Raw genomic sequence first — 56,223 nt, 5'->3', positions numbered from 1 at the left:
AAGAACGCAACCGGCAAATGGGATGTAACCAACCTCGGTGCGATTCTCTTCGCGAAGCGCCTCGATGACTTTCCTCACCTGCGCCGTAAAGCTGTGCGGGTCATCGCCTACGACGGTAACAGCCGGATCACAACGCTGCGCGAGCAGGTCGGTGGCAAGGGCTACGCCGCCGGATTCGAAGGGCTCATCGGGTTTGTGAACAACCTGCTGCCCTCGAACGAGGTCATCGGGAAGGCGCTTCGTCGAACCGTCCCGATGTATCCTGAATTGGCCGTTCGCGAGCTAGTCGCCAATGCACTGATCCATCAGGATTTCACCGTTGGCGGCGCCGGTCCGATGATCGAGATCTTTGCAGACCGTATGGAGATCTCAAATCCTGGCGTCCCGCTCGTCGATGTTGACCGCTTCCTTGACACGCCACCGCGCTCACGCAACGAGGCCTTGGCATCGCTGATGCGCCGCTTCGGCATTTGCGAAGAGCGGGGAAGTGGTGTGGACAAGGTTGTCTTTGAGACGGAGTTCTATCAATTGCCCGCTCCTGAGTTTGCCATTACGCTCGACAGCACGCGTGCCTCACTGTTCGCCCATCGACCTCTCGCGCAGATGGACAAAGCCGACCGGATTCGCGCCTGTTACCTGCATGCATGTCTTCGGTATGTTTCGAGGGACTACATGACGAACACGTCGCTGCGGGAGCGGTTCGGCATTGAGCCGCAAAACAGCGCAACGGCCTCCCGATACATCAAGGAAGCTGTTGAACAGGGCGTCATCCGGCCCTATGACGAACTCGCAGGCCGCAAATTTATGAAATATGTCCCCCATTGGGCATAAAGCGTCCACGAGCTGGCTTATTTGACGCGATATCGCAACAAGCGGCCGCCGCCGGCGGTTTAATCAAAATTTTCCACATAAAAACAACGACTTAGTCGTCCAAGCTTTATTTGATGGTCATTTGATAGCAGGACTTTCAGCCGATGCTCTTTGTGCCGGTTACGCAGTCAAAAGAGCCCGACCTGCCTGGTATCCCGCACAGGTGGCAGCGAAGCCCTCGCGCGCCGGGCGCCGCGGCAGCGTGCCAGACACCTCACGTGAGCGACGAGTTCGGCCTTCACCTCCCCGATCATCAGAACCAGCGTATACAGTCGCACGCCGTCGGGGCCGGGCTCCGGACGGGCGCGCAGCGACGCGCGCAGAGCCAGGCGCCGCGCCCGGTCCAGCAGCTGGGCGCGACTCATGCCGGGCCAACACGCGGCAACAAACGCCGCCACGGACGGCGGCAGGGATTCCGGCGCGCAGCCGGCGGGCAGCGCGAGAGCGACGAGTTCAAGGCGATCAGCCATGCGGGGCAACGTTATTGTGGTGCAGCTCGCGCCGGTCGGGCGCGCGGCGCATCCATCCTGGCGGAAACCGGGCCGCGCCGCAACGTGAGCGACCTTTTCCCGATTCTCTCCGCGCTGCGGAGAGAATCCCGCCGCGATGGCGCGCCCCCTTCCCTGCTCGTCTCCCGATCTCATCGACGACCGAAACAAGACGTTAGCGAACCTCATCAAGTCAGTCTGACACGTCGACTCTCAGACGTGCCGAATAAAGCTCGTCGAAGCTCGGTGCAAACCGGTTCTGTGCCTCGATTGGTCGCTACCTGGCTACGTACCAAAGTATCTACGTAGAAACAGCTCCGGGCATATACGAAGGGACTCGGCTCGCTTTCAATGCCCCAAAAGTTGACCCATTGATTTAAATAGGGCCACAATAGATATTGTGGCGCCGGACCGATTGGCATAGTGGACTGGACGCGACCAGAGGCGGTGATACAACTATTGCGGGCTACGGCAAACCTAGCGCTCATCGCATGTCGGCGTAGACCCGTTCAAACGACTCCATTCCTGTGGCTTCCCTGCGCCTTCGAGCGTCCTCACTTCGACTACGCGGATACGCTCTTCTTGACTATCGGCTACACACCACCGCTAACCGGTTTCTTCGCCTGGGCCAGCTGTCGAGGACATCGCTCTTCCCGAATCGACGGACATACTGGCCCATTCTTGCATCTCTGGGAAGATTTCCGCCCAGCTGTTTGTCAGCAACGGATCATGCGATCTCGCCTCGGTCGGGAATTCTGTAGTTGCAAGCGCGCTAAGCTGGAAATGCCTGTACTCTTTCGCGATCCCAGAGGCGCAAAACCTCCGGATCCCCAGATAGGCAATGTCTTGTGCTGCCATCTCGAACTCGTTAATCGACGTGACGAAGTACGGCATCGTCTCCACCAGCGTCTTCGGAAGACACTCTTTTTCCAGGCCGACCCGGACGTTTTCGTTGAGCTTATCGACGACCTGAGGGGTCAACAGATACCAGTCTTCGTATGTCACGACCATTGGATAGACCGCCAGTCCATTGGGAGTCCACTTCGAGAGGCCTTTCACAGCGTCGTCGATGTTCGCGTACAGCTGAACGACCGCCTCGGCCAATTCATCGAGCGATTTGTCCAATGACTCGCCAGCGGGAGTCTCCTTGGCGTCCTGCTTCATCCGGCGTGTCTTGCATTCGAGAAACAGATTACCGGTGCTATCGCTCACGATCCAATCGACTCCGTGCTTTTCTCCGTGCTTGCCCTTGTAAGGCTGCTCGCCGCTGATGGAAAACACGGCTACGTCAAAAACCTCCGCAATCACCCTCCCGACATACCGTTCGAACGCGCGGCCGTACTCATTGCCGTACTTGATCCTGTGCGTCGTAGCACCGTGCGCCAGATCGTAGAAGAGTCCTTCCGTAACTCGCCGGAGCAGAAGCTGGGGCAAAGGACACCAAAAACCAGGGCTCCTGTTGTCATCCAGATTGATGAACGGCGTGGCTTCCAGAGCGTTCCAGGTGAATTCCCACCCTTCGTCATCGCGTTGCAAGTTCTCAAGTCGATGGCGTATGGTCGTCAGCGTCGTGCCGGTCATGCGAAAAAATCGGTCGCGGGCCTCGTTCGAGACACCGAATGCCGTGTAATCCTGCGACGCATTGGTGCCGGCCCGCCGGGCGCCCGCCTCGGTCATCGCGATCGCCAGCAAGAACATGTCGCGGACCGAAATGCCCGTCGCCTGTCTGAAGACCGGTGCCAGCTCATGATCGCTGTAGATATGGTAGGCACGGAAAAGACGCGCCTCGTCGCGTGAATACTGCCAGCGCGCCTGCTGATGGGCCAAAGCATGCAAGGCATTGAGAGCGTCGTCGCCAGAGTTCACGGTGCGCTCCGAGATGCCCTCACTGATGCGCCGGATATGGTTAATCATCCTGATCATGCCGTTCGGCGTCGAAAGGGTGTTTTCGCTCCCGCATGCGTTAAGCAACACCTCGCGGCATAGCGTGTGAAGTTCCCATGTATAGAACTCAAGTACTGAGCCATTGATGCCGATTGGAAGGCTGATCTGCGCCGAGGGAGCAGCGAGCCGTTGATACCACCAGATGTTTGCCAATGCAGGCTGCAGAGCCATCCTTCGGAGTTCATTTCTAAACGGCTTGTAGAGGTCGTATATTTTCATCGTTGGACACCACCGGCACCACGATTGAATTAAGCATCGGAGTTCTGGTCGAGTTCTTCGCCGTATTGCAGGCGGCGGTGCGCAAGGTTGGCCTCGGCGATCCGCGTCTCGGCTGCGATCCGTTGCTCCAGGCGATGAATCTGGTCGGCGGCAAATTGCTGGACCAATGCGTGCGGGTCAGCCAGCCACGTCTGGAGCAACGTCCTGCGCGTCTCATAGACGTCAACGAAACCGAACGCGCCGCGCACGACACCGGTGTTCTCCAGGACTGCCCGAGCCCGCAGCAACAGCGTATCGCCTGGCACCAGTACGGCGACGATCTTGCGGACGATATCGTAGATGCCCGGCGCCTCCGGATACGCCAGCAGCACCGCGAGCACAAACGCGAGATCGTCCTCATCCCCTGATTCGACCAGCTTCGTTAGCTGCTCCGCGAGTCCACCGGCGAGATCCGGAAACACAGCGGCAAGCAGTCTCCCACCGTCGTACGGGAAAAGTTCGGGCACCGCATCGAACCATGTGCGTACGCTGTCCAGCACGATTGCGGGATGCGCGGCGAGCGGCAACCTGAGCGCGTGTGCCGCAAACGGAATAGCATCGTAGTCGGGTGGTGACACGTCTGACCGGGCGTATTCCTGACGCGCACCAAGGAACGCCATCACGCGTTCGGGCCACCTTTCCGCAAGGGTGGCCACGAGGTTCTCAGCCGCCGAGTCGAGCCTTGGATGACCGACTAGCGAGGCCAGGACCGTGCCGGCCTGGCCGTCGTCAAGCGCGCGAACGATCGGCCTCTCGAACCACGTCACCCAGGGCTGGTGCAACCAGCTGAAGTCGCTACATGCTTCCAGATAACGCAGTGCCGGAAGGAAGACGTCCTCGACAAGCGTTTCGGGGTGGGCCTTGTACTGCATGTCGGCCGCAAGCAGCGCGTTGCGTACCGAGACGAGGTCCTCATGCTGGATTGCACTCGCCAGCGCTCGCCGGAGCAGGTCTGCATCAAACGGGGCTGCGAGCCGCAGGTACCATGTGATCTGCTTCAACTTCCTGCCAGCGCAGAGCCAGGCATCGATCCGGGCCACGGCCTCCGTCCGCTCGGCGCTCTGCATGAGTCCGGCAAGCATGCTCGGCAGGAACCTCTCGAGCAGCCCCTCAACCCGGTTAGCGTAGCCGAGGATGATTGACGGCTTGTCTCTCGCCAGTTGTTCGAGGAACCGGCAAAACTCGATAAAAGTCGCGGCATCATTGGACTCGGTCTGCGCGTACCGGTTGATCCTCTCGAACCAGATCTCGGCGGTCTGATCGTCGATGGACGCAATAAAACCGTCGATCTGCTGTTCACGGAACGCAGACGCCCCCTCATCCCGGAAGGCTTCGCCCTGCCAGGCACAGGCGAGGACCGAATCGTACCCGACCAGCGTTTTGTAGAACACGAAGTCTTCGCTCCTGTTGACGACATCGCGGAATGCAAGCGTGGCGTCGACGACGCGCGCACGCACAGCCGCAAGCGCGGCGTCATCGCGCATCCCATCGGGGAGGTGCGAATAGGTGCGGTAGCAGTGATGAACCCACACCTCGCTAACCCTGGTCAGTTCGAGCCCCAGCGTGGCGGCTAGCCCGGCAAGAAACGACACCACCGCACGAATGTCGTCCATTACCATGCACTGCAGCTCGTTGCTGTACATGCCACGCCACGGCAGCTGTGTGCCCGCCTGCATGGCGTGCAGGACGGCGCCGCGTTCCGCATCCGTTCGCGCCAGCTCGAACTGGCGCTTCAGCTGGTCCAGCGCCTTCGTCCGCACCGTACGTAGAAGCTCGGACGCGACCACCGCTCCATGCTGGAGCGTCACGGTGGACGAACTCGCTATGGTCCCCTCGACCTGCGTGCCGAGGATCTCCTGGAGCATCGTTATGAGCAGGGGCGCCAGGGTAACCTGCTGCTCCTCGCCCAGCATCACCATGCGCTCAAGCAGCATGGTCTGAACAACGGGGCCGTGTTGACGCCAGACCGCGAGGTCATGCCCGGCGAGTTTCTTGCCAAGCGCGATCAACCGCTTTTCCTCGTCACTGGATGCTGCCTGGCCGTAGAGTCGACACAACGCGTCGAACGTCGCGTCCACGGCAAGATAACGATGGCGCGCCAGAATCTCCACGACTGCCCGGAGGATATCGCCCGAGGTCTTGCCCTCCAGGATTCCGAAGGGTGTCTCGATCGACACGGGTCCGGTCTCGCGCGCACGATCCACCGCCACGAGCAGGCGTGCGACAACTTCCGGGTAGTAGCTCTCCGGATCGTCATAAAGTGGTAAGACGCGCTCAGCGAAAGTTTCGATCGCGTCGGCCCGCGCATTGTTGTCGGCCGCCTCGACAATTGCCTCGAGCGCATTTCCGTCGAACAATGCCTTGCCTTCGACCAGACGCTGGAAATCGCTGGCGATCTTCTGGAACTCGTAGCCGGCCGGAACAAGATACCGTCTGGCCACTTTCCGTAGCCGCGACCTGATATCGTCAAATGCCCTGCCTCCGAAACTGGCGAGTTCGGGCGCCTTGTAGATCGTATCGTGGGCCATCTCCGCCCACGCATGGTGAAGAATCGTCTGGATCTGGATTTCGCAGCGCATCCCGGCGAAGCCTGCATACTCCGGCAGGGTCAGACGTTCCCGTTTGAGCGCGACCACGTAGTGATTCGATGTATAGAGCTCTGCCGCGTCGTCGGCATCCCGCCGGGGGTGGTGGACCTTGACTTCAAGGATCTCAAAGTTCTCACCAACGAGGCCGGAGTGGATGAAGCGATTGACATCACTGTCCATGTAAAAGATGACACGGCAGCCTGCAAGATCCTTGATTTGCCCTTCGAGCGCCTCCGTCCCCGCAAGCCCCCTCTTTTCCAGCTTTACACGCAGGGAAGCCGGCTCCTTTGCGCGCGACTTCACCTGCTGCAGTCGAAACGAGTTACCTTCGGCGTTGATGGCGGCCGTGAGTATTGCGGCGACGGTTGACGCGAACGCAGCGTAAGCGCCCCGACCATGCCGTTCATAGTCCTCGAGATTCATACACCTGCTCCGCACGTGGCACTGGACCCGGCCCCCCAGGTTGTCCTGCATGATACTTCGCCCCACCAGCAGGCATGCGACGGCGCCGAGCGATCATGAAGACGCAGATCGGCGGCTGCGACGCGCGGTCACCCACGCCGAGTTCACATCAAGTGGCCTTTGCGGCGACCGGGGGCCGAAGCCGTAGAACGCATCAAGAATGTCACCGTTACGACAGTAAATACATCACCACGCGCCGGGCGCCCGACCCGGTGCCGACCGGGTGGCGCTGAGACGCGGACGGGGCCAGCACGTCTGCCGATGCCCGCGAACTACTGGTGTCGACCCCACTCCAGCCGCTCACGAGAGACGGAAGCGGACAGTCTTTCGCCCGGGCGCTTGACCAGCTGGTCGATACGCTCACGGCTGATCTCTGCCAGAGTCCCTCGTGGCTGTCCACGTACCACTGCGAAACGAGTTCCTACGCGCATTCGAGGGCGTCCGAAAACTCGTCCCAGAAGTCGATCGTCGCGCGTCCATAGATTCGGAGATCGGCCATTGTGAGATACAAGTCCTCTCCGGACATCGGCCGATAAACGCTCGGCGTGTAGCGAAAAGGTATCGCCACGATTTCGGCCTTCGCATGATGCGGCTCGAATAACTCGGGTCGCCTCGCCTTGAGCTGATCGCCAGATCCGCCATCGGCATGCTTCACGGTGTTCGCCAATATCCGCAACTCGTCGATCGTCGTCCACGTTGGTAGGTGGCTGATGTCGAATCCGCTGTCCATCAGGCGCGTCTGCAAAACGTCCACCCGCAAGAACTTGTTTTTGCGTTCTTCTTTCGGATGCAAAACTTCCTTGCGATGGAAGGCCAGCAGCTGTTGCTCCCATGCGTGATACAGCATAGGTGCAAACGAATTGATGAGCGCCTGTCTGACGGAATCCATTCCGGAGTAATGCCCGTAGCCCGCCTCGAACGCGGCGTTGACCAAGTCATATCCGTCTATCCTGTCGGGATCGAATGGCATGGAAATCAGATCGTTGTACGTGTTCTCCTGGAGCGCCGTGGCTTCAGCTTCGATCCCGTCGAAGGTGGGCAGAAGGCGATGCTCGAGCACCTCCAGCATGCGTTCGAGATGCGGCTTGAACATTCTCTGGAAATAGCCACGCCAGAACGTTGCGTTGTGCAGCATATGGTCTCCCAAGACCTTTAATGATTGACATGGGGCGGTTCGATGCCGACCGATCCAGGGGATACTCGACCCTGAAGCGACCTTCCATTCACCAAGAGGCGGGAAATCAAGGCGCGGGTTCTTCAGGTGCGCCGGTTGTCGGGGTAGTGCACGCCATGGACCCACGGCTCCGCGATGTCCTCTGCTAGGTGAAACGTTGTCGCGACTGTTGTCGTGCTCACGCGTCCTCTAGTCGCTTGAACAACTCTTGATGCTCAGCGTAGATGCCGATCATTCGTGACCGATTGTCATCTCGCGTATATCGCTTTGTTCCGACGGCAGACCTACGAGTCGAACACCACGGCGCCTGTCGCCTCTGAACGAGCTTTATGCGGACGCGTTGTTTCATGGCGCGGATAAGGCGATAGCGGAAGCGCCCGCCTCGGCCACTGGCGCGGCGACCGACGGTCTTTGGGGGAGCGTCTGGGTCAGGAGGTCCAGTAGGTGTCGACGAGCCTTCGCCGCTTCAGCCGCCGCCTTCCCCCTCCAGTTTGCCGGGTGTTGAATCCGGTAGCACAGAAACTTTCCGTACAGCTCGAACTCCCAGAGCTGCATGTTGGAAATCCCGACGTCCTCCCAATCTTGGCGCCCAACGCAAACACTTCCGGCTCCCTTGGTCGGGAAGAATTCACGCCTGGTGGCCGCGGAAGCTGACCCGTGAGCGAAGATAACGACGTCTGGCTGGAAGTGATCGAACTGTACATCCAGCAGCTGCTTGGAAAGGCGCTTGATCTCGAGAAAGTGTTCCGAGCCGCTGGGGTCACCCCCACCAGCATCGATGCAAAACAGGTTGGAATAGATAAGTCCGCCCGGACCAAACCTATCTGCTAGAGCGCGCATGAAGTTGAAGAAGGTGGTGCCCCCGTCCCCATCTTTCTCAAGCCATTTGTCGAAGGATGCGCGATGCTTGGCGAGTGCCTTCGCCACGTACGCGTTGACCCCACCACCCTCGGGATCTACGTGCCAATGCTTTCCGCCGAACTCCCTGCCAATCACCATGATGCGCCGCGCGCCCGGATCTTTGGGACCGTTCACGAGAAACGGCGTAGAAAGCCCTCGCGTCTTCGCTACAGCGGGATCCAGGAAGGATGGGCGTGTCGTCGCCAGAATTTCGGCGTAGCGCGCCTCAAGTGTTTTGTCCATAGCGTCGTCCAGTATCAGGGACTAGCTGATGTGCGCGTTCCCTTTGTTCTTGTGGTGACACCGCTGCGTAAGCACGCGCGGCATTTCCCCGTCTAACTCAAGCATCGCAAAGTTCGGCAAGCGCTGTCGCGATGCGAAGTGTCAAGCTTAATGCGGACCGAGGTGTAGTGACGCTTTTATTTCGCTCGCACCGGAAGGAAAAGTGTCACTGCGACGGCACTTTCCATACTACCGAGCCATCGACGGTGACACTCTCATTGCGCTCTACGTTTCTAGCGCCGGCGCCAGGCGCGAAAAAGCGTCCGCCGCCACCACTCTGCCCGGCCGTGCGAGGCTTCCCACACCCACCTGCCACGCCCGCACGCGCAATGCACGGCATGCAGAACAGCGCGCCGCCGTTGCGCAGCCTCGCGTGCTTCCCGTTCGATCTGCTCCGCGACCGCGCGCGCGGGCTTGCGCATCTTGCGACGCATCCACTTGTGGTTACGTCGGACCGGTTGCGGCGCAACCCGCCTCTTCGCCTCCCTGACCGGGACGAAGCAGAAAATCATCAGGCCGATCAGCAGCAGCAGGACGGCAGTGAGCACATTCGCGAGTACATTCAGCGGGCCGGGAGTGAGCCAGGCGTAATAGCTCCCGACAGCGACAATCGCCAGCGCGACTGCGGAGGCGCTAAGGAAGGCCTTGGAAATGAACAGCGCAACACATTTGCCCGTGGACACCACGTGGCGCGAGCGTCGCGCCGCACCGACGCCGCCACTCAGCATGTATGCCCCCCACTGCGGCACGACGACGATTGCCAGGATCCCGAGGAATACCGCGCAATCCTCCGGTACGGCAAGAAAATACTCAACACCCCAGACAATGGCGCGCGCGATCGCGTTTCGCGGGACGCCGTCGAATCCGAACATCCCCAGGTATGCTGCCGCGCCGAGCACGATGAGGCTCGCCGTTAGTACGAGGCAGTACAGATACCACATCGTGTAGATATTCTCCGGCTCGCTCTTAGCCTTCTCGTTGAGCGTATAAGCCATAAAGCTCACGAGGCTGACCGTGAGCAGGAACATCGCCAGATAGGGATGCGCGCGACCGAAGCGGCTGCCCGGCGTGCTTTTGGTCAGCGTGACCGAACGGCACCCACTGACCAGCTCGTACTGCCCGGGGCCATTTCTGAAAGGATGGAACACCAGCACCTGGCGGTTCATGGCGTCGGGCCCAAACGTGACGGTCGTGAAACCCCGGTCGGCATTCATGCGCCCCTGCTGCCCGGGTGGCACTGCATCGCCCGACATCGTCACGTGCGCGGCCGCCCCATCGAACACCACATCGACCGTGAGGCTGCCGGCGTCACCGGTGTAATGGCCGTCGAGTTGCGGCCAGAACATCAACCACACGACCAGCGCGACGAAGCCGATCAGGAGCGCCGCGCCGCCCGTGACCCTCGCGCGGTGCAACCACCTGGAACTGCCTGCCGGCACATCGGCTGGCGTCTTGTCGTTTGCGATGCTCATTGCGCCACCTCCATTGCTCGGGCACGGCCCGACTGAAAGGCTGAAAAGCCCGGCGCTGGGCAGATGCGGTGCGCGGCGGCGCGTTCAACGCGCAAGCCGGTGAGCCGATGAACGGGGCGGACCCGGGCGAAGCGGTCTACAGCTGACGGCATGATGTGGCTCCTTTTGTCAGAATTTTCTTTTATCGGCAAAAGTCGCGCTATTCGAAGAGCAATTCGAAAATAAAGTTGGTCCGCGCGTTCGAACACCCGGGCGGGCGGCGGCCCCGACGCGCATCCGACGCACAGACGCGGCAACGTGCATCGCGATGCGGTGCGCCGCGCCCTGCCTGATCCCGACACGCTCGAAAGACAAAAACCATGTTTGCGAACCTCATCAAGTCTGATAATTCTTATCGTCAGACCTGCCTTTGATACGCTAAAACCGGGATCGCTCCTGTTATGCGTAGTCATTACGCGCTTCTCGGCGCAAACATGGGGCTGGTTGCGTGGTTTCGTTGGCGCGGAGTGTTAGTTGCAAAATTGACCAATGCGTTTGGATGACCTGGAAACTCGATCTTCAGCGCCAACACACCTGCGAAGACCGTAGCGCCTCGCCCATCGCCTGTCATGGCGTCAGCCGGTCGCCACGGGCAATCCAATAAGACCAGAGCGCAATTTTTACAGTTTGCGAGCGTGGTCAAGTCTGATAACCCGGATCAGCCTCCGGTTCCATAGCCGAGAAGCTCCGCACCCATCACCTCGCACTGTCGTGGGTGCATGCCCCCGAAGAAAGGCGTCAACTGCTTCGCATAACTACATTGCTTTGGCGGACACGAGCGCCCGAATTCCGTGGCGCAACTGCATGCAACTGCTTCGGTGCAAAACTCCTGGTGCGCCTAGGAGCACGCGCCACCGGCCTGCAACGCGACGCCGAGCACGCTCGGTGGCGGTCGCGGCCGGGTTCTCCAAGGGGTATCCCCTTGGAGCACGGTATATGTAGACGGAAATGCGTCAGCATTTCCGTCTACATATACGTCGTGCCTCGATCTGCCGCCGAGCGCCGATCGATAGATCACTTATGGATCACGATGAATCGAATCTCAAGCATTTCTCGATAGCCTGCGGATCAGAAAAGATCGCAGCCCTAACAGATAGGATGCAGCTTTCGATCATTCGCGCCATACTGTGCCCGTTCCCCCTGACGTGAGCGCTCAAAATGGACGCCCTGATTGCCGTACAACGCGCGCAACGCCTCGACGCCCTCGCGGCTTCGTCCGATGGCCGGTCCAAGACCGCCCAGCTTCGCGACGTGTTCGAGAGCGTCGAACGTGCCATTCGCTCGGGCGTCCGGTACGCCGCGATCATCCAGGAACTCGCCGCAACCGGACTCGTCTTCACCTATCAGACCTTCGCTCTGACACTCAAAAGAATCCGGCGCGAACGGGGCATCGTGTCCCGCCTCGCGCGCGCGTCACAGGCGGAAACCGGCCCGGCAGTCAGCCGTGCTCCCGCAGATGTGCCAGGGCAGGCGGCTAACCCGGTAGCACCCGAACGCGGTTTGCCCGACAGTGACACTGGCGCGGCCCCGGCTGTGGCGGCTGCGCGCCCCGCCGTGCGTGAGCGTCGCCCGATTGCGCCTGTCGGTGAAAGGCTGCCCGACGACTGGCTCACCGCAGAACTGACGCGCGAGCAGAAACACCTGTTGACGCACGAACAGCGCGTAGCGCGTGCAGACGCCAAGGTCAAACAATACTGGCCCAACCCGTTCGACCCAGTGCCCCCCGAAAAAGACAAGCCGGCATAAGCGCCGGTAATTTGACCCTGCATTCGCGCGTGCAATGAAAAGCCGCCCGGACTTCCATCCGGACGGCTTCGTGTGGACTACTTGAATGCGCGCGACGCGCGCTCAGTACGGCTCGACTTCCTCCTCCCCAGGCGAGGCCTGCGCTTCGGAAACTTGGTCCGCTTCGGCGGCGGCGTCGCCGTTTTCGTCATCTCCCCCCTCGTCGTCCTCGTGGTAGCCGTACGTGACGCGCTCCGGAACCTCCCGGTTACGCAGCACTTCCGGCAGCCAGCCCGAGTCCGTCATGCGAAGCTCTGCCGCCTCCGCTGCGGCGTCTTTCTTCATGCCGCGCACTTCGCTTGCCGCCTGGGGCGATACGCTTTCGCCCAAAACGGCAGCAATCCGGTCTTTCGCCACGTGTTCGAAATACCCGGAGCGCGTCGGCTTCCAGTAGCGCGAAAGATCCACCGCAAGCGTGTTCGAGATCTCGTTCACCGCGTGCGGGCGGTCTGCGCTACTGATACCGTCCACCGTCGCCGCCACGCAGAACGCGAAGAGATTCGACAGCACGTCCTCGCCCTGTTCCAGCAGCCAGGGCAGCAGGTCTGCCGCGCGCCTGGGCAGCATGCGCGACCACTTCTCGCGCTCGCCTTCCAGTGCCTTCCAGGCCACGCTCTCGCCCATGTCGTCGGCATTCGATACCAGCGCCTCGCGCGTCGTGTGCACGTCGATCCTGACCGCGTAGTCCAAATACGCGCGCCCGTACACGTCATCGAAAACGACCGGAATCATGCGCTGCATCAGCACAGCAAGGGCTACGGTCGGTTGCTGCGCAAGCTCGATCTGGACGGCGGCGGTACGGTGCGCGGTCAATCGTTTGCACAGCTTCTCTCCGTGCAACGGGCGCTCCTTCGGTGCGCTCGCCGCACCTGCGCTCACCGCGTGCGTTGCGCCTGCCTGCGCAGTCGCTGCCGCCTCGCGTCGCACCAGTCCCCGCTCGATACAGACCCGGCCATCGTCATCGAGATAGACATATGCGCCTGCCTGCTTCATCTCTTCCGGGTCGAACGCCTCGAAGCGCTCCGCGTACTGGTCCACGGCAAACGTCGCCGCCGTGGCCTCAGCCTCCAGACGCTCGCCCCGTTCCTCGTCCGGCTCACCGTCCTCGTCGTAGTACGCGTTAAGCGCGGCCTGAGCGGCGTCGTTCGTTGCGGTGAGCGCGGCCAGTTCGGCTTTCTCGTCCTTCGTCGGCTTGCGGGTGGTCGAGCCAATCCGGCCACAACGCAGGATCTCCATCGCCGGGTATTGCGTCCGTGCCTCGATCCATTGCCAGCCTTCGCTTCCGACCGCCTGGGATAGCTCGATCAGCCGTTCCGTTGCGAGCCGGTGCAACAGTTCGGCATCTTCCAGGTATCCGGCGTTTGCGTCGTCGCTGAACAGGTCGCGCCTCACCCGTCCGCCTGCCGCCTCGTAGGCGTCCAGGCCAACAAACCGCGCAAGGGCGCTTTCGCGTGCATCGACTTCCGCGAGCGTGATGGCCTTACGCAACTCGTCCGGTCGACGCTGCCACTTATTGACGGCTTCGCCCCATACGCGTTCCTGCGTCGCGTGGTCATCAGCCAGGGCCAGCACCTTCGCCTGTTCGTAGTCGAGCCTGTCGTCACGCAGCAGGTCGAGCAGTGACGGCGAAAGGTTCGCGATTTTCAGCGCGCGGCGTACGGCGACATCGGGCACCGCGAACAGGGCCGCGATATGCGCCACGCTCCTGCCTTCCTCCGTCAGCAGCCGGAACGCCACGCACTCATCCGCCAGATGCATCGCCTCACGTTCGCGGTTTTCGATTAGCGACGCGGCGACGGCTTCGCCCTCGCTGACGATCAGGACAGGTACTTCGTAGTCTTTAGTAATCTGCCCCTTCTCAACCAGAAGGTCGAGCGCAGCCAGGCGACGCTGGCCCGCGCATACGCCAAGTTTCGGCAACTTCGCGCGGCCCTTCATTTCATGCACGACGAGGTTCTGCATCAAGCCTTTTTCGCGAATGGTTTCGGCCAGGGCTTCGATGCCGGTCGGCGCTTTCTTGCGCGCGTTCAACTGCGAGAGCGTGAGCCGCGAAAGGGCGACGTATTCGATCCGCTGCGCGGCGTTTTCGGTTGCTTCAATCTTTCCCATGAAAGATTCTCCGGGTTTCGGCCTCGGCGGGATGCCTGGCCATCCATCAATAATAGGACATAACAGCCGTAATAGCGATGAGATTAAATGAAAAATAGAAATTATTCATATTGAATTAAATTCGTGTATTTCTTGATATAAAGGACAAAACCGCCTATTATAGAAACGTGGCCAGGCATCCTGCTGAGGCCGAAAACGGAGGCAAACCGTGAGTACTACTGATTGCAAGATCACCTCATCTGTCATCCCCGATGAACTGAAACTGAATGTCCTGCCGCGCTATCTGGGCCGCCATTACATCGCTGGCGAATCACTTGTCTATGACTGGGCAGCACGCCTGTGCAGCAGCTACGACCACGGCGAGTGGCATTACTTCACGCTGTCAAATGGTGGTTTCTACATGGCTCCGGCCAACATGGGCCGCGTGCATGTGCGCTGGCATATGAACGGCTACAGCGACATGATGGGAGCGGATGCCTTCGGCATTACCGTCACCCTCTTCGCCCTCTGTCACCTCGCGGAAATGACCCTTGATGACACGATCATCGAGCGTTACCACCAGTTGCGTGAGTTCGCCACGCAGCACGTGGAAGCGGCCAACATCCTGCGCGCCATCGACTAACTGACCGACCCCCGGCCCCGGGCCGGGTTAGCTCCTTCATTGGGGAATCAAATGAACAAGCTTGCAACCCGTTTTAGCGGAAATGCCATCGCACTGCGTTCGCAGCATCCTTTGACAAATGACCAGATTGCAGAAGTCGCGCCTTCCATTCTTGCCCACACCGCGCACGAAAGCCGCTCGGCGCGCTACAGCTACATTCCGACAGTCGATGTACTCGACGCCCTGCGCAAGGAGGGGTTTCAGCCTTTCATGGTCTGCCAGACCCGTGTGCGCAATGAGGACATGCGCGATTTCACCAAGCACATGATCCGCCTGCGCCACGCCGACCAGATCGGCGGTCGCGAAGCCAACGAGGTTATCCTGGTCAACTCGCACAATGGCGCATCGAGCTACCAGATGATCGCCGGAATGATTCGCTGGGCCTGCCAGAACGGCATCGTATGCGGCAACGTGACGAACGATATCCGCATCCCGCACAAGGGTGATGTGATTGGCGAGGTCATCGAAGGCGCATTCAAGGTGGTGAAAAGCTTTGATGAGACGGCAGAGCAACGCGAAGGGATGGCGGCAACGGTGCTCGATGAGGGCGAACAGGTCGCCTTCGCCCGCGCAGCGCTCGCGTTGCGCTACGACGAGGGCGCGCCTGTGCCGGTGACGGAACGGCAGATTCTCGCGCCGCGTCGTGTCGAGGACCAGGGCTCCGATATCTGGACCACCTTCAACCGTGTGCAGGAAAACATGATTCGCGGTGGGCTGCACGGTCGGAACGCGAAGGGCAAGGCGACCACGACCCGAGCCGTCGCGGGCATCGATCAAAACATCCGTCTGAATCGTGCCTTGTGGGTGCTGGCTGACGAACTGCGCCGCCTGCGCGGCTAACCGGACCGCCCCGGCCTCCCGGTCGGGGCGCACCCATAAAGGGGAATTCACATGGATCCGCTCAATACCCGTCCTACGTGGCTGTCCGCCCTGCTGCCGCTCCTGGCTGTCTGGCAGTACGGAGACCGTGGCATCGTTCGCGGCGAACTGTATCGCATGGCCCTGTCGGCTGACGCGGCGGCACAATCCGCCGATGCGCTCCGGCGCATTGCCAGCATGCTCGATCACGACGGCAATCCGGTAGAGATACATCGCGAGGAGTTGCGCGCCATCGCCCGCGTCGCCCTGGCTGGTTTCGAGCGCGTGCCGCCCTGTGCACCTGTTGCCATGCTCATGGAGCACAACGGGAATCTGCATTAAACTTCGGCATCCTTATTAATATTCAACGCCCACGTAGAAATCGCGCGGGCCCGTGAGGCAACCATGACTGCCGTCTTGACCATTGCTGAAATCGAGCAGGCAATCAACTACTGGTGCGCGCAGGAATCGCGTGGCCAGGGCGGGGGGCTGTGTGCGAAAGCGCGCCCCCTGGCTGACGTGTACGGCCTGATGATCTACGAGCGCGCCACGTCTGTAGCGGTGTCGCGGCTAACGCCCGAACAGGTCGACGCCGTCCGCTCGGCGCTTGGAAACCAGCAACCGCCACCGCGTTAGCCTAGCGATCTGTCGCGACGCTAACCGGACGGCCGCGCGCTGGCGCCCCTCCCCTTGCATGCCAGGAGGTTGGATAATCACGGGAGTGTCGCGCGCGCCGCGCGCCCGGATCGAGGCGCACGGGGCCCCCCATGTCCGCATCGTCGGACATGGGGAGAGCGCCGGCGCGCCGCGGCAGCGGCGGGACGATCCGGGTCAGCCCAGGCCGACCACCAGCGGGGTCGTCAAGCGCCCACAGGGCGCGTGTATCCCCCGCGGCGTAAGCCGTGGGGGCTGGATAATTACGGGAGTGTCGCGCGCGCCGCGCGCCCGGATCGAGGCGCACGGGGTCCCCATGGCCGCATCGTCGGACATGGGGAGAGCGCCGGCGCGCCGCGTCAGCGGCGGGACGATCCGGCATAGCCCAGGCAGACCACGGGCCGGGGCCGTCAAGCGACCGAAGGGAGCGTGTATCCCCCGCGGCGAAGCCGTGGGGGCTGATTCCATGGACCACAAATGACTACCAAAAATACTTACCTCACCATCCGCCGCGAATGCCTGCAACCCGGCATTTACTGGGCGAAGCCAACAGGTGCAGAAATTCAGGAGATTCTGCGGCAGTCTGGAATGACGGACCGTTCCGCGGCTGCATATCTTGGATTAAAGGACAAAACCGGGCGTCATATCCGACGCTGGACAAGCGCCGAGAATGACATTCCTTATTCTGCCTGGGCACTATTGTGTTACGCCGCTGGATACGGGCTCATCTGGGAAATCGATCCTTCGAAGATGCGGACGACGCACGGATCAAACGACATGGAAGACAGCGGCACACCGTCGGACTGAATGGTCTGCGACGACGCTCAAAAAGAGGACCACCTGTATTTCGTGGGCCATTTCGACCAGTAACGCGCGTACTCTCCGGTTACCCTGCCTGCTAATGCCCCTGATCGGTATGGCTCTGGCCGCTGTCATAGAGCTGCGGCAGCAACCCTACGCAGGCGCCCACCTGACGACGGTTGCAGCTCGAGCGCGAGGCGCGACGCGCCTACGTCGCCTATCCCCTTCAGGCGCGCAAGGGCATTGCTTCGCTGGCGCGCGAGAGCCGGCACGTTCGCCCGGCGTGTCTTCTCCAGCGTCGCGAGTTGCTGCTCGGCCAGCGCCAGTCGTTGGCACTCGCGCAGCAGCCGCTCCCGCAACTCGGGCGGGAGCGGCACCGTCGTGGCACCGCACCCATCACGCGCGAGCGGGCCGGCGAACTGTTTGTGATCGACCTCATCCCAGCGGCCGAGCGTGACCAGCAGTTTGCGCATGAGGTCGCGATGCTGCAGCACTTCCTTCTGCAGTTCCCCTCGATCGCACATCAGATGGCGCGACGCCTCGTCCTGCGGCAACGGTACGTGTGACCGTATCAAGCAATTCATCGACGAAATGTATTCCAAGGGCGTCAGGTCCAACCGACGCGTGCTGATCGAACCGGACAAGATCCTGAACATCGCGGTGGTAACGGCAAGCATCGGACGCTACGCCATCCGTCACTACCTGGACGGCCACGAAGTCGTCACAGCGTGGCTCACGAAGGAAGAACGCATGCGTTGGATCGCCCGCATGCGCGCCGAAGGATTCACCGGCCGACGGATGGCGACTTTCCTCGGCGTCTGTGCAGGAACCATCTACAACGATCAGCGGCACCTGCGGGAAGACAAGCCGAACTGGCTGATCAACCTCGCCTCTGTCCAACGCCTTACGTGCTACTCGAGCATTCGGGTTCAGCGTACGCGCTCCGCGGCTCGGCACGCCCACTGACCATCCCGCAAGCTCCCTCCTCCGGGAGGGGGCTTATGCCACGCCTACTTTTTTGGTCTCCGACGACCAGAAGCAGAGTTAACTTTTTACGGGGTTCCCAAACGGCAGAGCTTTGAACCAGTCGATCGGCGCCTGTCACCAAGACGGGACCAACCCAAGCGAAGACCCCGCGGTGCGACTGATCGTCCACCAACTTGGCCATCTCTGCGGAACGTGGGCGATTTTTCACGACCTAGACGTCCACGCAAACCTCATCGCTCGCTGCGAGGAGAGCAGTGCTGCACTGCAAACCCAACGCGCCGCCACCTGAGCGGGCAAGAAATTCCATTTGTCCAGGTGGGATTTCCTGATCCAAATTCGAGGATTTTCCGCCACACCCAGGCCCGGTGCGGCTTTCCCTGGGGTACGACCCAGGAAAGTTAACTTGCAAGGGCGTTGTTAACCCGCTACATTTCGCCTAAACGATTACGTCGCCGGATTTCGAAGAATCTGGCATTTTTCGATGACGGACGTGAAACGAGGTTACAGACATGGCAATTAAAGACCTCTCGCCCCCAAGAATCACGATTGGGGTGAACGAGCTCAACGCGATCGCCGACCGCGCCGAGGGTACGCTCGCTAAGCTCCGCGACGATCTGCTCGAACCGTGGCCGCGCAAGCAAGCGCCCACGGTGACGGGCGCTCGCCTCGCGAAGATCTGCAAGCTCGAGCGGGCACAGATCAATTATCTCTGTACTCGCGGCCACCGCGAAGGCCTTCCTGTTGGGACGATGCGCGGACGCAATCGTGAGTTCACGCTCGCTGAAGCCCAACAGTTCGTGCGACTGGCTGGCCCCTACGATCCGCGCCCCAACGGCGCTAAGGGCATTGTCATCTCTGTCGGGAACTTCAAAGGTGGCGTCGGAAAGACGACGAACGCCGTGGCGCTTGCCCAAGGGTTAACCCTGCACGGACATAAGGTGCTGCTGATCGACCTCGATCCGCAAGCATCGTCCACGACGCTCATGGGTTACGTCCCGACGCCGGAAGTCACCGAAGAGATGACGGTGATGCCGGTTGTCTACGGTGAAGCTTCCGATCTTATCGACGTCGCGATCCCGTCATATTGGGACGGTCTGGATATCATCCCGTCGTCGTCGGCGCTCTTCGGTGCTGACTACTATCTGCCGAACAAGCAGGCTTCGGAGCCGGACTACGAGTTCTGGAAGGTCCTCGACAGCGCTATGGACACGATCCGCGAGCGTTACGACGTGGTGGTGATTGACACGCCGCCGACGCTCTCGTATCTCGCGATCGGTTGTTTCATGGCGACCGACGGGATGGTGATCCCCCTGCCCCCGGAAACCCTCGACTACGCCTCGAGCACTCAGTTCTTCCGGCAGTTCGCTGAACTCTTCCGATCGCTCTCCGATGGGCGGTCGGTGGAGAAGACCTTCGCGTTCATCAAGGTCGTGCTCTCGAAAGTGAAGCCGGGCGTGTCGACCACCGATGTCGTGAAGTCTTGGATCCAGCAGACCTACGCTGAACTACTCGCACGCTCCGAAGTACTGGAGAGCGATCTGGTCAAGAACGCGACGGCCGAGTTCAAAACGATCTACGACCTCTCGAAGTACGACGGCTCGACCGCAACGTACAACCGGGCGCTCGAGTCGTTCGATGGCGTGATCGATGAGTTGGAGGCTGAACTGCAGCACGCCTGGCGTCTGCAGATTGAGGCTCAAGGTAGAGAGGTGGCAGATGTCGAGCAAACTTAAAGACCGGTTGATGGCACGGACTGCGAATCTCGCCGACAAGGTTGCAGAGGGCGCAACAGAACGCACGCCAATCGCTGAGCAGCGTCCGATGACGATGCCTGGTCAGCTTGGCGCTTTCCGTCTTGAGGCGCAGCGCTACCAAAGGAAGATCGAGGAGCTGACCGCCGAGCTGGAAGCGGCGCGCAATACCGGCGGTGCAGTGGAACTCCCGGTGGACAAGCTCCACGAGGTTCCGGGTCGCCGACGGTTCAAGCCGCGCGAGAAGTACGTCGAGTTGCTTGAGAACGTTCGCCACAATGGACTCATCGAGCCGGTCGTTGTCCTCACGCGCCCCGATGGCGAGTGGGATATCTGGTCAGGCCATCATCGCGTGGACACGCACAGGGACCTCTCCCTACCAACGATTCGCTGCGTGTTGGGCACCGCCAAGGATGAAGTCGAAGCAACCGACGGCGCGTTCTTCGCAAACTTGATGCAGTCGGATCTGACCGACTACGAGAAATTCATCGGTCTCAAGCGCTTCCACGAAGGCCATCCCGAGTTCACGCAATCCGATGTTGCGGAGCGCTCTGGTCTTTCGAAGCAAGCCGTCAGCGATCTTTTCGCGTTCGGCCGTCTCCCTAGTGAGGTCTTGGATATCGTCGACGCCAACAAGACGATCCTCGGCGCCGGAGTTGCAGCTGACTTGGCCAGCCTCGCGGAGGCAGGAAAAGCAGCACGGGTGATTGAGGCAGTTCAGCAACTGGCCGATAAGAAGCTCGATCAGAAGCAGGCCCTGAAGTTCGCACGCACCGTCGAAGCGCCGGCGAAGCCGGCAGCGGCCGCCGAGAAGTTCAAGGTCAAAGCTGGAAAGGCGACTTGGTGCGACGTGCGCCGCGTGGGCAACGTAATGCGGATCGAGTTCAAGTCGGAAGAGCAGGCGAGTGCGGCGCAAGAGGCGATTCGCTTGCATCTGGAGCGGATGGCACAAGAAAGCAGCCACCATCTCGAATGACTAAGTGTTTGATTTTTAAGGAGTCGGTAAAACCGACTAACCTCAGGAGCATTGACGTGAGCTAACCACGGCACAAAAAACAAAAGCCCTCGGCTGGAACCGAAGGCTTTTGACCAGCAGCTTGAGGACTGGGTCCGAAGCTACCTACCCGATATCTGGCGCCAACCAGTCATCGAGTTCTGTACATAACCGGGCAGGCTTTGTACAGCACCGAGTGTAGCCGATCCCCCTGGTCAGTCAAGCGTTTTCGAATCCATTCTTGGAAATGGACTGGCTATGGCTATCGCGCGCGTACTCGGTACCGCTGGCGAGGGACAAACACACCCTTCGCAAACAGATCTCTTCACTGACAACGTCAACCTCCCTTGGGTCATCCTCCGGGCGACGCATCGGGCTGCTCGGCTCGACGGTGTGCCGGCACGCGCACGCGCGGTTCTCGCCGCCCTCGCCCGTACCGTTGACGCCGCTAAACCCTTCGGTGAGATCTTTGCTCGTCGCACGCTATTGACCGAACGCGCGATGCAATCGGAACGCACGTTTTACCGCAGCCTTACGGACCTGGAGACCGCTGGACTGATCGACCGTCGCCCGCAGCGCCGTTACGTCGAAGCGGGTCTGTTCGGTCGTGCGTATCTGCATCTGACGGAGAAAGCTGCGGTGTTGCTCGGGCTTGCGGAAGGCCCTGACGCGGAGACTGACACGCAGCCTAACGAAGCAGCCGCCGAATCCGCCAAAGAATTTACGCAGCCGTATGACTGCGTGGCAGACGGTGCTAATACTAAGGATCTTATCCCTACAGCTTTTCAAAAGAGACAACCGGCGGAGTTTTCCACAAACAAACCCGGACAACCGCCGGAAGACCTGCAGCGTCTGCGGACGCTCGGCTTCACGGACTTCCTGATCTTTAAGCTGATGCGCCAAGCCCGCGAAGCGGGAAAACTGCTCTCCCACGTCGTCGAGCTCTGCTGGGAACCTCTGCGCAAGGCGATATACCCGATCAGCTATCTGCGAGCGCTGCTCACAAGCCCGACGGACTTCAGCCACCAACTGCGTGCTCGTCACGCCGAACAAGCTGCTGCACGCGACGCCGTGCAGGCGAAGCAGCGCGCAGCACGCGATCTCGCACAGCTCGATGGTCAGGCCTTCGAGGATGCTGCCGGCATGCAGCGCTACGTCGTGAGCGAGGGTGGGGCGTGTTTGACGGTCTACCGCTCGGGCGAGGACGTTGCTCGACGCGTCGGCGGCGAATGGGCCGTGGAGTTTGTGAATTTGATTAAACGGGGCCAGATCAATAAAATCAGCGCTGCCGCTCCGGCTCCGCGCGCGGCTGCATCCGCAACAATCGCCCAAGCGCCGCGGCAGCTCACGAGCGACGCGGCGACACATCTCGCCGCTCTCAAAGCGCTCTGTGGCTCCCGCGTGAAACATGCCTGACGATTTTTACGCATCGTTCTAACCCTTGCCAGATAAGCGTTTCAGCGTATTTCATGGCCATTGTTTCACGGGGCACTGTGTCGTTTCGGACGTCACGACCCTACGAGCCCCACGCGGGAATGTGAGGGAGGTAGCGAACAGCTGCCGAAGTACGCTTCTGTAGTACGCATCACGTATTTCGTAATAAACGAGACCAATACATGATCAAAATCGACGAGAGCACGGAGGGTCTGTGGCCAAAGACCGGACTTTGATCCTCGAGGAAGTCCGCATACTGTTCGATCGAGCCTTGCGCAGTGACTATCGAGCCGTGGCCGATTTGGTTTCGTGGGCACCGACTCTCTTACCGACGACCGATTTCAAGCGCGCTACGGATCTAATTGCAGAGGCCTTCGGCACGCGACCAAGCCGAAACAACGTCGTGCGACTCGCAATCAATCAGAGCCCGCGTCGCTGGCACCAACCCACGACCTAACAACCGTGGTTCTCAGCAGAGGACACCACGGCGCGAGAGTGCGAAGTCCCGACAGTGTTGCGCACTTGATAACGCGGTCTATTTCTGAGTTTCGGTGAGTTACTCCGCGCACGCATCAGCGAGCCAGCCAACCTCTCTTCGCAGAGTTGGCCATCGTTTTGCCGACGCGCGAGGACGGCTCAGCTGAGGACGGTCGTAGGTCGCGTCGAGATGACTGTCCGAAGCGATCATGATCAGACTCAGAAAACCCGCATAGAGCGAAAACGCGGGAAGCTTGCCGAGCTGGAGGCCTTCGACCATCTCATAGCTCGGCAACAAACGGGTACTGATGCCCCACGACGACTTGTAGAGCTTGTCCAGCGAGGTCACGAGATAGCGCCCCGCGCCATGACGCGTCGTGTACTGGTCGGCGAGGAACTAGTAGCTGTTTTCGTCGTAGATGTCACTGCCCAGCTCCGAGCGGCTCTCGCGCACAACGTTCGACAAGAGGACGGTTTCGATGACCCGTTTGTCAGTGATGTTCTCCAGCTCCTTCGCATCGAAGTCCTTGAGTTTGAGTGCTTCACGGGCCGCGAGCAGGATCACCGTACGATCCTTCTGTGTGTCAGTGGTGTCCAGTGCCCGCGCAATGCCAGTCAGCACCTGGTTGGTCGCAGCGGTGTGGGAGATGAACTCAAAATAGACAAACACGCGACCGATCTCGCGCAGTGTGACTGGCGCGAGCTCTTCAGCGGAGAATCCGCGGTCCACCAACAGATCGACCGGCATGTAGATCGTCGGTTCGATCTCAGCGAATGCGCCCGACACCATACCTGTCGCGATATTCACGGGACCCGCACCACGGGAGCCGGCGCCCTTGATGATCTTCAGGTCATCCTTCGACATGGTCCACTGGTGCCGCATTGCGTTGAGCATGGGTGGTTGCGATCGACCTTGGGGAAGCTGACCGACGGACCCGCGAAGCTAAGATCAAACGAGATCTTCAGTTTCGTGTGGGTCTCGACGATCTTCGAGAGCATCTGTTGCGGAGACTCTGGATCGGTCCCGTCCGCCGTCTCGATCGTTTTGTACCCCATCTTGTGATGGTCGCGTACGCCCCGGTCAGGGCGTCAAACAAAAACGGTCTTGGAAGTCGATAGATTCCAGGCCGAGAGCGTGGCGTGTCGAGCGCATTTTATTTTTCCTAACCGGGTCCTAAGACGAATAAAAAACCCACGCGTGGGCAATAATTTGAAAGGTCATATGATCGACCAACCCACACACAGGAACCGGCATGCAAAACGAAACGACGACAAAAGAGGTGCGTGGGTTGAGTGAAAATTCGTCGTGTAGCGATGGATGTGGCGACGCGCTTCATATTCTCTTATTCCTTGCTTTCTTGGACAATAAATTAAGGAATACGAAATAAATGCGACTACAACCCTGCGGAAGCTTACTGCGCTTACGGGCGATCGATTCGTTATCTGGTTTGCAAAACTTAAACCGTGCCTCGTTGCAATGGATGCCTGCGCCGCCGCGCACGACTGGGCACGCGAACTCCGCGCTCTCGGACATGACGTGCGCCTGATTCCACCCCAGTTTGTCGCCCCGTACCGCAAGGGCGGCGCTCATGAAAAAACGACGCCCTCGATGCCGAAGCGATCTGCGAAGCCGCAAATAGCCCCTCCATGCGTTTTGTGCCGTTAAGGTCACGCGTGGGCTTTCACATGGGACGAGCTGGCTGCAGTTCCGAAAATCCGGAATTGCTCGCACTCCTAATGGTTGCGCATTGCGATCCCAATTATGCACGCTCGACAAAACGCGTCTATCGGTCGCTTACCATGCGCCGTGCATTGATCCAGTCGATTTACCGCCCGCCACTCCGTACCGGGTCGCAAGGAAACTGACCGACCGCTTTGGTTGACCGGTGGTGCGCTTAGCTTAACTACCAATCGCTTTGCCAGGTGCCGAATTTCTTGCCGACCTAATGTCGCGTTTTGCGACCTGTCAAAGAGCTTCTTACCGACAGACCACCGAACGACTGTCATCAATGTTTCTGAGTGTAACCGAGATGGCATGCTCAGAGGGAGGTGCAGTATTTTCATACGAAATGTTGCGGCCTAACAGGACAAGTCACCGGATCAGGATATTCTGGACATGTCTACAACGATTGAAGATCGCCTTATCGTGCTTCTGAATGAGCAAGCACGGCTTGGGCAAACGGAAGGTGGCCTGCGGCGCGGAGCGCTCCGGCGAGTCGTCGATTCGTTTACCGAATTGATTCAAATTCCGGAGCCAGGGCGAGGCTCTTTTGAGCGTCTGACTGAGTACACTGGAGTTTCCACGCAACGGTGGCGCAAGGTATTTCATCGACGCCAACGACCAACGCCGGATATGATCGAGGCACTGGCGCACCTTTTCCCACATTACGCATTCTGGTTGGCGAGGGGAATTACGGATGCCACTAACGGCCATGTCACGCCGGAGAATGCGCAAACGTTCCCGGAGCGCCTGCATGTCGAGTCAGACGCTGCCAATCAGTACCTCCGTCGCTCGCTTGTCCTGTTTCGTCGCTTGTTTCACGAAGCGGGAGTCGATCTGCAAGACAATCGCTCCCGCATGTATGCGGCAGAACGTACAAGACATGAAAAACCTGCGGCCGACCACTGCAAAAAGAGGGGCGGGCAGACCCGCCGCGCAGCACCCGGGCGCTTAGAAGCCAGGGTAGTGGGGCGTAGCACAAGTTCCCATAAAAAACTAGAGTAATTGGGCATCTTGAAGTTGTCACGGTGTTTCGGCGAAAGTGTCACTGCAGTGCCAGTTGATCGCTATGCCGCCCGAGTGAAGCAGAGGGGCGGATGAGTAGCATTGTTCGCTCGCAGTGCCGACTTCCGCGCGAGCTAAACGACTGGCTGACTGAGCGCGCACGGCATGAGTCGCGTTCCAAAAGCGCGCAATTAATTGTCGAGCGGCGGGAACGGCGCGCAGGGATGACAGAGAGGGGGCCTGTACGCGGTATCGCAGGCGCCTGTGGATGCAGTTGAGCGGGCAGCAGTGTTGAGTCACGCAACCGGTTGAGATGGTCAGGAAATGAGGCTGATTGCCTTTCGCACGATCAGCGGATCTACCTGCCCAGTTTCTGAGGACGCTTGATAGACCAGTGCGAACAGCTTGGCCTTCTTCTCAACATCCACGGGAAGACCTGCGGCAGAGATGCTGGCTTCGATGGTCGCAAACACCTTTTGTAGCAATTGCTCATCCACCGCTCCGTAGCGCGCAGCTCGTTTCCCGGTTAGCAAATAGGCGACATCCACGCCGTGCTCGATTAGCGTCATCAGATAGCCAGCATCCGGATAGCGCTGTTCTTTTTCGTAGGCAGATTGAGTCTTACGGTTGATGCCTGTCCACTCGGCGATGTTTCCCTGAGTAAATCCGAGCCGATCACGCTCTTCGGCTAGGCGCGAACCAAACGAAAATGGCATTTAAATTGGTCTTTTGTGTTGTGTATGGGACAAAAATGTCCCATACTGGAAGAAATTCATCTCATCGGACCAGTATACGGGCCACCCATGGTACTGAAAACAGTGGAAGACGAACAATCTGGCAAGGAATTCCGTGCTTTGCCGCCCAGCTCGAAACGGAAAGACCACACGTAACTCAACGCTGCGGTCTTGCTATGTCTCAAGGACGGGGTTGTGACGTCTAATGGAAATAGCTAACGGGCTGAACGTGCTAACGTTTTTTGTGGGAGGTTTCGCCAAATCAATAAGCATAACTAAGTTATATGCATTGCATTGAAATGGTTTGTCACATCGGTCAGTTTCCGCAGTAGCAATAGCGAAAACGCGCTCATCTGGACCTGTTACATGAAGGCTTTGATCGGAACCACATTATTCAACAATGTATAACGTTAGCATTCCTAATGATTAATGAGAGGGGTGGACGCTGTCGATGCTCAAATCGAGATCCTGCGCGCAGCGAGATACCGTGCGGCAGCTTCGTCCGGGCGCGTGAGGCGGGGTCGGAGGGATAGCGGCATGGGCACGACGGGCTCGCAGCATGCAAGTGAGGTCTTGCCACATTGGAGGGCATCGTAATGGGCACGGTTTTCGGGTGGATTCGAAAGGGTGCGTGCGCACTGCTGTTGTTCGTGGGCGCGACATCGTTACTTGGCGCAGCGTACTGGATGGTGGAGCGTCACTCATCGTTGCGCGAGCTCATGGCGGTGGCCATCGTGGGTCTGGGCTGGACCGCGATCGGCTGCGTGGCGTACAGACGCGGCTGGCCGCTTGACAACCGGGAGTGGTAAACCATGCGCAGCCTCTTTAGACATCCCCTTGCGAAAGCCGTTGGAATGGGCCTGTTGCAGCTGCGAGTGCTCGTCGCGTGCGGCTGCGGTGGCATGTGCTGGTTTCTCGAACACTACGTAGGCTGGGTCGTCCAGCGGATGCATGGGCTGTCGCTATCGGTCATTGTGACGGCCGCTCTCGAGCTGGGCGTGGGCGGTACGGCTGCAATGCGAGTGACGCCCCAGTTGCCTGCGGTCGCGGTTGCCGTCGCCGAAGGCGTCGCGCATCGGCTCAGGCGCGACCGAGACGCCGCATGAAAACCCACCTCGCGTTGGGGCCCGCAACGGAGCGGTCATGATGCCAGTCGACTTCGCGATGCTCGCACAGCAATGCGCCCCGGCCGTCTATCCGACCACCCTGCAGGCGCTCGTCAAGACCGAATCCGGCTTCGATCCCTTCGCCATCGGCGTGGTCGGCGGCCACCTGGTGAGCCAACCGCGCAACCGCGACGAGGCGGTGGCGACCGTGCGTGCGCTTGAGGCGGCTGGCTGGAACTACAGCACGGGCCTGGCCCAGGTCAATCGCGCGAACCTGCGGGTCTATGGCCTTACCCCTGAAACCGCGTTCGATCCGTGCGCGAACCTGCGCGCGGGCGGCGCCATCCTCACCGACTGCTACACCCGCGCGGCCGCCGGCGGACGCGTGCCGCAGGATGCCGTGCGTGCGGCGCTTAGCTGCTACTACAGCGGCAATTTCACGCGCGGCTTCAAACCGGATGTGGGTGGCACGAGTTATGTCCAGCGCGTGGCTGCGAACGTGCCCGATAGCGAAGCCAGCGCTGCGGTCGTGCCGCCGATCGCCGTCGTACCGGAGGGCAAGACACCCGCTGTGCACACGGCATCGCGCGCGGCAGTGCAGCCGGCCCGCGTGCGGCGGGCCGATGATTCAGTGAGCACCGACACCGGGGCCGACCACGCCCAACCGGTCAATCACCATCCAGCCTGGGATGCCCTGGGCGATTTTTGACGGAGCAGGCAGATGAAGAAGATTCTTCTCGAACCCTTGACCGGCCGTGCCGCGGCTTTGGTGCGATTGCGTGGCAGGAATGCCGGGCGCATCGGCGCCGTGGTCATGTCGATGGCCGCCCGCGGAGCCCGGGCGGGCGGTGGCCTCGCCGCGGGCACCTCGGCGGTCAACAGTTTCACGCTCTGGTTCTACGGCATCTGTGGCGTGCTGGCCGGTTCGTATCTGCTGTGGGTTGGGGTTCAGTGCTGGTCCAACAAGGCCGACTGGATCCATGACTTTGGTGGCGGCATCGCGAAGGTGGCCGGCGTGGGGTCGGCACTCGTGCTCGCCGGCTGGGCGTTCGGACTCTTCGCCTGAATCACCATGGAAGACGAACGCACGCTGTACCCCTCGTACGCAGGCCTGAACCGTGCCGCGATGATCGGCGGCGTCCCGATGTTCCCGGCGCTGATCATTGGCTGCACATCGCTGATCACCAGTATGGTCGGTGGCTTCGTGCTCGGTCCCGGCGGTCTGTTGATTGGCTCGTCTGGCGTGCCCATCTTCCTGTTTTTCCGGCATGTCTGCGAGACCGATGACCAGGCACTGCGCCTGACGTGGCTGGAATTTCGCTGCTGGCTGGACCGCCGCCGTGTGTCGGTATTCGGCAGGACATACACGCTCGCACCGATGCGCTATGGCCGTGACCTGGACGTGTACACCCGCTCGTTTTCGCGCGGCCGGGACCTTGAGCGCTTCGAGGCGCTGCGTCAGCGCCTGCTTGCGCACGCAGAGGACGACGAAGATGAATGACCACAATCCTGCGCCGTCGTCAGATGGCGCTGCCAGTGCGTGCCCGCCCATTGTGGGCCACACCATGACGGCTGGTGCTCCCGGTTCGGGCAAGACAATGTATGACGTGTTTCGCCGGCTCGCGGAGGAGCGCCGTCGCATTCGCGGCGCGGACGACGCGCCGGACGCGGGAGGCGAGGCATGCGCGTGAGCAACGAACTGAACCGGCTCGTTGCGTCCGCGGAGGACAAGCTGCCGCGCATCGGCCGTCCGGTGTCGGAAACGGCGACGAGCATCGACAACGGCGGCGGTTTCCTCGTGATGCGCGTGAACGGCGTCCCATTCGAATCGGTGAGCCGTGGCGAGATCGAAGCACGCTACGACAGCTGGAACCGTCAGCTGGCCGCGATGACGCTGGAGAAAGGCAACCGCCTGTCGCTGTGGACCACGTTTCGCCGGCGCAGCGTCTCGTTTGGCGACGAGTATCGTTTCTGCAATCCGTTCATCCAGCAGGCCGTCGACAAATACCTGCAGCGCTTCCGAAGGCACGATCACTTCGAGAACAGCTTCTACATCACCGCGATCCTGCAGGGCGACGACCTGGACGAGACGGTGCGCGAGCTCGAGGAGCTGGGCGAGGGGCTGATGAAGGCTCTCGTTGCCTACGATCCTCAACTGCTCGAAACATACGGGCACAACGGCATCCTGTTCTCGGAGGCGTATCAGTTCATTGGCGAACTCGTGAACGGCGTCGATGAGCGTGTGCCGGTCACGCAGGCAACCGGCCGCGACCTGATCCCGACTTCGCACCTGCACTTCCACTACGACACGGTTGAGATCCGCGCCGATCGCTCAACCCGGTTCGCGGTCTGCTACGACCTGAAGGATTTTCCGAAGGCCGGCTGGGGGCAGACGAATCCGCTGCTGTCGCTGCCCGTCGAATTCACCTTCACGCAGAGCCTGGGCTGTTTGAGCACTGCCGAAGCGATGAAGGCGATCGAAGACCAGATCAATCACCTGCGGTCGGTCGAAGACAAGGCGAAGCACCAGATCAAGGAACTGGAGGATGCGGTGGCGCTGATCGCCGGTCGCGATCTCGCATTCGGCGACTATCACGGTGCACTTGTCGTGTACGGAGACACGCCGGAGAAGGCAATCAGTAACGGCGCATACGTAACAAGTCGTGCGCTGAACGATTGCGGCTTCAAGTTCGTGAAGGCGACGGCATCGGCGCCATTCACGTACATGAGCCAGGTGCCGGGATTCAGAACGAAGCCGCGGCCGATGCCGAAGTCGACCCGCAGTCTCGCGTCGTCGTTCTCGATGCATACCTATTCGGCCGGCAAGGCACGCGGCAATCCGCTCGGCGACGGCACGGCCCTCATGCCGGTGCAGACCGTTGCGAAAAGCCTGTTCAGCCTGAACTGTCACGCTTCGCGCCTGGATGAGGATAGCGTGGGTGAGAAAGTTGCCGGCCACACGCTGATTCTCGGCTCGACTGGCACGGGCAAGACCACCCTCGAGACGATGCTGCTCGCCTTCCTCGAGCGGTTCGACCCGAAGATCTTCGCGCTCGATCTCGATCAAGGTCTGCGGATCTTCCTCGAGGAGATGGGCGCGGTCTACTACACGCTGCGCGAAGGCGAGCCGACAGGTCTTGCGCCGTTTGGCCTGCCCGAGACGAAGCGCAACCTCGCGCACCTTTACGACCTGGTGGGTGCCTGCTGCCGCGACGAGAACGGCAAGCTAAGTGCTGACGACCAGCGCCAGATCAAGCACGCGGTCGACACCGTCATGAAGCTGGAGAACATCGAGCACAGGACTTTCAGCCGCCTACTGGAGTCGATTCCGGATACGGGCGACGAGAGCGGCCTGTGGGTACGTCTGAGCCAGTGGTGTGGTGCAACTAACGGTCGATTCGCATGGGCGCTGGACAACGTACCGGATGCGCTGACGAACATTACCGACGTGCGCCGGATCGGCTTCGATGTCACTGACTTCCTGAAGAAAGACTATGCCGCCACGGAGCCGGTGCTTGCACACCTGCTGTACCTCAAGGACCAGATGCAGAAGAGGGGCGGCCTGCTCGCGACGGTGATTGCCGAATTCTGGCTGCCGGCCAGCTACCCCACCACACAGGAGCTGATCCGCAAGTCGCTCAAGACGGGCCGCAAGGCAGACGAATTCCTGATCCTGGATTCGCAGTCGCCGGAGGACGCCATCCAGTGTCCGGTGTTCGCTGAGATCCGCGACCTGACGGCGACAAAGATCTATCTGCCGAATCCGGACGCGACGCGCGACGGTTACAAGCTCCTGAACCTGACCGACCGCGAATTCGACACGCTCAAGCGGCTGTCGAAGGAGTCGCGCACGTTCCTGATCAAGCAGAGCAACCAGTCGGCGTTTGCAACACTGGACCTGGGCGGTATGAACGACGAGATCGCGGTGCTTTCCAGCAGTCTGGACAACGTTGCGATCTGGGAAGAATGCGCGCGCGACGCACATGGCGACACGGACCTGCGAATGCAGCTGTTCCAGGCACGCCGCAAGGGCAAACGCGATCGTAAGCACGAAGCCGAACTTGTTGAGGAAACCGAATGATGACGACCCTCGATCTTCACCTTTCGTCGGCGATCGAGCCAGCGAAGCGCGAACAGCTCAAGGAGCGGGCGGACGAGCACGACCGGCGCTGGCACCGGAGAGTGGACGCCGAGCGCGTTTTGCTTGTGGCTTGCTCGACTGGCTGCGCGGGACTGGCCGCCGCCGCAATGTATTGCGATGGTTTGCCGACAACTGCAGTCCAGCTTGGGAGCATGACGATGAAGGTCATTCGCGATTTGACGGGCGCCGCATTGATCGCGGCCGCGTTCTCGATGCAGGCAGCGCACGCGCAGGGTGTCCCGGTGATCGACCTGCAGGCGATCGCGCAGGCGATCTCGACCGTCAAGCAGCTGGAGCAGCAATACAGCCTGCTCTCGGACCAGTACCAGTCGACAATCGGCAATCGCGGCCTCGGAAACCTCTTCAATGACCCGTCGCTGCGCAACTACCTGCCGGATCAGTGGCAGTCGGTCTACGACGAAGTGAAGAGCGGGCAGTTGAACGGAATCAGCGGCCTCGCCAGCAGTATCGAGAGCCAGGAGGGGATGACCGCGTACACGCCCGGGCAGCAGCGTCTGAACGATACTCTGGCCGCCAACAAGGCAATGGCGATGCGCTCGTATCAGGCGTCGATCGACCGGCTGACGAACATCCAGCAGCTGATGCAGCAGTCGAACCTCACACAGGATCCGGCGGCGAAGGCCGATTTGCAAAACCGGTGGGCGGCAGAAAACTCGTCGATCAACGCGGAAAAGATGCGCCTCGACCTCGCGGCGCGACTTCAGGATGCGGAGAAGGATTTCGCGCAACAGGCCGCCCATAACGACATGCAGCAACGACTGAACGGCGACGACAACGCCGATCAATAACGCGGAGTGCGATCATGCAACTGCAGATCTTTACCGACATGTTCAACTCGTTCGACCAGAACGTGCTGAACACGATTAATACCGGCTCGGCCCGGATGATCTCACTGATCAGTCCGCTGGTCGCAGCCTGCTTTAGTCTCTACGTCCTGCTCGTACTCGTGTCGTACTGGCGTGGCCACAACGACAGCCCGATATCCGACTTCCTGCTGAAGATGGCCGGGTGGGCGGCTGTGCTCACGCTCGGGATGAATATCAGCTACTACAGCGAATACGTGGTGCCGTTCTTCAATGGCCTCGGGGACGATCTGAGTAGTGCCTTGATGGGTGGCAACAGCCTGAGTAGTGGGCTCGATACGCTGTTGAATCTCTATATCTCCGCAATCAAGACAATGTACGCGGGACTGACGTGGAGCGATGTCGGCCTCTATATCGAAGTTTCAGTACTTGCAATCTGCATCCTGCTGGTCGGCGTTCCGTTTCTCGCGATTGCAGCGGCATACATCATCCTTGCAAAGTTCGCTCTTGGATTGCTGCTCGCGCTCGGGCCGGCCTTCGTTGTTGCGGCACTTTTCCCGGCGACGCGCCAGTTCTTCCAGAACTGGGTCGGACAGTGTCTGAACTATGGCCTGCTCGTCGCACTATTCGGTGCAACAGGCGCGATCGAGGTGAATTTCATGACCTCTGTACTGCCGAAGACATTCGACGTGCATAACGTGATGCTGACCTATGCAATTGAAGGAAAGATTATCGGGGCGGGGCTTGTGTTCATCGTGGTGTCGTTGAGCATGCCGTCACTCGCATCGCAACTTGCAGGTGGCGTGGGCATCTCCTCGATGGTTGGTAAGCTCGGTAACGCGGCCAGCGCAGCCATGAGGGCGATGAAGCTGACAGGCGGCCGCGCAAGTGGGGCATCATCGGCGCCTACCAACTCGATTGGCCGCGCGTGATCTTACATACCAGGAGATGTCCATGAGGGAAATTCGATTTGCGAAGGCGACAGTAGTGGTCGTCGTGGCGTTGGCGCAATTTGGATGCGGCAAGGGCAACGATGGTGATCAGTACATTGGCAAGTGGGCGCGCGTTAGTGGTCAGGACTATAAAGATATCGTCATTAGCAGAAATGGGACCGGAAATGATTTTTATGTTTCGCATCGGGAAGATCAGTACAACGACGATGGAAACAAGGTCGGAACGGTAATGCGCCAACAACCGGCCACGATTGTGGATGGGAAGATGATTGTTAGTTCCAGCATTCAATATGCAATGACGATCGATAAGTCGAATGGACATCTCGTTACACCTGGCTCCGAGTTCGAGCGGGAGAAATAAACGGCAGCATGTCCGCCAGAGCGATCAGAGACGGCGGACAGTACACATCGATCGGAGATTGACGTGAAATTAATCGTCGTGCTTTGCTGCGCCGCGCTCCTTGCTGCGTGTTCGTCGGCACCAAAGCCGACGCAACCGGAGGGGCCGTGGATGCCCGTCAACCATGCGACACAGGGGAGTGCGCCATGAAATGGATGCCATGGAAGCCGGCGCCGGCGCGGGCTGAGCCAGTCGCGGTTGCCGTCGATGGCAATTGCGCGGCCGCGCTGCAGCACATTGCGGCGAAACTCGCCGACGCCGATCCGCGCGAGATGGCGCGGATGTATTTCAGGGAAGCGCTCTCGTTCGAGAAGTCCCGGCAGCAGCTGCAGGAAAACATGACGAAGATTGCATGGCGCGTTGCGGGCGGGGCCATGTTCGTCGCACTTGTCTCAATTCTTGGCTCGTCAGCTTTAGTACAACTAAAGAGACCGTCGCCACCTGTGATTATTAGGGACAACACCGCGACCGGCGACGTGCAGGTGATTGATGTCGCGCACAGCGGATCCGTGACGTTCGGTGAACTCGAGGTGCGGGCAGCACTGCGCACGTATGTCAAGCTGCGTGAGAAGTACGACTGGTACACGATCCAGGATGCGTACGACACCGTGACGCTGATGAACTCGCCACGCGAGCAGGCGTTGTATGCGGCGCTCTACAACCGCAAGAACTCGCCGCAAAACGTGCTCACAGATAAATATCGCGTGATCGTGCGCCCAGGAGCGATTACGTTCGTTGGATCCACCGCACAGGTGTTCTTCTCGAAGACGATGATTTCTTTGTCGTCGCAGGGCGGCACGGCGCTGGCACCGCCTAAAACCGAATACTGGGTCGCGACGATCACCTACGAGATAGGCGATCTGCCGACCCGCAGCGACGAACAGGAGCTCAATCCAACGGGCTTTCGTGTCACCAGCTACTCTGTCGACCGCGACTGGACGCGCAGCACCGCAGACGGCGCGACACCGATGCCGTCCGCGGCCACATCGTCCCAGTCGGCACCGTCAAGTATGTCCTTGAGCGCACCGGCCGGAGGGGCCAACCCATGACCATCCGGTTCCCGAAAGCGCTTACTGCAGCGTCGATCGCTGCCGCGCTATTCGGCATGTCGCTACCGGCTGTCGCCGAAGTCGTGCCCGGTGCGTGCGGCAGTGACCGGCACATTGCGTGCGCCGTGTATGACCCGAATGAGACGTACCGGATCGCCTATCGCCCGGGCGAGGCGACTGTCCTCGTCTTCGAGAAAGGCGAAAAAATCGACGGCGGCGGCATGGGCGACGGTAAGGCATGGACGGCTGGCCCAGCCGGCAACGGCTTCTTCTTCAAGCCGAAGGCACCGCAGGCGGCAACCAACCTGATTCTGCTCACGAACAGACGTCGCTATGTGCTCAAGCTGGTCCCGGTGAGGAGGCACGAGGAAGCAGTCTGGTCGCTGACCTTCGATTATCCGGACACGCGTGCAAAGGCGTCGGCGGCCGCCGCGGTGCGCTCGGCCGAAGCGCGGGCACTGCTGGCGCAGACCGTCAGCACGCCTGGCGTGGGCAACTTCAATTACGACATGCATGGTGACACGACACTCGCGCCAACGGCGCTGTGGGATGACGGCCGCTTTACCTACTTCGAGTTCAGTACGAGCCGCGACCTGCCGCAGATCTATCGCGTGTACGGGGACGGCAAGGAAGCGCTCGTCAATCCTGATGACGTGCGCGGCCCCGTGCTCGTGGTGCACGACACGGCGCAGCGCTTCAACCTGCGCCTGGGGGACGCCGTACTCGGCATTCGCAACAATGCATACCGGCCAGACGGCCAGCTGAACCCGACAGGCACGACGATTCCGGGCACGGTGCGTCTCGTGAAGCAAAAGGAGGCGGGCGGTGAGTGACGATATCAATCTGAACGGTCCGAACCTGGCGAACCCGACACCGGTCGAGCCCGCCGGCATAGGCGAGCGCGGGGTGCCGGGTGTTGGCCGCACGAAGCGCAAGAGCCCGTTCCGGATGCTACCGATCGTCCTTGGGATGGTGCTGATCCTGCTGTTCGGCGCGATCGCAGTGGGTGTCGCGATCAAGCGGTGGTCGGCGCAGCATCACGCCGAGTCCGAGGCGGCAAGGGCGGAAGCGGCAAAGGACAAGCCGTCAGATGACCGGCACGACTTTGCGCGCGACAAGGCAAAGATCGAGAAGCAGCGGGCAGAGGAAGCGGCGATGGCGTCGGAAGCGGCGGCGGCTAGCGCGGCGCTTGCTACACCTGCGCATGCGAACGCAGCCAGTGCGGCGAATGGAAACGGCGCTGCTGCAGCGACGGCGGCCAGCGCGGTGGAGACGCCGGCACAACGCAAGCTCGATGGCGACGTGCTGCTCACCGTCAAGGATGAGAAGACGCCCGACGCGGCAGCCCCTGGTGGCACGCCCGGGTTGACCAATTCGCATGCCGGATTTGCGAAGGATGGACTGGACAGCAAGTTGCAGCCATCGAAGCTGGAAACGGTGAAGGCGGAACTGATGCCGTCGCGTGACTACCTGCTGATCGCGGGCACCACGATCCCGTGCGTGCAGGGTGCGGAGATCGTGACCGACTACCCGGGCATGACCACCTGCCACGTGGCGAAAGACGTGTACTCGGCGAACGGCAAGGTGCTGCTGGTCGAGCGCGGCTCCGAGGTCGTGGGCGAGCAGCGGCAGGCGCTGATGCAGGGTCAGGCGCGGATCTTCGTGATCTGGACGCGGCTGACGACGCCTGACGGCGTAAAGGTGCAACTCGATTCGCCTGCGGCCGATGCGCTCGGCGGCAGTGGCCTGCCGGCCTACGTCGACAACCACTTCTGGACGCGGTTTGGCGGCGCGATGATGGTCAGCCTGATCAGCGATGCCGGTCAGGCGCTGTCGACACTGGCCGCGAACTCGGGCAGTAGCGGGATCCAGTTTAACAACACCACGAATGCCGGTGGTGAGGTAGCGGCCGAAGCGCTGCGCAACACCATCAACGTGCCGCCGACCGCGTATTCGAAGTACGGGTCGATGACGACAATTTTCGTTGCGCGCGATGTGGACTTCTCCGACGTGTACGAACTGGCGACGCCTTGATTCATTTAATTCGGGATGCTTATGAGCATGCAATACGACGACAGTCTTACGGTACGCAGTCACCTCAAGACACTCGGCATTGCCGCAATGCTGGCGATGCCCGGCGTCACCGAGTTTGCGATTAACCGGCCTTATGAAGGCTGGACCGAAACGCGCGACGGCTGGCAGCGCCATGATCTTCCGGATGCGTCGCTGGAAATGCTGAACCAGTTCGCACCGGCGCTGGCCATCTACAACAAGGCGAAGCCGCCGCTATCGGCGGCCGAGCCGGAAAAGCCGGTACGCCTGCCCGACGGCGAGCGCGGCCAGATCGTGATTCCACCGGCGTGCGAGCCGGGCACTGTGTCGCTGACGATTCGCGTGCCGAATTCAACGCGCCTTTCGGTACAGCAGTGGTCGGACGCCGGGCGGTTCGCCAGGTTCCGTGATGTGGTCCGGGATGAACCCGGCGGTAGTGGCGCAATGACGAACGGCGAGATCGACGCTGCGGCGGCACGGGCAGGCTCAGAGGGTATGGACGTCAGTCGTGCCACTGCGGTATTCAATCCGTCCCGGGCGCTGGGTGCCTATGGCCTGGCGCGCTTTCAGCATGAGATGCTCGACGCGCTCGCGCAGCGCGATGTCGTGCGGTTTCTGAAGCTGGCCATACTGAACCGGCTGAACATCGTGCTCGTGGGCGGCACGGGCTCCGGCAAGACCACGCTGATGAAGGCGCTGGCCGACCTGATCCCGATTATTCCGCGCGAGGCGCGTCTGGCGACGATCGAGGACACCCACGAGCTGCCGTTGCCACTGCATCGCAATCACGTTCACCTCTTCTACAGTGAGGCGATTCCGGCGCGACGCCTGGTGAAGGCGACGTTGCGCATGAAGTTCGATCGCGTGCTGCTTGCGGAGTTGCGCGGCGACGAAACCTGGGACTACCTGACGCTGCTCAACACCGGGCACCAGGGCGGGTTGACGACGGTGCACGCGAACGACTCGATCGCGACGCTCACCCGCATCGCCACGCTGGTCAAGCAAAGCCCGGTCGGCCAGACGCTCCCGTTCGATTATCTGATGCGCGAGATCCGCACGACGGTCGACGTGGTGCTGTTTATGGAGAACCGGGACCTGACAGAAATCTGGTTCGATCCGGCGACGAAAAACAGGCTGCTGCGAGGTGATGCATGAGAGCGCGACCGAACGATTCCGCCATTGGTGACAGTGGCGGGCAAACCGGCCCGGAACCCCAGGAGCGGCAGACGCACGCGGCAGTGGGAGCGTCAGCATGAAAGCCCGTCTCCTTGTTGGCGGCTTGCTTGGCATTGTGTCCGGCGCAGTCGTGTTGGCCGCCGGCCGTCTGCTTCATCTCGACGCGATCAGCGATCCTGTCGAAATGGGTGCCGTGATTGCTCTCGCCGTCGTGACGTGCGCGTTGTGGGGTGTGTGTGCAAGCGCCGTGCTGATAAAAACCGCGACGCTTGCCGACCGGATCATCGCGGCCGGTCTGCTTGCGCTGGTGGTTCTGATCGGTCTCGCTGCCACCGGCCAGTACGTTGGCGCGATGCTGTTTGCGAAGCTGGAAAAGCTGCCGGACTCCGCAATCGGGCTGTGGACGCTGCACGACTACTGGCGCGCCTTTGGTGATGTGAAGGCGGTGAAACGCTCGCTGCAGATGGCGACAGCGGCATCGGTCATCGTGCCGCTTGTACCGGTAGCGGCGATCGTCGCGGCGCTGGTCATGAAGCCGAAGCGCGAACTGCATGGCGATGCCCGCTTCGCCTACAGCTACGAGGTTCGGCGGTACGGCCTGCTCGATGAGGCTAACGGGCGCGGTCGAAACAGGGGCGGCCGCAAGGGCGATCACCGCGACCCGTCGATCATCGTCGGGCGGTACAAGGGCAAGTACCTGACGTTCCGCGGAACGGAGTTCGTGATGGTTGCTGCGCGAACGCGTTCACGCAAAGGTGCAGCCATTGTGATCCCGAATCTGCTCACCTTTCCGGATTCGGCGGTCGCACTCGATGTGAAGGGAGAGAACTACGACCTGACGTCGCGGTACCGGCAGGCCTGCGGCCAGCAGGTGTTTCGCTGGGCGCCATTTGATCAGACTGGCTACACGCACCGCTGGAATCCGCTTTTCAGGATTGCGAAGAGTGCATCCTTCGTGCGGGTCGGTCGCCTGCAGGCGATTGCAGCGCGCCTGTATCACACGACCGACGGGCGCAACAAGTTCTTCTATGAGCAGGCGAGTGACCTGTTCATGGGCCTTGCGCTCTACCTGATGGAGATGACGGGTGACTGTACGTTCGGACAGGTGTTGCGGCTCGCAAGCACGCCCGACAAGAAAGTGCGTGAGCACCTGTCGGATCTGATGCAGCACGAGCCGCAGAAGGGGCTGCCGCTGTCGGGCGACTGCCTGGGCGCGCTCTCGCGCGTGCTGGCCTCGCCCGACGAGACGATGCTGAACATCGTTGCGACGTTTAACGCCGGTCTGCGCCTGTTCAGCAACCCGATCGTCGACCAGGCGACGAGCGCATGCGACTTCGAGCTCGACCGCGTGCGGCGCGAGCTGATGTCGATATACGTTGTGCTGCCGGTGCGTGAGCTTGCCGTCGCGAGCCTGCTCGGCAACCTGTTCTACACGCAGTGGATCGAGGACAACCTCGACGTGCTGCCGGGCGACGATCCGACCATCAAATATCAGTGTCTTGGCGTGGGGGACGAATTTACTGCGCTCGGTCGCATCGAGGTACTCGACAAGGGCAACGCGTTCATCGCGGGCTACTGGATTCGCCTGCTCACGATCCTGCAGTCGAAGGCGCAGCTGGAGCCGAACGATCTGTACGGGCCGGCCGGGGCGCGCACGCTGATCACCAACCACGCAGTCCTGGTGGCGTACGCGCCTGGCAACCAGCAGGATGCAAAGGAACTGTCCGAGACCCTGGGGACGTTCACCGAGAAGGCAACCTCGAAAAGCCGTAATCACGGCCGCAACACGTCGACCGGCACGAACACGTCAGATCACGGCCGCGCGTTGATGCTCGATCAGGAACTGAAGCGCATGGAGCAGGACCAGGAAATCGTGCTTGGTTTCCAGCGTCCGATCCTGTGCGAGAAGGCGACCTATTACGAGGATGACCTGTTCATCGACCGCATGCGCTCGGTCAGTCCGATGCTCGCTGCAATCAACAAGCGCCTGCCCACCGAAGATGAAATCAAGGCGGCCTGGCGTGCTGGTGAGCTGCGCGCGACCGGCATCCCGACGCACAACCCGGAGAGGTATCACGCGGCGCTGTCCGCGAGGGCCGCTGGCGAAATCCGACTTGCACGTCAGGCCGGTGCGAAGCCGCTGACCGCGGCCGAGCTTCTCGCGCTCGACCAACGCGCGCCCGGGCCACTCGCGACCGGCATGGCGCTCGCGGGCTTCGAGGCTGACCTGGCCGAGCTTGGCGTCGCGATGCGCGAGGACGTGCGCGAAATGCTCGCGGGCATCCGCATCGATTTCAACGTGGCAGGCGGGGATGACGCTGTCCAGGACCGGATTGAACCGGCGCTCGCGTCTGTCGCGCCGGCGGACAACGAGGCAAAGGAGGTATCACATGGCTGACCCGAACAGGCCGAAAGGCAAACGGACGTATCTGGACGTCCCGTTCAGGGAGAAGGACGCGGCGCACGATCTGGGCGCCAGGTTCGACCGGCGATCGAAAAAATGGTACGTGCCGCGCGGCACTAACGTGGCGCCCTTTGCGCGGTGGATGCCAGCGCAAGAGCCGCAGGCAGGGAAGCCACCCGGAGCAGTGCGCGGGCAGCCGCAGACGCTGTTCGGCAGTGACGCCGACATCGAGCGGGAAGCCGTGCGGCTGAGCGAGCTAATGGGTCAACCGCGCGATGAGTCCCGCGCCTTCGTGCGGGATTCCCTTCAGGCCGCCGCGGAAAAGGCGGGACTGGAGGCACGGGACCGGTTGCGCGCGCAGGGTGCCTCCGCGTTCGAGATGATTGACGAAGTACGGGAAGCCGGTGTCCACGCGCGGCACCAGTATTTCGCCGATCGGCAGCATCTGTATGGACGGGGCGCGCGCGTTGGCCAGCAGGCTGCACAGCCGAAGCTCGACGACGCGGCGCTCGGCCGCCGCTTTCGCGAAATGATCCAGTCGATTACGACGGCGGTCACGCTGCGTGGCAACGAGGTCAACCATACGCTGGCGCTTGAGCAGCGGCTGGAGTCGATCCATCGTGAAGCGTGGCGCAAGTCCGGCAACGCTGTTGATGGCGAGCGCGCGATTGGCGAGCAGATCCGCAACCGCACCGGTTTTGCGGCGGAGACCCTGCCGCCACGGGCAGCCGCAGCGCTGGCCAAACTTCGCGACGAAGCGGGCTTGAGTCCGATGGAAATCGACGAGCGCACGCCTGCGCGCGACGTGACGGATTCCGACCCGGTGGACGATGCGCCTCCGGTTGACGGGGCAAGCGTCGCGCCGCAACACCGGCATCGCCATCGCGAGCCGGAGCGCAACGACGGCATTGCCACCTTCGCGGACATCGCCGAAGCGTTCGACCCCGTGGAGGCGATGCCTGCGACCGGTCGTGAGCACGAGGACAGAACGGACTGGTCGATGTTGGCGAAAGACCTGGCCGACTTTCGGGGGCTGACTGGGCGTATCAGGGAGGAGTTCGCGAAAGGCAGGACCGCGCCTGAAGTTGCCGCCGCGCTCGATCAGGAGCTTGCGTTTCTGTCGCCGGCCGCCCGCGAGCCGTTCGTGACCCACGTGCGCGAAGCACTCGACAGGCAGGTCGATGCATCACTGGCGCAATCTCCAGCCTCGCAGGCGCAGCCGGACGTCAAGACGGATGGCGATGCGGTGACCTTTGCGGACGTCGGCGATGCAGCGGCAATCGACGACGCAATACGCCTGCGTGGCATCACGGGAAATGCCGTACCCGGCAACGAGGACGTCGCTCGCCCGACTGTCAACGCGGCGGCGGCTAACGAACCCGTCGTTCAGCCCGGCCGCGCAGCGAACGATACGTCGATGAACACACCAGCCGTGTCGGGCATGATCGACACGCAGATCCAGCGCACGCAGACGTCTGCGCAGAATGAAGCGGACGCAAGAAATCCGGCGAACGAACCGGAGCGTCCGGTGTTCGATTCCGTGTCGACGCAGGATCTGGAGCGCGTGCGCACCGTGCGCGACGGCGAGCGGGCGGCCGCCGAGCGGTTGCTGCGCGAACAGGGCACGCCGATGCCAGGGCAGCACGCGGGCGACGCCCGTGCAGCGGCAGACGCGCACGAGGCTGGCGTTGCGCGTATCGCCGACAGCCGCGACAACCAGATCGGCGTCGACCCTGCCTCACGCAAGCCGGTCGTGACGAAATACGGCTACGACGTGCCCGCTCACGTCGCCTCGCGCTACATGGTGAAGGATGGGCGGTTCTGGAAGCTCGAAGGCATGGAAGATAAGCCGGGCGTGCAGTCGGACCCGACCGCGACCACGCAGCCGCACTTCGAGGACGTGGGGGCACGCCTGAACTCCCGGCAGAACGATCGCGCAACGATTGCCGACATGGTGGCGGTGGCGAAGGCCAAGAACTGGGATTCGATCGTCGTGCGCGGCAGCGAAACGTTCCGCCGCAACGCGTGGATCGAAGCGTCCCTCGCGGGTGTGGATGTAAAGGGCTTCAAGCCGGCCGAAAGCGATGAGGCATTACTCGAGGCCGCGAAGCGTGAACGTGCGGCGCTAACGACCAAGGCCGGAACGTCGCCCGCGCCGGATGTCGCGCAGAAGACGAACCCGGCGAAGGAGAATCCATCGGGCGCGCCGTCAAACCCAAAACCGGAAGCGGCGGCCAGCGCAGCGCGTTTCTCGCCTGCAGAGGACATGGCGGCACCGCCCACGCCTGAAGCACCCAAAACCGTCGCGCAGTTGCGCGAAGTCCTTGAAAAGTCGCTTGAGCGGGCCCCCACGCGCATGCGTGCCGAGGTGATTCGCCGGTTCGATGCCCGCATGCAGGCGGGCACGGAGATCGAGGCCCGGATTGCACGCGGCGAACTGGGTCGTGACGCCGGCCCGGCCGAGATCGACAGGCGCGCGGCCGAGCTGCATGCGGCGTGGACGGCACCGAAGGCTGCGCCTGCACAGGGCCCGTCAAACATCCCGCTGCCCCCGCAAGCGCAGACAGGCCGACTGGCGCCGAAGGTGATGTAAGTGGCGGCACTCCAACTATTGATGAGGATTTCGAAATGAGTATGGCTATCGTGAACTGCTCAGGCAACGTCGGCAAGACTACCGTGACCCGCGAACTGCTCGCGCCAAGGCTGCCGTCAATGTCGGTACGCCAGATTGAGTCAATCAATACGGATGACTCGGCCGGCCCGAAGGTCGAGGTGATGATTGCCGCGCGCTTTGACGAACTGCATGACGAGCTGATGCGCGGACGTGATCTGCTGGTCGATATCGGTGCATCGAACGTCGAGGAGTATCTCAACCGCCTCGATGGTGCCGAAGGGGCACAGGAGGATTACGCATGCTTCATTGTGCCGGTCGAACCGGAGAGCAAGCAGATGAAGGACTCCATGAAGACGATCAACATGCTCGCGGATCTCGGCGTCGAGCCTGGGCGCATCCGTGTGCTTCTGAACAAGGTCGATCTGGTCAGGAGCGAGGACCGCGAGGTAACGCTGCGCCGGCACTTCGGGGAACTGTTCGAACTGCATGAGAGGGAGCGGACTTTCGAACTGAATCAGGATGCGCTGATCCCAAAGAACGACGTGTTTACGCTTGCGGCGGCCGCCGGCCGTACGATCCACGATATTGCGACAGACGGGGTGGACTACAAGGTGCAGCTGATCGACGCTGCGAGTGCCTCGGAGAAGGACCGTCTTGTGAGGCTGGTTGGCCTCAAACGCAAGGCGCTGTCGATCGAGCCGTTGCTGGATCGGGCGTTTACCGCACTGATGGCAGGGGTCGATGCATGAACGAGCCGACGCCGCAGCCGGATCACGCCGGGCGAGCGTCTGAGCGCCTGGGCCAGGTGATCGCCACGATGCCGGCGTCGAACGAGCTGGCCGTGCTCGCGGAGATCCTGATCGAGCAGATGAAGGTCGTGGATGCACAACACCATGTTGTCGCGCTGATGGAGTCCACCGACCAGAAACTGACCGCGACGGTGCAGGCGCTGCGCGAGGAGAACACGCAACTGACGAAGCTGCTCACGCAATCGCGCCAGGCATTCATCGGCGAGGTGGCCGCGAAGGCGGCTGACCAGGCGCGACGTGCGGCAACAGCGGATGTCGTGGACGAACTGGCGCGGCTGCGGGCTGCCGTTGAATCGCGTGGTCGCGTCGTACCCACGAATCCGGCAGTTGCAGCAACCGGTTCGCTCGTCGCCTTCATGGGCATTGCGTTCTGCGCGGGCGCCGCGCTCATCTGGGTCGTTGCCCGTCTGGCACACACGCTCACCTAGCCGAAAACCACCGCATCTCCTCGAGGGGAACGTTAGATCATGAACGCAATGAAAAGACGGGCGATTGCGGCCGCGCTGTGCAGCGCGGCACTGGCCTGTGCGCTCGCCACGCCGTCGTCGCACGCCGCTGATAACCAGGATGCGTGTGGCGCGGTGCTCTGTCTTGCCGGCTTGATCATGGGTGGCAATGGCGGCAAGACATGCGCCGAATACGAGACGGGCTACTTTTCCATCGTCCGCTTTCACCACGGTCACTTCGATGAGGGCGGCACGGCCAACGCGCGAGGCGATTTCCTGAACCAGTGCCAGTCGGCCGGGAGTGACGTGAAGGGGCCTGTCAATTCGCAATACGGGCGAACCCAGTACGGTCCCTGACTCTTGCACGCCGGTGGCGGCAGTTCGCCGCCCGTTGTCTCTCTGGTAACGGAAAACATGCGATGAGCGCAGACGATCTCAATGTTGTGGCGCAAGCCAGGCGCCGTGGTCGAAAAAAAGCGCAGAAGGCCCTTGGCAGGCCGGTGAGCACGCGGCTCACCGACGACCAGTGGCAGATCTTCAATGAAAAGGTCGAACGTTCCGGCATGAGTCCGTCTGTTTTTTTGCGCGAATGCATCCTGACGAACCGCACGCAGATCGTCGCGCGCCCACCCGCGTCCGTTGAGCGACAACGGATCATGTACGTGATCAACAAGACCGGCAACAACCTCAACCAGCTGGTCCACGTGGCGAATACGGCGCGCGTGGCCGGCCAGCTATCCGAATCCACGTTCGTCGCCCTGGTCGACGAACTGGAGTTGATCACGCAACTGCTGAAGGCCCATCTTCATCGTGTTGATTAGAGTGGACGGCCGTCACGACGGCGTGAAGCAGTACCTCGAGGAAGGCCGCAAGGTTGGCCGCGACCTGGATCGTGATGACCTTGATGAGCGCGTGGTGCTCGCCGGTGATCTCGACCTGACCGACGCAGTGATCCAGTCGATCAACGCCGCACCCGGTGTCGAACGTTACCTGTCCATCACGCTCTCCTTCAAGGAGGATCACGTCGCCCGGGAAACGCTGTTTCAGATCGTCCGGGAGTTCGAGGCGTTCGCGCTGCACGCCTACCGCCCGGACGAATACAGCTTCTATGCCGAGGCACACCTGCCCCGGATCAAGAGCTATGTGGACCAGCGGACTGGCGAACTGGTTGAGCGCAAGCCGCACATCCACATCGTCATTCCGCGCTGGAACCTGCTGGCTGAAAGGCACCTGGAACCGCTCGGCTACGTGCGCGCCAACCTGAGTTTCATCGACGCGTTCCAGGAGCATGTCAACGCGCAGTATGGCCTTGCGAGTCCGAAGGACAACCGGCGCACGCTGCTGACCGACGCATCGGAAATGATCAGCCGCTACCGTGGCGACCTGTTCCGTTCGAACAGTCGCGAGCTGAAGGAACGGATTCTCGACGCGGTGCTGGATCGCCAGATCGAGACCCATGCGGATTTCATGGCGCTGCTGCACGGGCACGGTGCCGTGCGCATGCGCAATACCGGTCTCGACAACGCCTACCCGAATGTGAAGCCGGCTGGCGCCGACAAGGGCGTGAACCTCAAGGAATACGTATTCACGCCTGAATTCATCGCACTGCCGACCGCAGAGAAGCTGCAGGCGCTGTCGGCAGATGCGGCCGACCGTTATGAAGCGGGTGTTGCGCCCAGACGCACACCGGCGCACATAGCGGCCGTGCTGGATGAGTGGTACGCGACCCGCGCGCGCGAAGTGAAGTATCTCAACAGCGGTAGCCGTCAGTACCAGCGTTATCAGGAATCCTCTCCCCACGACCGCGAGCTGATGCTTGCGGATCTCGAACGCGGCTTTTACGCACAACATCTGAAGGCACATCATGAACGAGCAGACGACCCCCTTCCAGCCCTCGCAGAACATCTTCACAGAAGCGGACGCGCATTTGAATTCGGCGCCCAGCCGCCCGACGCAGTCGACGGGAGAGGCGCGCGCGAATCAGAACTCGACGCGCCCGAACCCTTCGATGATGGATACGGCGGCCTCGATGCCGAGTTTGACCTTATCCCAGGTGGGGCGCACGCGGCGCCCGAACCCTTCGACGCTGTGCGAAACGTGCCCGGCCGCCCTGTGGACGGCATCGGACATCGATCTGCAGTGCTATTGCCGCATCATGCGTTTCACCAGCTGGAGCCAGACGGCGCCGTATCCGCGCACGGCCTGCGACGGGCTGCAGATCGCGATGGAAAGCCTGCAGCGCAACGAGTAGGGCACGCAGCCCCCTCAGTCAGCGGGCTGGACGCGTACAACCGTGTGCTTGAGAGGCACTATGCGTTCGGCGATCCGTTCGACAGCCTGCCAATGATGCAGCCGCATCCGGCACGGACACCATCCGGCATGTCGCCGCCAGGCTGGTTTTCCGGCAACCGGCGAGACGCGTTTCCAGGCCGGTTCGACTCGATCGACGCGTCGTTCGAGTTCGAGGCAAGCGGGCCAATCCTGCGGACGCCGCACGCATTCGCGGTTGATGCTCCACCGTACCGGTCGCGCCGCTCTCGCACCGACGACGCCACGTATGCCACACCGCGGCACACTGGCCGCGTCTCGGACAGTGTGGTCTCGCAACTCGCGCGCGAGCTTCGGCAGCGTGATGAGTCAGGTAGTCAGCACACCGAGTTTCGTGAGATTCGCCAGGGTCTTGACGCCCGTCGCCTGCTTGCCGAACTGTCGCACACGCACGGCGTGCGGCCCGCGAAATATGCGGTCACGACGGGCCGCGACGGCGCCGATCGCATCCGCGCGGGCTCGCGCAACCTCAACGTGTCGGACTTCCTGACTAAAGAACTGAATCTGTCGTGGAGCGAAGCCGCACCATTGCTACGCGCGGTGTATGAGCGACAGCAGGCCGGTGAGCCGGTCCCGGCTCCGCGCGAGCTGCCACGCGCGGCGCTCTGGCGTGAATACTCGGTCGCGCGCGAAGTGCATGTCGCGGCCCGTAGCGACGCGTGGCTCACACAGCGCGCAAATGAACAGTGGCGCCGCGCTGAGATCCGCGCCGCGTTCGACACCAGGCGCGCGGAAATCCGGCGGGATGTGCGACTCACACCGGCTGGCCGACGCGCGGCGACGTCACTCGCACGCGCCGGGCAGCTGGGCCGCGACGACGCGCTGCGGGAGTCGATCGCACGCGAGCGGGCCGCACTCAAGGAAAAATTTGGAGCGGCAGGCGGCCCGAGCTTTTCCGGCTGGCTGCGCACGCGCGCGGAGCAGGGCGATGAGCGCGCGCTCGAGGAGTTGCGACGCACTGCCGGCCCGGAGCGTGTATCGGGGGCGGTCAAAGTTGATGCCGAGATCGGCGGCGAAGCCTTCAATGTGATCCGGCCGAACACTCCACGGCAGCACGCGCAGGACGAATACAATGCGATCATTTTCCGCTCGCCTGCTCTGTCCTGGTCGGTCAACGAGAGTGGCCACGTCACCTATCGGTTTGATGGCCGCGACATTGTTCGTGATCGTGGCACCAGTGTTCAGGTGCTGCAGGCGGAGCGGTCCGCCATCGAAACCGGGCTTCGGCTCGCGCAGAGCAAGTTCGGTCGCACGCTCGAACTGACTGGCGACGACGCGCACCAGTTGGCGGCCGCGAGGGTGGCCGTGGACGCCGGGCTGCGCGTGCAGTTCAGCGACGAGCGACTGAACCGGGCGATGGATCAGTATCGCCACGCGCGCGTCGACCAGCAGGTGCAGGACGCGCTCGGCACGTCTGGTGCCTGTCCGCCCGCCGATCCACTGCCGCAGGCGCAATCCGATCGACCGGCACAGGATTGGCCGAAACCCTCCGAGGACGGTAAGCCGACCCTCTGATGCTCGATCGGCCCGGCACTCTTGCGCCTATCCTGGCGTTGATGGCGTCCGGGGCTGTTCGGTGGCGCCCGATCGGCCCCCGGCAGAGTCTGCGAGACCCGCTTGTAGCCGCGGCTCAGCGGGATATCCCAATCTGTGGCAAAATGCCTTCATTGTTTGGGCATTTTGCTCGGAGAGACCATGGCCACTGTTGAATACCGACCCACTGGGCGCGTCAACCCGCGCCATACCGAATTCTCACTGCTGGGCGATCTGCTCCAGGCCCACATCCGGTCCGGGAGCGATCTTGCCGCGCTGGCGACCGAGCGCGTCGGCGTGGACGTGATCGACCGTCTCGGCGAGCATGGACTCAAGGCCGACGAGCTGCTCTTCATCATTCCTCGCCGGACGCTCTCGCATCGTCGTCAGAATGGCGAGCGGCTCTCGACCGACGAGTCGGACAAGGCCATCCGCCTCGCCAGGATCGTTGCACAGGCGGAGACGGTGTTTGGAAACCCGGAAAAGGCCATGAACTGGCTTCGAGGAAAGAAGGAGCGATTCGCCGGGAAAACGCCGCTCGAGATGGCATCGACTGAGCACGGTGCACGGCTTGTTGAGGATACCCTGGTTCAGATCGACGAGGGATACTTCGCCTGATGGAGTTCTGGAGGATAAGCAACTACGCGGACCTTCGGGGAATCGGCGGATTGAGGGCGCCCGGCCGGTGGCATCATCGGGGGCAGCCGGTCGTCTATCTGGCGGAAAACCCCGCGCTCGCGCTGCTTGAGACGATGGTGCACCACGAATTCGGGTCTCCGCAGGCGTTGCCAGATAACTATCAACTGCTGCGCGTGGAGATTACCGGGGACGTTGCGATGGCAGAACTCACGGCGAACGTCATCCCCGACGACTGGCGCGAGAACGCGGACTGGACACAGGCCGCCGGCAGCGAATGGCTGGCGGGAGGGCAGGAGCTGCTCCTCAAGGTTCCGAGTGCAATACTTCCCCGTTCGTACAACTATCTTTTCAATCCTCTTCATCCCGGCGCTGCCTCAGCGACTATCGCGGAGGCACTGAGAGTGCCATACGATCCGAGGATCCGGGCTATCCTGGGCGACAGGTAATCTCGCTCATCTGACGCGAGTGACCCCCGTCCCGGCTATCCCGGCGCAGGACGCATCGTAACCGGACGGACGGCGCAAATGCTCAGTGTGGCTTCTTCGTCCGGCAGTTGCGTGACTGCGTGCATGCGGTCGAAGTTTCCAGGGATGAAGAAAATGTCTGCGCACTGCGCAGAGAATTGAACCGGACACATCTGCAGATGGCGGTCTTCATCGAAGACGCGCTTATGCACGAGGGCGCCACCTGGAGGGTAGTCTGCCTCGCAGCTTTGGAGCGGATTCGATCGTCCCGCTTTCTACGCGTCCTTGAGCCAGGGCATTTCCACGGGTGACACCACCAGTTGCCGGGACTCGCGCTTCAGTTCGAAGATAAACCCGACCAGGATCATTGAGTCGGCATAAGGAATCGGGAATACGTGGGGATTCTCTGCGGCGCGTAGCGGGCGCGAGGGCGTGTCCGCCGTCGATGCGGCGTTCTCGCGGACGCTTTCCAGTTCGTCAGCCATAGCCTGCCCACTTACTTTCAGGACACGGCTACGCAGGTCGGTGAAGGGTTCGATGCGCGCCCCGTCTTCGTTGTATTCGGGCACTTCGTAGATGAACCAGGACATTTAACTCCCCTGAAAAAGGCAGCCATTCTAGCAGTCGGCATAATCGTGACCTGCCTGATTTCCGCGGATGACTTCAAACCTTGGGGGCAGGCCGGCGCCCGTGGAGATCTGGCCGGACTAACGACGCTGAACAAAGCGACGAACGTTGCGTGGTGCGAGGCCGATCGCGCGCGGATGCTCACTACAATCCGGAGATCCTGCCTGAGTGGCGCGGCGGCCGTCAGGGTCTGTTGCGTCGACTGGATGCCCGGCGTCGCTTCACGACCTGAAAGCCTGCGTTCGACGGCGGGGGGGGGGGGTGCGCTCTCAGGCCGCCCCAACGCTCTCCGCACTGACCGTTGCCAGTCTGGTGCCGGCAAACGGGTCATTGCGCCAGTCGGCGCCGGTGCGTTTGCCCGGGTCGCGATTCGACGCGCCGTCAATTGCGAAATGCTCAAGAGATTGGCCGGCACTGATTGCCTGAGCCACCCATTGTGGCGGAACGCCTTTGCCGTCCCATGTGTTGCCCGAAGCGTCGCGGAAACGCACTGCCTGCAAACGCGCCTGATCGGCTGCAATTGAAGTAGCGATGTCTTCCGGTTCGATTCCAAATTCGGCCATCCGTCGTCGCAGATAGGCCACGATGCTTTCGCGTTTTCTCTCATCCATCTGGTGTATTCTCCGCGCAACAATCTGTCGTTGGGCAGGTGATTGCAAATCGCGTGCCGCCAGGACACCACGCGACCCAACGCTGCCCATGCCGAGGCAGCGAAGAGGGCGGAGCATGGTTAAATCATATTTTGCTGGGAGCGGCGCACGGGAGGCGCCGCGGCTGGCGACCGCTATGAAAGCAGTATAAAACAACCTATGCGCGACACCAGGTTTGCTTGCGCACGTTGAATCTGCTTTTGTTGCGCTCGCGATTTATCGTGCGCAATGAGCAGGCGCATCGCTGACTCAAGACCCATACCTCCCCGACCAACGATACCGGGTACATGTCTGGATAATAGAGAGATGGCCATTTTGCGGCGCAATAGCATTCAAATAAAGAAAGGCAGCGTTGCGGGACGTACAGGCAACATCGGGCGTGCACCGATTCCTGAACTCCAGTGACATTCAAACCGTTGCGCGCTGTGCTTTCAATTTGCACGAGCGTACTGATAAAGTCATAATCACGACCGCGACGATCGCGTCAATTCTGACGGGCAGACCGAACTTCGAAGTGCCTGGCAAACAAGCCAGGGAAGTTCCAGGATCGCATGAACGGTAAACCCCACAGCGAGGAATAGACATGGTTACCCTGGACGCAATCAACTCGAAAATTGCCAAACTGCAGAAGCAGGCGGCAACGATTGCCGAAAAGCAGTCGTCTGTGGGCCTGACGAAAATCCGTGACCTGATGCAAAAGCACGGCCTGACTGTCGCCGACATCGAAGGCTTTGTTGCAAAGCGACGCGGTCGGAAACCTGGGACCACGCTGGCGAAGGCGGCAGCAAAAGCCCCGGGCGCGGTCGTGCATCACGTTGCGCCGAAATACGCGGATCCGAAAACGGGTGCGACGTGGTCGGGCCGGGGTCTGGCGCCGCTCTGGATTCGCGACGTCAAGAATCGCTCGAAATTCCTGATTGAAGCGGGTGCAACGGCGAAGACTGCCGACGCAAAGGCAGCGCCTGCAAAGAAGGGTGCTGCGAAAAAGGTAGCTGCGAAGAAGGCAGGCGCAAAGCGTGTTGTGGCTAAAAAGGCGGTGAAGACGGCAGTCGCCACGAAAAAGGCTGGCCGCGCAGCGGCGGCTCCGGCAAAGGGCGCACGCGGACGCAAGGCCGCAGCACCCGCGAAAAAGGCTTCTGCGCCGCGCAAGGCTGCAGCCAGAAAGACCACGGCCGCAGCTGATGCTGCTGCCGCGCCTGAAGTCGCAGCAGCGTAACGGGTACAAGGTAACGGGGGTAACGGGCGATCCAGTCGTAGCTGGCGGGGTGACATGCTGGCCACGCCGCATTCGCGGCCCGCTACGACTGATTACTCAGGTCCCTTCGTGCGTCGCCTCACGTGAGAGCGGCGCGATGTTTGTACATCAGGAAGTGCGGACACAGTGCCGCGTGCCGTCAAGCCAATGGCTTACCGTTTTGAACTTGTATCTCTCGCATTGCCAGTTGCATGTCCTCCCGAGTCGGTTCCACCGGCGGTTGGTCGACTGATTTCGCACGCGTGGCCGGGGATGAGTCGCGCGCAACTCGTGGACCGTGCCCGTCGGCTCGACATGCGTGCATCGCTGCGGGTGCAGCCCGGTATCGGAGCGGATGGGCTGACGCAGTTCAGGCTCACGCTCAGTTTTGCGAACGGAAGCTTCGAGCTGATCGCCCACGTACGCCGTGTCATTCGCCGACGCGTGGGCGTGCGACGCCAGAAACCGTCATTGCCTCCGGCACGCGATATCAGGCAACAGAGCCTCTTCTGAGTTTTGCTGAGGCTGGGCAACAACGTCTGTCGACACCCGGATATCAACGATCAAAAGAAGCCCGCTAGAGAATCCTCAGATTGCGAATCTTTCCGATTGTTGGTGAGCGTTCGACGATCAGGTTTGCGATGAACTCCGGCAACAGGGCGCGCGGCACGTTCGCTGGAATATCGATCACGAGCTGCGAAGGCACCTGAACGATGAATTCCTCAGGCGCAGTGGCGAGACTGTGTTCGTAAGCGACGCGAATTTCCATGTTCTATTCGTCCGGGGAGGTGGTTGCCGGCAGCGTTACCGCGCGCAGGGTTGTGGGACGCCGGGTCGCGAGTGGCGCGTGTGACTCCGTTTCGTTGAGCGTTGCCAGAAATCGCTATGCGCCCGCGTGCCTCTGCCGACAGTCACAGGCTACACGGCTCCCAGTTTCATTTCCATGTACTGCACGTTCGGAGGTATGGTCTCCGTCTATGGGGAGCGGTTACCCTCACGTGCCAGAATATCCGTCTGACGTTTGTGTGAGCCTCTCTCACGTCCGCACGTCCTCATTCAACGGCCGCCCTTATCCACCTCGTTGACTGAGGTGCGATTCGGGCACAGGAAGCGCGCTGCAGTTATTGTGCAACCCGGAGGCGACTGTCGTTGGCGCGGGTGTCACGCGTGACCATACCGACCAGCTTTCCGAGGTAATCACTCGCCCTCAAAACGATCTCCATGCGGGTGAAGCAGAGCTGGCGATCGTACTCATTCACTACGGCGGTGAGGCCGTCAATCAGCCATTCGGGCACATTCCAGGCACTGGTGCGATCGGCCTCATTGAGTACCTCTGCGAGGCCACGCTCAACGCGTTCAATCTCCCCGATCTCCAGTTTCCCGTGACCCGCCCGGGTGATGAAGCTCGTGATGATGTTGACCTGCGAGAGGAGATTGACCAGCGAGCGGTCCGCTTCTCCACTGCGCAGACGCTCAAGCGCAATCCGTGCACGCAGCGCGAGATCCGAGGATTCCTTGCGAGGCATGGGCAGAAAGAGCGACTTTGCATGCGCGCTGGCAGACGGGCGACGCGAGGACCGATAGCTTTTGTTGGACATGTTCGACGCTGGCGGATAGATGTCGAGCAGGAATATTGGGATGTCACGTTACAAGGCAAGAGCGACCTTCAAAATAATTTCAGTATCGCGGTTGCCCTGCTGGTTGTCGTGCCGCGACTGTTTTTAGAAAAAGCGACTAACGGTCAACGCTCGATGTCCCCGCCACCGCCTCGCGGCGAGCAGTGCGAAGAGACGCCGCCCATATACCCAATTTTTATTCTGTGCTTTCAGGTGTCTCACAGGAGCCGGGAGCGACAAGTTCCAGAGTCCCGCGGGTGTGCTTGCCCGCAGTAACATGCAGTACGATTGCCGCTGGATAAACAGGAAAAAGCATGACGCAACCTCACAGCATTGACGTGTCCTCACTGGGAGATACCGTGTGGGTGACCGCACACGACGGCTCGTGTGTGGGACGATTCAGCAAACGCTTCGGGATCGACGTGCATCGAACCGTGACCGAGCAGCTGGCCGGTGCGGATCAGTGCCTGCACTGCACGCATGAGCGAGCTGGAGAAGGCGAATGGCAGGTATTTCGCAACGCTGTGCTTCAACACCACGGGATCGATGTCCCGTTCGATACGATCAGGTTCTGAGGAAGGAAAAGCAGGATGTCTACGTTGCTGGAGTGTTTGCGGTCGTTGCCAGGGGACCTGGTGATGCGTGATCTTGCGGCTGTGCGTGATCAGGACGCATCCGTCGAAGCGCATATCGGCCGCCTGAGGCGCGATGAGGATGGATACGAGGTTCGGCATGAGCCTCGCAACTATGGTTGCGGTACGACAGTAGCAGTCGGCGTGATCGGTGGCCCGGCGATATACCGGCAGATGTGACCGTCAACCGGAGAGGTCACGAAATGGAAGTCTCCCGAACTGACGTACCTGAGGACGGCGAATACAGGGCGATCTGCAAGGAAAACAATTCCCTCTCTGCTGCCGCAAATGGGCACAGCGAGGTATTTCCCACAGCGCAGGTTACCGTCAAGGACGGCTGGGCAACCTTCTACCGCGACGGGCAGGAGGTCTGGAACTGCAACGCACGATACGCGGCCGCGAATTTCGTGCTCCAGAAGGCATAGGAATGGCACCATGCTTGAACTACGCTATCGACCCGGTCGTGACCCCGAAGTTGCGGCGCGCGCAATCGTGCGCGCGCGCTATCTCGCGGCAACATCTCGATACTGCGAAGATGGAGCGATGGTATACGACGTCATGACGGCAAAGGCGCACGGTACGGTTACGTCCGGTGACTGTGCGGTCGAGATGGCGTGGCAGGACGCCACCGGCCGTGCCGCTCTCGCCTGAAAAGCGAAGCTAATTGTGGAACGATGTCGCGCAGGCGCGGCACGAAGGATCGCTGGAGTTGAAGCAATGGATGATGAACTAAGAGCAAAGATCGGTGTTGTCGCGGGCAAGCTCGTGCAGGAAGCGATGGCGACCGGACTGACCTGGGAAGAGATCGTCGCCGCGTTTGGCCTGGCCGCAAAAGCGACCGCGCAGGCCGCAGCGAGTGCAGGCGACGCGCCGACGTCCGAATGTGTTGCACGTGCGCGCAGCTGTTTCGAAGATGCCTTTGCGCAGGACGTCCACGTTGTCATTGCCGATGGCAGTGCGCAAGAGCGCGACGCCGAAGCCGACGATAATCCGCTTCTGGCAACTGCCCGCCGTCGTCACACGTCCAAACTCCATTGAGCCGCAGGCGATCTCCGCACTGCGGATTGCCTGGCACACCCTGATCAGTATTCCCAGGAAAACCCGGGAGAAAAATCCGGCCTCCGGGAGCCTCCCACACCATCTTCCAGATGATTCCCTCAACGGTCAGCCTGGCAATGCAGGTCGATGGCGAGTCGACCTGACAGGGCACAGCTTTTGTGCGTACCGGAACCGGGCCCCCATGATGCGCCTTATGCATCATGGCGCGAAGGGCCTGGCACGCTACTACAGGCTCACAACAGGATCGCCTGCTGCAGCAGTTCCAGCGCTTTCAGTTCGTCGAGGCGACCCGTGCGTGCCTTGCCTGCCAGCGTCTTGAGCAATGCTTCCGCTATCGGCTCGATACCGTGAAGATTGTCCAGGCTCGTCACGGAAGCGAAGTGGAGGGCTGCCGGGTTTCGCTGCTGTACTGCGGACGCGGCGAACGACTCTGGGGTTGCCGGTGTAGCTGCCGGGGCCCCGTCATTACTTTCTTCAGGCCGGTGACCGGTAACGTCGGCGGGAAAACCATTGACAGGATCTTGCGCGCTGGCAACGATCGCCTCCTGCTCGCCCGCCACATCCGTCGAAACCGGTGAGGGGTTTTGTGGATCGCCCGCCCGCGTGCGCCGTCCACGCGCCTTCGCACCGGAGGCCTTTGCCGGCACGTCATCCTTCGTTGCGGCCGCAAGCGATTCGTTTTGTTGAGCCGATACGCGTCCGCGCGCGGCAGGGGCAAGCATACGCGACACCGACGCAGGTATATCGGCTTCAGAGCGCGGGATGTCCAGCCAGCCAGCTGGTAAACCAAGCCGCTCCGTGAACCGGTTTGCTTCGACAGCGTCCAGGCGCTTCTTGCCATGCAGCCGGTGGGCCATGTTGGACCCACTCAGGTCCATGACCACGCCAAGCCTTGCTTTCGATCCGTTGCGACTCGTGAGAACGTGGAGGTTGGCGCGTCGGATGTTCTCTACGTCGGCGCCATCGTTCAGAGCCAGCGATTGCTGCCGGGTCGTTTCAGGAGACGTTCTGTCTTTTGCA

General features: G+C 61.3%; 55 protein-coding genes and 2 pseudogenes (1 of these 57 only partly in view). 40 read left to right on the top strand and 17 right to left on the bottom strand.

Annotated features, from left to right (window positions below; genetic code table 11):
* Positions 1-831 carry the 3' portion of an ATP-binding protein gene (locus U5A57_RS37495; protein WP_321916983.1) on the top strand. It extends 633 nt beyond the left edge of the window, so 831 of the gene's 1,464 nt are visible here — the last part of the coding sequence; its start codon lies off the left edge, out of view; its stop codon occupies positions 829-831.
* 167 nt (positions 832-998) lie between these two features.
* Here U5A57_RS37495 and U5A57_RS37490 read toward each other — a convergent pair whose 3' ends face one another.
* From U5A57_RS37490 to U5A57_RS37465, 6 genes are all read right to left on the bottom strand, one after another.
* On the bottom strand, positions 999-1,340 hold the full coding sequence (locus U5A57_RS37490) for a hypothetical protein (RefSeq protein WP_321916981.1): 342 nt from the start codon (positions 1,338-1,340) through the stop codon (positions 999-1,001).
* Between the two features lie 624 nt (positions 1,341-1,964).
* Positions 1,965-3,521 (bottom strand): hypothetical protein, encoded by a 1,557-nt coding sequence (locus tag U5A57_RS37485; RefSeq protein ID WP_321916979.1) that lies wholly within the window; start codon positions 3,519-3,521, stop codon positions 1,965-1,967.
* Positions 3,522-3,550: 29 nt separating this feature from the next.
* The gene (locus tag U5A57_RS37480; RefSeq protein ID WP_321916977.1) at positions 3,551-6,571 is read right to left on the bottom strand and encodes a RelA/SpoT domain-containing protein; all 3,021 of its coding nucleotides are present in this window, start codon (positions 6,569-6,571) and stop codon (positions 3,551-3,553) included.
* A gap of 460 nt (positions 6,572-7,031) precedes the next feature.
* On the bottom strand, positions 7,032-7,745 hold the full coding sequence (locus tag U5A57_RS37475) for a hypothetical protein (RefSeq protein WP_321916975.1): 714 nt from the start codon (positions 7,743-7,745) through the stop codon (positions 7,032-7,034).
* Between the two features lie 384 nt (positions 7,746-8,129).
* Positions 8,130-8,927 carry a hypothetical protein gene (locus U5A57_RS37470; RefSeq protein WP_321916974.1) on the bottom strand — a complete coding sequence of 266 codons (798 nt, stop codon included), beginning with the start codon at positions 8,925-8,927 and terminating at the stop codon, positions 8,130-8,132.
* Between the two features lie 272 nt (positions 8,928-9,199).
* Complete coding sequence (locus U5A57_RS37465) at positions 9,200-10,438, bottom strand: hypothetical protein (protein ID WP_321916972.1); 1,239 nt, start codon at positions 10,436-10,438, stop codon at positions 9,200-9,202.
* A 1,197-nt stretch (positions 10,439-11,635) separates the two neighbouring features.
* On the opposite strand from U5A57_RS37465, the gene U5A57_RS37460 reads away from it, so the two are divergent.
* Positions 11,636-12,223 (top strand): hypothetical protein, encoded by a 588-nt coding sequence (locus U5A57_RS37460; protein WP_321916971.1) that lies wholly within the window; start codon positions 11,636-11,638, stop codon positions 12,221-12,223.
* 102 nt (positions 12,224-12,325) lie between these two features.
* Here U5A57_RS37460 and U5A57_RS37455 read toward each other — a convergent pair whose 3' ends face one another.
* Positions 12,326-14,371 carry a ParB/RepB/Spo0J family partition protein gene (locus U5A57_RS37455; RefSeq protein WP_321916970.1) on the bottom strand — a complete coding sequence of 682 codons (2,046 nt, stop codon included), beginning with the start codon at positions 14,369-14,371 and terminating at the stop codon, positions 12,326-12,328.
* A 208-nt stretch (positions 14,372-14,579) separates the two neighbouring features.
* Here U5A57_RS37455 and U5A57_RS37450 point away from each other — a divergent pair, with 208 nt between their 5' ends.
* The 5 genes from U5A57_RS37450 (at position 14,580) to U5A57_RS37430 (ending at position 17,351) form a co-directional block, all read left to right on the top strand.
* On the top strand, positions 14,580-14,993 hold the full coding sequence (locus U5A57_RS37450) for an antirestriction protein (protein WP_321916969.1): 414 nt from the start codon (positions 14,580-14,582) through the stop codon (positions 14,991-14,993).
* 51 nt (positions 14,994-15,044) lie between these two features.
* Positions 15,045-15,872 carry a DUF932 domain-containing protein gene (locus U5A57_RS37445; RefSeq protein WP_321916967.1) on the top strand — a complete coding sequence of 276 codons (828 nt, stop codon included), beginning with the start codon at positions 15,045-15,047 and terminating at the stop codon, positions 15,870-15,872.
* Between the two features lie 51 nt (positions 15,873-15,923).
* On the top strand, positions 15,924-16,232 hold the full coding sequence (locus tag U5A57_RS37440) for a hypothetical protein (RefSeq protein WP_321916966.1): 309 nt from the start codon (positions 15,924-15,926) through the stop codon (positions 16,230-16,232).
* Positions 16,233-16,295: 63 nt separating this feature from the next.
* Entirely contained in the window at positions 16,296-16,526 is a 231-nt protein-coding gene (locus tag U5A57_RS37435) for a DUF3717 domain-containing protein (RefSeq protein ID WP_321916964.1), read from the top strand.
* Between the two features lie 495 nt (positions 16,527-17,021).
* Positions 17,022-17,351: an XRE family transcriptional regulator gene (locus U5A57_RS37430; RefSeq protein ID WP_266232672.1), complete on the top strand. Its 330-nt coding sequence runs from the start codon at positions 17,022-17,024 to the stop codon at positions 17,349-17,351.
* A gap of 125 nt (positions 17,352-17,476) precedes the next feature.
* Here U5A57_RS37430 and U5A57_RS37425 read toward each other — a convergent pair whose 3' ends face one another.
* Entirely contained in the window at positions 17,477-17,947 is a 471-nt protein-coding gene (locus tag U5A57_RS37425) for a hypothetical protein (RefSeq protein WP_415774345.1), read from the bottom strand.
* A 22-nt stretch (positions 17,948-17,969) separates the two neighbouring features.
* On the opposite strand from U5A57_RS37425, the gene U5A57_RS37420 reads away from it, so the two are divergent.
* The 4 genes from U5A57_RS37420 (at position 17,970) to U5A57_RS37405 (ending at position 22,493) form a co-directional block, all read left to right on the top strand.
* Entirely contained in the window at positions 17,970-18,311 is a 342-nt protein-coding gene (locus U5A57_RS37420) for a hypothetical protein (RefSeq protein ID WP_321916960.1), read from the top strand.
* A 530-nt stretch (positions 18,312-18,841) separates the two neighbouring features.
* Positions 18,842-20,065 carry a ParA family protein gene (locus U5A57_RS37415; RefSeq protein ID WP_321916958.1) on the top strand — a complete coding sequence of 408 codons (1,224 nt, stop codon included), beginning with the start codon at positions 18,842-18,844 and terminating at the stop codon, positions 20,063-20,065.
* The gene (locus tag U5A57_RS37410) at positions 20,049-21,059 is read left to right on the top strand and encodes a ParB/RepB/Spo0J family partition protein (protein WP_321916956.1); all 1,011 of its coding nucleotides are present in this window, start codon (positions 20,049-20,051) and stop codon (positions 21,057-21,059) included. Before U5A57_RS37415 ends, U5A57_RS37410 begins: the two co-directional genes overlap by 17 nt.
* A 276-nt stretch (positions 21,060-21,335) precedes the next feature.
* The gene (locus U5A57_RS37405; RefSeq protein ID WP_321916954.1) at positions 21,336-22,493 is read left to right on the top strand and encodes a hypothetical protein; all 1,158 of its coding nucleotides are present in this window, start codon (positions 21,336-21,338) and stop codon (positions 22,491-22,493) included.
* 574 nt (positions 22,494-23,067) lie between these two features.
* On the opposite strand, the gene U5A57_RS37400 is transcribed toward U5A57_RS37405, so the two are convergent.
* Both U5A57_RS37400 and U5A57_RS37395 read right to left on the bottom strand, forming a co-directional pair.
* Positions 23,068-23,337, bottom strand: coding sequence for a hypothetical protein (locus U5A57_RS37400; RefSeq protein WP_321916952.1), 270 nt, complete (start codon positions 23,335-23,337; stop codon positions 23,068-23,070).
* A gap of 48 nt (positions 23,338-23,385) precedes the next feature.
* Positions 23,386-23,853: a hypothetical protein gene (locus tag U5A57_RS37395; protein ID WP_321916951.1), complete on the bottom strand. Its 468-nt coding sequence runs from the start codon at positions 23,851-23,853 to the stop codon at positions 23,386-23,388.
* Between the two features lie 579 nt (positions 23,854-24,432).
* Here U5A57_RS37395 and U5A57_RS37390 point away from each other — a divergent pair.
* Together U5A57_RS37390 and U5A57_RS37385 are read left to right on the top strand one after the other, a co-directional pair.
* A pseudogene (locus U5A57_RS37390) lies at positions 24,433-24,659 on the top strand (IS110 family transposase); the annotation flags it as partial.
* A 445-nt stretch (positions 24,660-25,104) separates the two neighbouring features.
* Positions 25,105-25,713 carry a hypothetical protein gene (locus U5A57_RS37385; RefSeq protein ID WP_321916949.1) on the top strand — a complete coding sequence of 203 codons (609 nt, stop codon included), beginning with the start codon at positions 25,105-25,107 and terminating at the stop codon, positions 25,711-25,713.
* Positions 25,714-26,030: 317 nt separating this feature from the next.
* Here U5A57_RS37385 and U5A57_RS37380 read toward each other — a convergent pair whose 3' ends face one another.
* Positions 26,031-26,429 (bottom strand): helix-turn-helix transcriptional regulator, encoded by a 399-nt coding sequence (locus U5A57_RS37380; RefSeq protein ID WP_321916947.1) that lies wholly within the window; start codon positions 26,427-26,429, stop codon positions 26,031-26,033.
* Positions 26,430-27,043: 614 nt separating this feature from the next.
* On the opposite strand from U5A57_RS37380, the gene U5A57_RS37375 reads away from it, so the two are divergent.
* The 23 genes from U5A57_RS37375 to U5A57_RS37265 all read left to right on the top strand — a co-directional run bounded on the left by U5A57_RS37375 (position 27,044) and on the right by U5A57_RS37265 (position 49,367).
* Positions 27,044-27,256 (top strand): hypothetical protein, encoded by a 213-nt coding sequence (locus tag U5A57_RS37375; RefSeq protein ID WP_321916946.1) that lies wholly within the window; start codon positions 27,044-27,046, stop codon positions 27,254-27,256.
* A 3-nt stretch (positions 27,257-27,259) separates the two neighbouring features.
* Entirely contained in the window at positions 27,260-27,553 is a 294-nt protein-coding gene (locus U5A57_RS37370; protein ID WP_321916944.1) for a hypothetical protein, read from the top strand.
* 37 nt (positions 27,554-27,590) lie between these two features.
* Entirely contained in the window at positions 27,591-28,262 is a 672-nt protein-coding gene (locus U5A57_RS37365) for a lytic transglycosylase domain-containing protein (RefSeq protein ID WP_321916943.1), read from the top strand.
* A gap of 12 nt (positions 28,263-28,274) precedes the next feature.
* Positions 28,275-28,619: a hypothetical protein gene (locus tag U5A57_RS37360; protein ID WP_321916942.1), complete on the top strand. Its 345-nt coding sequence runs from the start codon at positions 28,275-28,277 to the stop codon at positions 28,617-28,619.
* Positions 28,620-28,625: 6 nt separating this feature from the next.
* Positions 28,626-29,054, top strand: a complete 429-nt coding sequence (locus tag U5A57_RS37355; protein WP_321916941.1) for a VirB3 family type IV secretion system protein — start codon at positions 28,626-28,628, stop codon at positions 29,052-29,054.
* The gene (locus tag U5A57_RS37350; protein WP_321916939.1) at positions 29,047-29,244 is read left to right on the top strand and encodes a hypothetical protein; all 198 of its coding nucleotides are present in this window, start codon (positions 29,047-29,049) and stop codon (positions 29,242-29,244) included. Before U5A57_RS37355 ends, U5A57_RS37350 begins: the two co-directional genes overlap by 8 nt.
* Complete coding sequence (locus U5A57_RS37345; protein ID WP_321916938.1) at positions 29,235-31,634, top strand: transporter; 2,400 nt, start codon at positions 29,235-29,237, stop codon at positions 31,632-31,634. Before U5A57_RS37350 ends, U5A57_RS37345 begins: the two co-directional genes overlap by 10 nt.
* Positions 31,631-32,503, top strand: a complete 873-nt coding sequence (locus U5A57_RS37340; RefSeq protein WP_321916937.1) for a type IV secretion system protein — start codon at positions 31,631-31,633, stop codon at positions 32,501-32,503. The genes U5A57_RS37345 and U5A57_RS37340 overlap by 4 nt, the downstream gene beginning before the upstream one ends.
* 14 nt (positions 32,504-32,517) lie before the next feature.
* Positions 32,518-33,450, top strand: a complete 933-nt coding sequence (locus tag U5A57_RS37335; RefSeq protein WP_321916936.1) for a type IV secretion system protein — start codon at positions 32,518-32,520, stop codon at positions 33,448-33,450.
* 22 nt (positions 33,451-33,472) lie between these two features.
* On the top strand, positions 33,473-33,832 hold the full coding sequence (locus tag U5A57_RS37330; protein ID WP_321916935.1) for a hypothetical protein: 360 nt from the start codon (positions 33,473-33,475) through the stop codon (positions 33,830-33,832).
* A 185-nt stretch (positions 33,833-34,017) separates the two neighbouring features.
* Entirely contained in the window at positions 34,018-34,920 is a 903-nt protein-coding gene (locus U5A57_RS37325; protein ID WP_321916934.1) for a type IV secretion system protein, read from the top strand.
* Positions 34,917-35,753: a TrbG/VirB9 family P-type conjugative transfer protein gene (locus U5A57_RS37320; protein WP_266232653.1), complete on the top strand. Its 837-nt coding sequence runs from the start codon at positions 34,917-34,919 to the stop codon at positions 35,751-35,753. Before U5A57_RS37325 ends, U5A57_RS37320 begins: the two co-directional genes overlap by 4 nt.
* Positions 35,746-36,954, top strand: coding sequence for a type IV secretion system protein VirB10 (gene virB10 / locus U5A57_RS37315; protein ID WP_321916929.1), 1,209 nt, complete (start codon positions 35,746-35,748; stop codon positions 36,952-36,954). Before U5A57_RS37320 ends, virB10 begins: the two co-directional genes overlap by 8 nt.
* 21 nt (positions 36,955-36,975) lie before the next feature.
* Positions 36,976-38,127 (top strand): ATPase, T2SS/T4P/T4SS family, encoded by a 1,152-nt coding sequence (locus tag U5A57_RS37310; protein WP_321916927.1) that lies wholly within the window; start codon positions 36,976-36,978, stop codon positions 38,125-38,127.
* A 151-nt stretch (positions 38,128-38,278) separates the two neighbouring features.
* Positions 38,279-40,546 (top strand): type IV secretory system conjugative DNA transfer family protein, encoded by a 2,268-nt coding sequence (locus tag U5A57_RS37305; RefSeq protein WP_321916993.1) that lies wholly within the window; start codon positions 38,279-38,281, stop codon positions 40,544-40,546.
* Positions 40,539-43,145 carry a DUF5710 domain-containing protein gene (locus U5A57_RS37300; RefSeq protein ID WP_321916925.1) on the top strand — a complete coding sequence of 869 codons (2,607 nt, stop codon included), beginning with the start codon at positions 40,539-40,541 and terminating at the stop codon, positions 43,143-43,145. The genes U5A57_RS37305 and U5A57_RS37300 overlap by 8 nt, the downstream gene beginning before the upstream one ends.
* Positions 43,146-43,180: 35 nt before the next feature.
* Positions 43,181-43,915 carry a StbB family protein gene (stbB, locus tag U5A57_RS37295; protein WP_321916923.1) on the top strand — a complete coding sequence of 245 codons (735 nt, stop codon included), beginning with the start codon at positions 43,181-43,183 and terminating at the stop codon, positions 43,913-43,915.
* Positions 43,912-44,403 carry a hypothetical protein gene (locus U5A57_RS37290; protein WP_133189209.1) on the top strand — a complete coding sequence of 164 codons (492 nt, stop codon included), beginning with the start codon at positions 43,912-43,914 and terminating at the stop codon, positions 44,401-44,403. The genes stbB and U5A57_RS37290 overlap by 4 nt, the downstream gene beginning before the upstream one ends.
* Before the next feature lie 39 nt (positions 44,404-44,442).
* The gene (locus tag U5A57_RS37285; protein ID WP_236597020.1) at positions 44,443-44,778 is read left to right on the top strand and encodes a killer protein; all 336 of its coding nucleotides are present in this window, start codon (positions 44,443-44,445) and stop codon (positions 44,776-44,778) included.
* Between the two features lie 62 nt (positions 44,779-44,840).
* On the top strand, positions 44,841-45,242 hold the full coding sequence (locus U5A57_RS37280; RefSeq protein WP_321916920.1) for a plasmid mobilization protein: 402 nt from the start codon (positions 44,841-44,843) through the stop codon (positions 45,240-45,242).
* A 1-nt stretch (position 45,243) separates the two neighbouring features.
* The gene (locus U5A57_RS37275) at positions 45,244-48,264 is read left to right on the top strand and encodes an LPD7 domain-containing protein (RefSeq protein WP_321916918.1); all 3,021 of its coding nucleotides are present in this window, start codon (positions 45,244-45,246) and stop codon (positions 48,262-48,264) included.
* A gap of 180 nt (positions 48,265-48,444) precedes the next feature.
* Positions 48,445-48,900: an antitoxin Xre/MbcA/ParS toxin-binding domain-containing protein gene (locus tag U5A57_RS37270; protein ID WP_110388253.1), complete on the top strand. Its 456-nt coding sequence runs from the start codon at positions 48,445-48,447 to the stop codon at positions 48,898-48,900.
* Positions 48,897-49,367: an RES family NAD+ phosphorylase gene (locus U5A57_RS37265; protein ID WP_321916991.1), complete on the top strand. Its 471-nt coding sequence runs from the start codon at positions 48,897-48,899 to the stop codon at positions 49,365-49,367. Before U5A57_RS37270 ends, U5A57_RS37265 begins: the two co-directional genes overlap by 4 nt.
* Before the next feature lie 293 nt (positions 49,368-49,660).
* Here U5A57_RS37265 and U5A57_RS37260 read toward each other — a convergent pair whose 3' ends face one another.
* Positions 49,661-49,975: a helicase gene (locus tag U5A57_RS37260; RefSeq protein ID WP_175198076.1), complete on the bottom strand. Its 315-nt coding sequence runs from the start codon at positions 49,973-49,975 to the stop codon at positions 49,661-49,663.
* A gap of 306 nt (positions 49,976-50,281) precedes the next feature.
* The gene (locus tag U5A57_RS37255) at positions 50,282-50,623 is read right to left on the bottom strand and encodes an H-NS family nucleoid-associated regulatory protein (protein ID WP_415774704.1); all 342 of its coding nucleotides are present in this window, start codon (positions 50,621-50,623) and stop codon (positions 50,282-50,284) included.
* 622 nt (positions 50,624-51,245) lie between these two features.
* On the opposite strand from U5A57_RS37255, the gene U5A57_RS37250 reads away from it, so the two are divergent.
* Positions 51,246-51,878 carry an H-NS histone family protein gene (locus tag U5A57_RS37250; RefSeq protein WP_321916916.1) on the top strand — a complete coding sequence of 211 codons (633 nt, stop codon included), beginning with the start codon at positions 51,246-51,248 and terminating at the stop codon, positions 51,876-51,878.
* A gap of 595 nt (positions 51,879-52,473) precedes the next feature.
* Here U5A57_RS37250 and U5A57_RS37245 read toward each other — a convergent pair.
* The 3 genes from U5A57_RS37245 to U5A57_RS37235 all read right to left on the bottom strand — a co-directional run bounded on the left by U5A57_RS37245 (position 52,474) and on the right by U5A57_RS37235 (position 54,246).
* Positions 52,474-52,665, bottom strand: coding sequence for a hypothetical protein (locus U5A57_RS37245; protein ID WP_201698501.1), 192 nt, complete (start codon positions 52,663-52,665; stop codon positions 52,474-52,476).
* A gap of 352 nt (positions 52,666-53,017) precedes the next feature.
* Positions 53,018-53,494 carry a hypothetical protein gene (locus tag U5A57_RS37240; RefSeq protein WP_321916913.1) on the bottom strand — a complete coding sequence of 159 codons (477 nt, stop codon included), beginning with the start codon at positions 53,492-53,494 and terminating at the stop codon, positions 53,018-53,020.
* 362 nt (positions 53,495-53,856) lie between these two features.
* Positions 53,857-54,246, bottom strand: coding sequence for a hypothetical protein (locus U5A57_RS37235; RefSeq protein ID WP_321916910.1), 390 nt, complete (start codon positions 54,244-54,246; stop codon positions 53,857-53,859).
* Between the two features lie 101 nt (positions 54,247-54,347).
* On the opposite strand from U5A57_RS37235, the gene U5A57_RS37230 reads away from it, so the two are divergent.
* The 3 genes from U5A57_RS37230 to U5A57_RS37220 all read left to right on the top strand — a co-directional run bounded on the left by U5A57_RS37230 (position 54,348) and on the right by U5A57_RS37220 (position 55,182).
* Entirely contained in the window at positions 54,348-54,569 is a 222-nt protein-coding gene (locus tag U5A57_RS37230; protein ID WP_321916908.1) for a hypothetical protein, read from the top strand.
* Positions 54,570-54,579: 10 nt separating this feature from the next.
* Entirely contained in the window at positions 54,580-54,795 is a 216-nt protein-coding gene (locus tag U5A57_RS37225) for a hypothetical protein (RefSeq protein WP_321916907.1), read from the top strand.
* Positions 54,796-54,861: 66 nt separating this feature from the next.
* Positions 54,862-55,182, top strand: coding sequence for a hypothetical protein (locus U5A57_RS37220; protein ID WP_321916906.1), 321 nt, complete (start codon positions 54,862-54,864; stop codon positions 55,180-55,182).
* A 254-nt stretch (positions 55,183-55,436) separates the two neighbouring features.
* Here U5A57_RS37220 and U5A57_RS37215 read toward each other — a convergent pair.
* Positions 55,437-56,223 (bottom strand): annotated as a pseudogene (locus U5A57_RS37215) (hypothetical protein); the annotation flags it as partial.

It is taken from the genome of Paraburkholderia sp. J11-2, assembly GCF_905220185.1.
Classification (GTDB): domain Bacteria; phylum Pseudomonadota; class Gammaproteobacteria; order Burkholderiales; family Burkholderiaceae; genus Paraburkholderia.
Note: the sequence above shows the minus strand (reverse complement) of the source record. Positions and strands in the feature narration are given on the sequence as shown.

What these genes read in the sequence shown, in the direction of transcription:
- U5A57_RS37285 (WP_236597020.1), top strand. Translation starts at nt 44,443, where the DNA reads ATGAACGCAATGAAAAGACGGGCGATTGCGGCCGCGCTGTGCAGCGCG.
- U5A57_RS37365 (WP_321916943.1), top strand. Translation starts at nt 27,591, where the DNA reads ATGATGCCAGTCGACTTCGCGATGCTCGCACAGCAATGCGCCCCGGCC.
- U5A57_RS37290 (WP_133189209.1), top strand. Translation starts at nt 43,912, where the DNA reads ATGAACGAGCCGACGCCGCAGCCGGATCACGCCGGGCGAGCGTCTGAG.
- U5A57_RS37225 (WP_321916907.1), top strand. Translation starts at nt 54,580, where the DNA reads ATGCTTGAACTACGCTATCGACCCGGTCGTGACCCCGAAGTTGCGGCG.
- U5A57_RS37485 (WP_321916979.1), bottom strand. Translation starts at nt 3,521, where the DNA reads ATGAAAATATACGACCTCTACAAGCCGTTTAGAAATGAACTCCGAAGG.
- U5A57_RS37475 (WP_321916975.1), bottom strand. Translation starts at nt 7,745, where the DNA reads ATGCTGCACAACGCAACGTTCTGGCGTGGCTATTTCCAGAGAATGTTC.
- U5A57_RS37250 (WP_321916916.1), top strand. Translation starts at nt 51,246, where the DNA reads ATGGTTACCCTGGACGCAATCAACTCGAAAATTGCCAAACTGCAGAAG.
- U5A57_RS37355 (WP_321916941.1), top strand. Translation starts at nt 28,626, where the DNA reads ATGGAAGACGAACGCACGCTGTACCCCTCGTACGCAGGCCTGAACCGT.
- U5A57_RS37370 (WP_321916944.1), top strand. Translation starts at nt 27,260, where the DNA reads ATGCGCAGCCTCTTTAGACATCCCCTTGCGAAAGCCGTTGGAATGGGC.
- U5A57_RS37330 (WP_321916935.1), top strand. Translation starts at nt 33,473, where the DNA reads ATGAGGGAAATTCGATTTGCGAAGGCGACAGTAGTGGTCGTCGTGGCG.
- U5A57_RS37465 (WP_321916972.1), bottom strand. Translation starts at nt 10,438, where the DNA reads ATGAGCATCGCAAACGACAAGACGCCAGCCGATGTGCCGGCAGGCAGT.
- U5A57_RS37260 (WP_175198076.1), bottom strand. Translation starts at nt 49,975, where the DNA reads ATGTCCTGGTTCATCTACGAAGTGCCCGAATACAACGAAGACGGGGCG.
- U5A57_RS37245 (WP_201698501.1), bottom strand. Translation starts at nt 52,665, where the DNA reads ATGGAAATTCGCGTCGCTTACGAACACAGTCTCGCCACTGCGCCTGAG.
- U5A57_RS37455 (WP_321916970.1), bottom strand. Translation starts at nt 14,371, where the DNA reads ATGGGAAAGATTGAAGCAACCGAAAACGCCGCGCAGCGGATCGAATAC.
- U5A57_RS37240 (WP_321916913.1), bottom strand. Translation starts at nt 53,494, where the DNA reads ATGTCCAACAAAAGCTATCGGTCCTCGCGTCGCCCGTCTGCCAGCGCG.
- U5A57_RS37270 (WP_110388253.1), top strand. Translation starts at nt 48,445, where the DNA reads ATGGCCACTGTTGAATACCGACCCACTGGGCGCGTCAACCCGCGCCAT.
- U5A57_RS37220 (WP_321916906.1), top strand. Translation starts at nt 54,862, where the DNA reads ATGGATGATGAACTAAGAGCAAAGATCGGTGTTGTCGCGGGCAAGCTC.
- U5A57_RS37410 (WP_321916956.1), top strand. Translation starts at nt 20,049, where the DNA reads ATGTCGAGCAAACTTAAAGACCGGTTGATGGCACGGACTGCGAATCTC.
- U5A57_RS37335 (WP_321916936.1), top strand. Translation starts at nt 32,518, where the DNA reads ATGCAACTGCAGATCTTTACCGACATGTTCAACTCGTTCGACCAGAAC.
- U5A57_RS37310 (WP_321916927.1), top strand. Translation starts at nt 36,976, where the DNA reads ATGAGCATGCAATACGACGACAGTCTTACGGTACGCAGTCACCTCAAG.
- U5A57_RS37325 (WP_321916934.1), top strand. Translation starts at nt 34,018, where the DNA reads ATGAAATGGATGCCATGGAAGCCGGCGCCGGCGCGGGCTGAGCCAGTC.
- U5A57_RS37350 (WP_321916939.1), top strand. Translation starts at nt 29,047, where the DNA reads ATGAATGACCACAATCCTGCGCCGTCGTCAGATGGCGCTGCCAGTGCG.
- U5A57_RS37280 (WP_321916920.1), top strand. Translation starts at nt 44,841, where the DNA reads ATGAGCGCAGACGATCTCAATGTTGTGGCGCAAGCCAGGCGCCGTGGT.
- U5A57_RS37415 (WP_321916958.1), top strand. Translation starts at nt 18,842, where the DNA reads ATGGCAATTAAAGACCTCTCGCCCCCAAGAATCACGATTGGGGTGAAC.
- stbB (WP_321916923.1), top strand. Translation starts at nt 43,181, where the DNA reads ATGAGTATGGCTATCGTGAACTGCTCAGGCAACGTCGGCAAGACTACC.
- U5A57_RS37440 (WP_321916966.1), top strand. Translation starts at nt 15,924, where the DNA reads ATGGATCCGCTCAATACCCGTCCTACGTGGCTGTCCGCCCTGCTGCCG.
- U5A57_RS37405 (WP_321916954.1), top strand. Translation starts at nt 21,336, where the DNA reads ATGGCTATCGCGCGCGTACTCGGTACCGCTGGCGAGGGACAAACACAC.
- U5A57_RS37490 (WP_321916981.1), bottom strand. Translation starts at nt 1,340, where the DNA reads ATGGCTGATCGCCTTGAACTCGTCGCTCTCGCGCTGCCCGCCGGCTGC.
- U5A57_RS37460 (WP_321916971.1), top strand. Translation starts at nt 11,636, where the DNA reads ATGGACGCCCTGATTGCCGTACAACGCGCGCAACGCCTCGACGCCCTC.
- U5A57_RS37360 (WP_321916942.1), top strand. Translation starts at nt 28,275, where the DNA reads ATGAAGAAGATTCTTCTCGAACCCTTGACCGGCCGTGCCGCGGCTTTG.
- U5A57_RS37480 (WP_321916977.1), bottom strand. Translation starts at nt 6,571, where the DNA reads ATGAATCTCGAGGACTATGAACGGCATGGTCGGGGCGCTTACGCTGCG.
- U5A57_RS37235 (WP_321916910.1), bottom strand. Translation starts at nt 54,246, where the DNA reads ATGCCGAACCTCGTATCCATCCTCATCGCGCCTCAGGCGGCCGATATG.
- U5A57_RS37470 (WP_321916974.1), bottom strand. Translation starts at nt 8,927, where the DNA reads ATGGACAAAACACTTGAGGCGCGCTACGCCGAAATTCTGGCGACGACA.
- U5A57_RS37435 (WP_321916964.1), top strand. Translation starts at nt 16,296, where the DNA reads ATGACTGCCGTCTTGACCATTGCTGAAATCGAGCAGGCAATCAACTAC.
- U5A57_RS37230 (WP_321916908.1), top strand. Translation starts at nt 54,348, where the DNA reads ATGGAAGTCTCCCGAACTGACGTACCTGAGGACGGCGAATACAGGGCG.
- U5A57_RS37300 (WP_321916925.1), top strand. Translation starts at nt 40,539, where the DNA reads ATGGCTGACCCGAACAGGCCGAAAGGCAAACGGACGTATCTGGACGTC.
- U5A57_RS37340 (WP_321916937.1), top strand. Translation starts at nt 31,631, where the DNA reads ATGATGACGACCCTCGATCTTCACCTTTCGTCGGCGATCGAGCCAGCG.
- U5A57_RS37375 (WP_321916946.1), top strand. Translation starts at nt 27,044, where the DNA reads ATGGGCACGGTTTTCGGGTGGATTCGAAAGGGTGCGTGCGCACTGCTG.
- U5A57_RS37385 (WP_321916949.1), top strand. Translation starts at nt 25,105, where the DNA reads ATGTCTACAACGATTGAAGATCGCCTTATCGTGCTTCTGAATGAGCAA.
- U5A57_RS37395 (WP_321916951.1), bottom strand. Translation starts at nt 23,853, where the DNA reads ATGTCGAAGGATGACCTGAAGATCATCAAGGGCGCCGGCTCCCGTGGT.
- U5A57_RS37320 (WP_266232653.1), top strand. Translation starts at nt 34,917, where the DNA reads ATGACCATCCGGTTCCCGAAAGCGCTTACTGCAGCGTCGATCGCTGCC.
- U5A57_RS37445 (WP_321916967.1), top strand. Translation starts at nt 15,045, where the DNA reads ATGAACAAGCTTGCAACCCGTTTTAGCGGAAATGCCATCGCACTGCGT.
- U5A57_RS37430 (WP_266232672.1), top strand. Translation starts at nt 17,022, where the DNA reads ATGACTACCAAAAATACTTACCTCACCATCCGCCGCGAATGCCTGCAA.
- U5A57_RS37255 (WP_415774704.1), bottom strand. Translation starts at nt 50,623, where the DNA reads ATGGATGAGAGAAAACGCGAAAGCATCGTGGCCTATCTGCGACGACGG.
- U5A57_RS37345 (WP_321916938.1), top strand. Translation starts at nt 29,235, where the DNA reads ATGCGCGTGAGCAACGAACTGAACCGGCTCGTTGCGTCCGCGGAGGAC.
- U5A57_RS37380 (WP_321916947.1), bottom strand. Translation starts at nt 26,429, where the DNA reads ATGCCATTTTCGTTTGGTTCGCGCCTAGCCGAAGAGCGTGATCGGCTC.